This is a genomic window from Psychrobacter sp. JB193, assembly GCF_002285555.1.
GTDB lineage: Bacteria > Pseudomonadota > Gammaproteobacteria > Pseudomonadales > Moraxellaceae > Psychrobacter > Psychrobacter alimentarius.
Genome location: NZ_NRGY01000001.1, coordinates 173,014 through 230,684, shown reverse-complemented (window position 1 = coordinate 230,684; position 57,671 = coordinate 173,014). Strand labels below are relative to the sequence as shown.

General features: G+C 45.1%; 38 protein-coding genes (1 of these 38 running past the window's edge). 27 read left to right on the top strand and 11 right to left on the bottom strand.

Annotated elements, in window-relative coordinates:
- Positions 1-72: 72 nt before the first annotated feature.
- Both CIK80_RS15460 and CIK80_RS15455 read left to right on the top strand, forming a co-directional pair.
- A complete protein-coding gene (locus CIK80_RS15460) occupies positions 73-621 on the top strand; it encodes a hypothetical protein (RefSeq protein ID WP_257011650.1) in 549 nt (182 codons plus the stop codon).
- 32 nt (positions 622-653) lie between these two features.
- Complete coding sequence (locus tag CIK80_RS15455) at positions 654-1,202, top strand: restriction endonuclease (protein WP_257011649.1); 549 nt, start codon at positions 654-656, stop codon at positions 1,200-1,202.
- 98 nt (positions 1,203-1,300) lie between these two features.
- On the opposite strand, the gene ggt is transcribed toward CIK80_RS15455, so the two are convergent.
- Positions 1,301-3,253 (bottom strand): gamma-glutamyltransferase, encoded by a 1,953-nt coding sequence (gene ggt, locus CIK80_RS00915; RefSeq protein ID WP_095568502.1) that lies wholly within the window; start codon positions 3,251-3,253, stop codon positions 1,301-1,303.
- A 330-nt stretch (positions 3,254-3,583) separates the two neighbouring features.
- On the opposite strand from ggt, the gene CIK80_RS00910 reads away from it, so the two are divergent.
- Positions 3,584-5,704 (top strand): hypothetical protein, encoded by a 2,121-nt coding sequence (locus tag CIK80_RS00910; protein WP_095568501.1) that lies wholly within the window; start codon positions 3,584-3,586, stop codon positions 5,702-5,704.
- A gap of 44 nt (positions 5,705-5,748) precedes the next feature.
- Positions 5,749-7,350 (top strand): hypothetical protein, encoded by a 1,602-nt coding sequence (locus CIK80_RS00905; RefSeq protein WP_095568500.1) that lies wholly within the window; start codon positions 5,749-5,751, stop codon positions 7,348-7,350.
- 167 nt (positions 7,351-7,517) lie between these two features.
- On the opposite strand, the gene CIK80_RS00900 is transcribed toward CIK80_RS00905, so the two are convergent.
- Positions 7,518-8,039: a Spy/CpxP family protein refolding chaperone gene (locus tag CIK80_RS00900; RefSeq protein WP_095568499.1), complete on the bottom strand. Its 522-nt coding sequence runs from the start codon at positions 8,037-8,039 to the stop codon at positions 7,518-7,520.
- 228 nt (positions 8,040-8,267) lie between these two features.
- On the opposite strand from CIK80_RS00900, the gene CIK80_RS00895 reads away from it, so the two are divergent.
- The 3 genes from CIK80_RS00895 (at position 8,268) to CIK80_RS00885 (ending at position 16,964) form a co-directional block, all read left to right on the top strand.
- Positions 8,268-8,954, top strand: coding sequence for a response regulator transcription factor (locus tag CIK80_RS00895; RefSeq protein WP_095568498.1), 687 nt, complete (start codon positions 8,268-8,270; stop codon positions 8,952-8,954).
- Between the two features lie 14 nt (positions 8,955-8,968).
- A complete protein-coding gene (locus tag CIK80_RS00890) occupies positions 8,969-10,576 on the top strand; it encodes an ATP-binding protein (RefSeq protein WP_095569489.1) in 1,608 nt (535 codons plus the stop codon).
- Positions 10,577-10,985: 409 nt separating this feature from the next.
- Positions 10,986-16,964, top strand: coding sequence for a YadA-like family protein (locus CIK80_RS00885; RefSeq protein ID WP_095568497.1), 5,979 nt, complete (start codon positions 10,986-10,988; stop codon positions 16,962-16,964).
- Positions 16,965-17,152: 188 nt separating this feature from the next.
- Here the strand turns inward: CIK80_RS00885 and maiA are convergent, their stop codons facing one another.
- Positions 17,153-17,791: a maleylacetoacetate isomerase gene (maiA, locus tag CIK80_RS00880; RefSeq protein ID WP_218830313.1), complete on the bottom strand. Its 639-nt coding sequence runs from the start codon at positions 17,789-17,791 to the stop codon at positions 17,153-17,155.
- Between the two features lie 186 nt (positions 17,792-17,977).
- Here maiA and CIK80_RS00875 point away from each other — a divergent pair, with 186 nt between their 5' ends.
- On the top strand, positions 17,978-18,856 hold the full coding sequence (locus CIK80_RS00875) for an IclR family transcriptional regulator (RefSeq protein WP_095569488.1): 879 nt from the start codon (positions 17,978-17,980) through the stop codon (positions 18,854-18,856).
- A 58-nt stretch (positions 18,857-18,914) separates the two neighbouring features.
- Here CIK80_RS00875 and CIK80_RS00870 read toward each other — a convergent pair whose 3' ends face one another.
- The 5 genes from CIK80_RS00870 to CIK80_RS00850 form a co-directional block, all read right to left on the bottom strand.
- Positions 18,915-19,967 (bottom strand): TRAP transporter substrate-binding protein, encoded by a 1,053-nt coding sequence (locus CIK80_RS00870; protein WP_095568495.1) that lies wholly within the window; start codon positions 19,965-19,967, stop codon positions 18,915-18,917.
- 154 nt (positions 19,968-20,121) lie between these two features.
- Positions 20,122-20,697 carry a VOC family protein gene (locus CIK80_RS00865; protein ID WP_095568494.1) on the bottom strand — a complete coding sequence of 192 codons (576 nt, stop codon included), beginning with the start codon at positions 20,695-20,697 and terminating at the stop codon, positions 20,122-20,124.
- A gap of 110 nt (positions 20,698-20,807) precedes the next feature.
- Positions 20,808-22,097 carry a fumarylacetoacetase gene (gene fahA, locus CIK80_RS00860; RefSeq protein ID WP_095568493.1) on the bottom strand — a complete coding sequence of 430 codons (1,290 nt, stop codon included), beginning with the start codon at positions 22,095-22,097 and terminating at the stop codon, positions 20,808-20,810.
- Positions 22,098-22,467: 370 nt separating this feature from the next.
- Positions 22,468-23,664, bottom strand: coding sequence for an amino acid aminotransferase (locus CIK80_RS00855; protein WP_095568492.1), 1,197 nt, complete (start codon positions 23,662-23,664; stop codon positions 22,468-22,470).
- A gap of 164 nt (positions 23,665-23,828) precedes the next feature.
- The gene (locus tag CIK80_RS00850) at positions 23,829-24,758 is read right to left on the bottom strand and encodes a LysR family transcriptional regulator (RefSeq protein WP_095569487.1); all 930 of its coding nucleotides are present in this window, start codon (positions 24,756-24,758) and stop codon (positions 23,829-23,831) included.
- Positions 24,759-24,902: 144 nt separating this feature from the next.
- Between CIK80_RS00850 and hppD the strand changes: the two genes are divergently transcribed.
- The 4 genes from hppD to nhaC all read left to right on the top strand — a co-directional run bounded on the left by hppD (position 24,903) and on the right by nhaC (position 29,238).
- Positions 24,903-26,003 carry a 4-hydroxyphenylpyruvate dioxygenase gene (gene hppD, locus CIK80_RS00845; protein WP_062844459.1) on the top strand — a complete coding sequence of 367 codons (1,101 nt, stop codon included), beginning with the start codon at positions 24,903-24,905 and terminating at the stop codon, positions 26,001-26,003.
- Positions 26,004-26,324: 321 nt separating this feature from the next.
- Positions 26,325-27,248 carry a phenylalanine 4-monooxygenase gene (phhA, locus tag CIK80_RS00840; RefSeq protein WP_095568491.1) on the top strand — a complete coding sequence of 308 codons (924 nt, stop codon included), beginning with the start codon at positions 26,325-26,327 and terminating at the stop codon, positions 27,246-27,248.
- A gap of 137 nt (positions 27,249-27,385) precedes the next feature.
- Positions 27,386-27,727 (top strand): 4a-hydroxytetrahydrobiopterin dehydratase, encoded by a 342-nt coding sequence (locus CIK80_RS00835; RefSeq protein ID WP_062844461.1) that lies wholly within the window; start codon positions 27,386-27,388, stop codon positions 27,725-27,727.
- 104 nt (positions 27,728-27,831) lie between these two features.
- Positions 27,832-29,238: a Na+/H+ antiporter NhaC gene (nhaC, locus tag CIK80_RS00830; protein ID WP_095568490.1), complete on the top strand. Its 1,407-nt coding sequence runs from the start codon at positions 27,832-27,834 to the stop codon at positions 29,236-29,238.
- A gap of 111 nt (positions 29,239-29,349) precedes the next feature.
- Here the strand turns inward: nhaC and nirD are convergent, their stop codons facing one another.
- Together nirD and nirB are read right to left on the bottom strand one after the other, a co-directional pair.
- Complete coding sequence (nirD, locus tag CIK80_RS00825; protein ID WP_095568489.1) at positions 29,350-29,700, bottom strand: nitrite reductase small subunit NirD; 351 nt, start codon at positions 29,698-29,700, stop codon at positions 29,350-29,352.
- Between the two features lie 106 nt (positions 29,701-29,806).
- Positions 29,807-32,428 carry a nitrite reductase large subunit NirB gene (gene nirB, locus CIK80_RS00820; protein WP_095569486.1) on the bottom strand — a complete coding sequence of 874 codons (2,622 nt, stop codon included), beginning with the start codon at positions 32,426-32,428 and terminating at the stop codon, positions 29,807-29,809.
- A 590-nt stretch (positions 32,429-33,018) separates the two neighbouring features.
- On the opposite strand from nirB, the gene CIK80_RS00815 reads away from it, so the two are divergent.
- The 5 genes from CIK80_RS00815 to cobA all read left to right on the top strand — a co-directional run bounded on the left by CIK80_RS00815 (position 33,019) and on the right by cobA (position 42,733).
- The gene (locus CIK80_RS00815) at positions 33,019-34,533 is read left to right on the top strand and encodes a NarK family nitrate/nitrite MFS transporter (protein ID WP_095568488.1); all 1,515 of its coding nucleotides are present in this window, start codon (positions 33,019-33,021) and stop codon (positions 34,531-34,533) included.
- A 50-nt stretch (positions 34,534-34,583) separates the two neighbouring features.
- A complete protein-coding gene (locus CIK80_RS00810; RefSeq protein ID WP_343286950.1) occupies positions 34,584-36,725 on the top strand; it encodes a protein kinase in 2,142 nt (713 codons plus the stop codon).
- A gap of 69 nt (positions 36,726-36,794) precedes the next feature.
- On the top strand, positions 36,795-38,429 hold the full coding sequence (locus CIK80_RS00805; protein ID WP_257011648.1) for an FAD-dependent oxidoreductase: 1,635 nt from the start codon (positions 36,795-36,797) through the stop codon (positions 38,427-38,429).
- Positions 38,426-41,680 carry a molybdopterin-dependent oxidoreductase gene (locus CIK80_RS00800; protein WP_095568487.1) on the top strand — a complete coding sequence of 1,085 codons (3,255 nt, stop codon included), beginning with the start codon at positions 38,426-38,428 and terminating at the stop codon, positions 41,678-41,680. The genes CIK80_RS00805 and CIK80_RS00800 overlap by 4 nt, the downstream gene beginning before the upstream one ends.
- A 177-nt stretch (positions 41,681-41,857) precedes the next feature.
- Positions 41,858-42,733 (top strand): uroporphyrinogen-III C-methyltransferase, encoded by an 876-nt coding sequence (gene cobA / locus CIK80_RS00795; protein ID WP_095568486.1) that lies wholly within the window; start codon positions 41,858-41,860, stop codon positions 42,731-42,733.
- 59 nt (positions 42,734-42,792) lie between these two features.
- Here the strand turns inward: cobA and CIK80_RS00790 are convergent, their stop codons facing one another.
- Positions 42,793-43,944, bottom strand: coding sequence for an SIP domain-containing protein (locus CIK80_RS00790; RefSeq protein ID WP_095568485.1), 1,152 nt, complete (start codon positions 43,942-43,944; stop codon positions 42,793-42,795).
- Between the two features lie 144 nt (positions 43,945-44,088).
- Between CIK80_RS00790 and CIK80_RS00785 the strand changes: the two genes are divergently transcribed.
- The 10 genes from CIK80_RS00785 to CIK80_RS00740 form a co-directional block, all read left to right on the top strand.
- On the top strand, positions 44,089-44,853 hold the full coding sequence (locus CIK80_RS00785) for an ABC transporter ATP-binding protein (RefSeq protein ID WP_095568484.1): 765 nt from the start codon (positions 44,089-44,091) through the stop codon (positions 44,851-44,853).
- A gap of 55 nt (positions 44,854-44,908) precedes the next feature.
- Complete coding sequence (locus CIK80_RS00780) at positions 44,909-45,922, top strand: ABC transporter substrate-binding protein (RefSeq protein WP_257011647.1); 1,014 nt, start codon at positions 44,909-44,911, stop codon at positions 45,920-45,922.
- The gene (gene fhuB / locus CIK80_RS00775; RefSeq protein ID WP_257011646.1) at positions 45,919-48,144 is read left to right on the top strand and encodes a Fe(3+)-hydroxamate ABC transporter permease FhuB; all 2,226 of its coding nucleotides are present in this window, start codon (positions 45,919-45,921) and stop codon (positions 48,142-48,144) included. Before CIK80_RS00780 ends, fhuB begins: the two co-directional genes overlap by 4 nt.
- A 386-nt stretch (positions 48,145-48,530) precedes the next feature.
- Positions 48,531-49,880: a diaminobutyrate--2-oxoglutarate transaminase family protein gene (locus tag CIK80_RS00770; RefSeq protein WP_095568483.1), complete on the top strand. Its 1,350-nt coding sequence runs from the start codon at positions 48,531-48,533 to the stop codon at positions 49,878-49,880.
- 108 nt (positions 49,881-49,988) lie between these two features.
- Positions 49,989-51,518, top strand: coding sequence for an aspartate aminotransferase family protein (locus CIK80_RS00765; RefSeq protein ID WP_095568482.1), 1,530 nt, complete (start codon positions 49,989-49,991; stop codon positions 51,516-51,518).
- Positions 51,505-53,316 (top strand): IucA/IucC family protein, encoded by a 1,812-nt coding sequence (locus CIK80_RS00760; protein WP_095568481.1) that lies wholly within the window; start codon positions 51,505-51,507, stop codon positions 53,314-53,316. Before CIK80_RS00765 ends, CIK80_RS00760 begins: the two co-directional genes overlap by 14 nt.
- A 204-nt stretch (positions 53,317-53,520) precedes the next feature.
- Positions 53,521-54,948, top strand: a complete 1,428-nt coding sequence (locus tag CIK80_RS00755) for a SidA/IucD/PvdA family monooxygenase (protein WP_095568480.1) — start codon at positions 53,521-53,523, stop codon at positions 54,946-54,948.
- Between the two features lie 250 nt (positions 54,949-55,198).
- Positions 55,199-55,804, top strand: a complete 606-nt coding sequence (locus tag CIK80_RS00750) for a GNAT family N-acetyltransferase (protein ID WP_095568479.1) — start codon at positions 55,199-55,201, stop codon at positions 55,802-55,804.
- A 68-nt stretch (positions 55,805-55,872) separates the two neighbouring features.
- Positions 55,873-57,306, top strand: coding sequence for an MFS transporter (locus CIK80_RS00745; RefSeq protein ID WP_095568478.1), 1,434 nt, complete (start codon positions 55,873-55,875; stop codon positions 57,304-57,306).
- Positions 57,307-57,482: 176 nt separating this feature from the next.
- Positions 57,483-57,671: the 5' end (the start) of an IucA/IucC family protein gene (locus CIK80_RS00740; protein ID WP_095568477.1), read on the top strand. The gene runs 1,743 nt beyond the window's last position; the window shows 189 of its 1,932 coding nt (coding positions 1-189); its start codon is at positions 57,483-57,485; the stop codon falls past the right edge of the window.

Below are 57,671 nucleotides of genomic sequence, written 5' to 3'. Positions count from 1 at the left end.
TTATGATATAAATAAAGTTAACTCCATTTTCCATGTACTATTGTTCATGCAACCCAAAAAGACGATAACACTATGAGTAATATTACAAAGCTGCCAGCATTTGGTGATATGTTAAATGCTGGAATACAAACTGTAAAAAACCTAAGTACACGCAATACGATTGGTCGCACTGTATTTTATAAAGAGTTTGAAAAGTTAGCGCAGATTGTAAATGATCACAAAGAAATTAATTACATGAGTAACTATGATATACGGCATGAATGTCACAATGGTTCACCTTGTTATGATGAAATTGTCGATTTAATCCTATTATGTCTATCCGCAATGGGTTTGGTCCAAGAAGGCAAGTTCAGCTTAGTACCGAATTTAAATCAGAATTTTGCTAATTTCATTACTTTTGATGAAAAGGTGACACCCAAAAATATTATACGTTTAGATCCTTTTGGCAAAGTCTACTTTTGGCTAGCTGGAAACAATTTCAATCAATATATTAGTGACGGTATTCCAAATAGTGATTATATTGCCAATTTAAACCGTTTTGATAATAAAGCGTTTGCTGATTTGCAAAAGTCAATATTGCTGCTTACGGAAAAAATGGTGATACGCTTATCAATCATTTAATCGAAGAAACACAGCGCCGAACGTCTATATTTATGAATAATTATGCAGACGCGTCTGTTGGTAATGACTTCGTCAAAGTCACACCCAGTATGATTATGACTCAAATTGAAAGTTTGTCTCCCTTACAGTTTGAATGGTTTTGTCTAAAACTGATTGAACGTTCGCTAGAAATTGAAAGTCCTGAGAGTAATTTAACGTCCCGTCATACTGGTCGCTCAAACGACAATGGTATTGACGGTCTCATCATTCAAGATTTCCCAGATGGAGAAGTGCATAACTATTACATTCAAGCCAAACAGTATAGTGCAGGTAATAACATATCTAATGGCGATTTGAGAAATTTCATAGGTGCTTATCCACCGCAAAAAACCAATCATCATGGTTTATTTATTACCACGACAAGTTTTACCAAGCCTGCACAAGATTATGCAAATTCAACTGATTCGCACAGTCTTATACTTATTGATCAAATGAATTTGATTGAGTTAATGATGCAACATAAAGTAGGTTTAAAAGAAGTGAATGCCCGACCGAAATTATTACTAGACAATGAATTTTTCGAAAAAATAAAACTCTATTGATTGCTATTTTCGAATGCAAAAGATAAGCAAATTTTCTGAACAATAAAAAGCCTTCTATACCAATTTGATACAGAAGGCTTTTACTCTAAGAACCCTAATCAATAACCAACCACGGCTGCATCGACAATACGCGGATCAGAAGATCCATATACGCCATCTGGCGTAATCATGATTGACTGTGTTGAACCCATGGTAGCCTGTGGACTAACGGTATGTCCCATAGATTCCAATTTGTTGATGGTGTCTACGTTTAGCGCTTTTTCGATACGAATTTCATCTGGTAACCATTGGTCATGGATACGCGGCGCGTGAGTGGCCTCAGCGATATTCATATCATGATCAAGTACATTCGAGATAACTTGAGTAACAGTTGTAATGATACGGCTACCACCTGGACTGCCTGTGACGATATAAGGCTTGCTGTCTTTGAACACCAGTGTCGGACTCATCGAGGACAGGGGACGCTTATTGGCTTCAACGGCATTTGCTTCACCGCCCAATAATCCATAACCGTTCGGCACACCTGGCTTAGCAGAAAAATCATCCATTTCATTGTTGAGTAAAATACCTGTACCCTCAGCGACCAGACCAGTGCCGTAAGAAAAGTTTAGTGTATAAGTATTGGCGATCGCATTACCGTCTTTATCCACGATAGAGAAATGCGTGGTTTGATCACTCTCGTAGGGAAGTGGATTGTTGGCTTTGATCGTGGACGCTGGGGTGGCTTTGTTTGGATCAATCAAACCGCGTAACTTATCGGCATAAGCTTGTGAGGTCAAACCGCTGTCAGGCACATCAATAAAGTCAGAATCGCCTAAGTACTCAGCGCGGTCTGCATATGCTAACTGCATGGCCTCAGCCATTAAGTGAATAGTTTGGGCACTGTTTTGTCCGTAGTCTTTTAGCGGATAGCCTTCTAAAATATTTAAGATTTGAATGATATGAATACCGCCTGAAGAGGGCGGCGGCATAGAAACAATCTCATAGCCACGGTAGTCGCCTTTGACGGGCACGCGAGCGATGGCTTCATAGTTGGCCAAATCCTGTAAGCTCATCCGACCACCTGCATCAGTGACAGCTTTGACCAATTTACTAGCGGTTTCGCCTTTATAAAATCCATCTGCCCCTTGAGCCGCAATCAGTTTTAGTGAGCGGGCAAGCTCGGGTTGTTTTAGGCGCTCACCAGGTTGATAAGCGCTGCCGTCAGGTTTAAAAAATATTTTTTTGGTGCTCGGCCATTTTTGTAAGCGATCGCTTAAGGCTTCTAGTGACTCGGACAGTCCAGCGGTGACTTCGATACCATTCTCTGCCAGTGCAATAGCAGGAGCCATGACCTGTTCACGGCTCATGGTGCCATGATCTTCTAATGCTTTGAGCAATCCTGCGACTGTACCTGGTACACCAACCGCTAGACCATGATAACGTGATAAATCGCTAACGGCGTTGCCAGCGCTATCAAGATACATATCACGTGTGGCACTGCTTGGTGCTTTTTCACGATAATCGAGCGCCACGGTTTTGCCTTGCTTTGCGTCATAAATCATCATAAAACCGCCACCGCCAATGTTGCCTGCGCGCGGTAAAGTAACGGCAAGGGCGAAACCAACTGCGACCCCAGCATCAACGGCATTGCCGCCATCCTTTAGAATTTGAAGACCGATATCAGAAGCAAGCGCTTCTTGAGTAGCAACCATGCCGTTTTTTGCCCAAACTGGATGATGAATGGCATCGGCAGAGTAAATGGCTTGATCGGTTTTGGCAGTTTTAGTCGTCGGTTTAAGGCTATTGGTTTTTGCGCGAGTGATTCGCTGGTTTTCAGTTAAGACAGTTGGTGCGTTGGTCATGATCGGTAGATTGATCGCACTGGTATTGAGTGAAGAATCACTCATCGCGTTATTATTTACTGAGTTGGTGGTTTCTAGTGCATGAGCAGAGACAGACAGTAATAAAGCACTACTGATAAGTAAGGCAGATTTTTTTAATGAGGGTTTATGATGAGTCTTATTTTGTTTATTCGTATGCTGAGTAGGACCAGATGATAGCGCTGCCATTGCAAATTCCTTTTTACGTGATTAAAAGTTGGGGTTGTAAGTTTTATGAAACAATTGGGACACATGAATAGTAACGAAAATATTGAGTAGTAGAAAGTTGTTTATTAAGTTTTACTTTTAGCCATGACTATTCATAGTCATAATATGCCTGATGTTTACATAATTACTATCATCGTTAGCTCGATGTTTTTATTAAGGATAATTCAAAAAAATATAAAAATTTCCTTAAAGGTTAAATACTAATATTACTTAAGTGTAACTTTTTGTGCTATAAATATGCACAATAGTAGGCATTTATTATTGGCTGTTTATCTGACTAAAGGGGCGTCTATGTCATCCACTTACCAAAAAAATCCCAATCGGCAGCATTGCTCTAAAATAGCATTGCATCATTCTTCTACCCATAATGAAAGCAGCCATAGCCATAAACCTTATAAAATGGTCTCTATTGCGCGCTGTGCACTACTGCTCGGTAGTACGTCGCTGATACTGGCAGGTTGTCAATCCAATTCGAGCGACTTATCGTCTACTGCTGTATCAAATAAAATGATAGATTTTAATATCGCTGATACCGCACAAAACCAAGCGCAGGGTCGCGCCCTCAATGCCAGTTTGACCGCTGACTCTGAGCACTATGAACAGTTATTCAATCAAGACAAATACCCCAATACCGAAAATCAAGCCAAAGCGCACTTATTGACAGCTATTCGTCAGCATTTAACCTCAGAACATGTCGCTGTTGCGCAAGCCAATTATCAAGCAGTACCCTTTATCCATCCAGACAGCATTGATGCAGGCTCTAGCAGCTTACTGAAGACGATTATAGAAACGTACATGTATCAACCTGGGTTAGAAAGTGATTATAGTGAAAGTAACGATTATGAGGAAGATCTGTCAGAATCTAAGTACTCTGAGGAAGAAAGAAAAGCGATCGCCGCGATGGTGAAGCTACATGCTGCGGACTTAATAGAGAATATGGAAGAGGATGAAGATTTAGCGTTTGGTGACGATGGATTTAATGGATACGGTTATAATAAGGAGGGGTACCACCGCCAAGACTATGATGACAATACGACAGAAGAAGATGCAGCAGCAGAAAGCGCCGCAATAGCTAGGGTATTAGAAGAGGCGGGCGAAAATGATGAGTCAACGTACAGCGGTGATGACGACAGCTACAATGACAACTATGATAATGAAGAAGACAGTGGTACTGATTATGAGCGAGGTGGTAGGTTTTCAGGCTTAAAGGCAAAGAACCTTCTACAAAACTATGAAGCTATGCAAATGGCAAAGCAACAGCCGAAGACAATGAGTGAAGAGCCCACATCATCCACAGGGCTGATTGGTAATATCTTTACTATGTTCCATCGTACACCAGAGCAGATAGCGGCCTCCAATGCCTATCAATATAAACATTTAACATTCAATAGTGTCAGTCATTATCAACCTCAAAAAAGACAACTACAGAGTGTCTATAGTTATGATTATTTGACACCAACTATTGGCTCATCAATACAAATACCGCTGGCGTTTGATTTTAATAACAGCAAGATAAAGATTGATCCATCGGCCATTATGCCTATTGTGGCGATTGTCAATCCTGAAAACACCCCATTACCCAATCAGATGATTTCACATACGGTGAGCTTTGGTTTGCCTGAAAGTATCACATCGCAATTACCGCCAGCGGTACTCTATGATGCGGCAATTTCTGCTATACAAAATAGTATGGCGGAGCTTGCACCTGAGCACTTTAGTGCGGTAGACATTGGTCAAGATCGGTTTGCTAAAGAAGTCGGCGCCAGCCGTGCGGTAAAAGTCTATTTTGGTAGTCAGCAAAGCGGTGAGATGATTGGTAAAGTGCTCAAATACATGACCCAATCACTTCAGCAGTATGTCGATACTCATCCAGAAAAATACCCTGACGGTGCGCCGCTAAAAGCTGCGCTTGATAAGGCGGCATTGTATAACAAAGGCTATCAGAGTGCCGATGTGGGAGCGCTACTTCAGCTTATTGAAGCCATTGGCCCTATCACATTTAATCAGATAAATTATTATTATTTGGACAGCTCAGATCGTCTGCTTGCCAAACAACAGCGTATGAACATTGGTGGCGATTTATTAGGTTCGACGACCACTGTATTAAACCAAGTACGCTACGATAAAGCCAGTTTTGATAAGCATGCACTAACGCCTTTGTTGGCTGAGTCTTTTGGGTCCAATGCAAAACCTGCCATTGATGGTAACGCATGGATGACCGCCCAACGTCAACAAGAAGATAGGCTACAAGCGGCACGTTACGCTCGCTATGATTATAGTGATAACCGTGCAGATGATGAATATCCGCGTGACTACGAGAATAGTGAAGACAGCTATAACGACGATAGTAATGAGGATTACAGCATTACTCAGACTGACGATGAGACTGACAACAGCATAAAGGCTTGGTAGCACTGTCTTGTCACGTTTAAGCGAATATTTATTAAGGATAAAATATGAAAACAAATCATCAAGCTATTAAACATTGTCTGTCGTCACCTATCAAAAATAAGACCTTATTTGCCAGTGCATTTTTGGCGGGTACACTGTTATTGACGGGCTGCCAATCTACCAGTCTGTCTAATAACTCAAATCCATCGAACGCTATGGCCAAAAAACAAACGTCAGCGGTCGCTAAAACCGTCTTAGCAACTGCATTGCAAAAACAGCGCCGTCAATCCTTTAGCTATCATAGTAATATTGAAATTAATAATGAGCAGCAATTTGCCAATGTAGCCGCAAAAGATCAGGTCGCATCAGATTCTCCAAGCGAATACTGCGAAGACACTCACGACCAATCCTATGCTGCTTTACTTGAGCAAGCCGAGGAGCAAAATAAAGATGTCTTGGATACTGAGTATGATACTCAGCGTACGGCGCTAAAAAACAGTTATCTTGAATGCAATGCTGCGTATGAAGCGTGGGTAGACCATCAATATGATAGTGACATCGCTGTGCCGCCCTCTTACCAGGAGTTATTTGACAATTATGACAGCAAGATAAAACCGCTAGAAATTAAAAAATCAAAACTGTTAGACGCTTATTGGTTCAAGCCACTCTCTCTCAATGCCCAAGGTGTTTATCAGCCGATGGCTGGCAGAGCAACCATGCTCGCCAGCGCCCAGTATCAAACACGCAATAATCACAGCAGCATCAATCAGCCTATCTATATCGATCTTAAAAATGGCGATATTTATCTATGGGCAGACAATGTTGCGATGTTTAACTCCTCGATGCTAGACGACTCACTTGGTACGAAATGGCAAAATAAATGGTTAAAAATAGCCATGGATGATGGCACCTTGCCGAAAGGCTTTGGTCGTGAAGTGATAAAAAGTCACTTTGCGGCAATGGACGAGACATTTGAAGCGGCACCTGTGAGTCAGTTCGATTACGTGGCGCCCAATACGCTAGCGTCGCTTTCTCCTAAATTACCAGCGCATCAGCTAACCCCAATGCTAGCGACTGATACCATCATTAGGCGTGTACAAAGTGCTGAAAGCTATGAGCAATTTTATCAAGACTATATGCGCATTTTTTATGACCGCATCAGCAAACAATATCCTGAATTGATTGAGGCAAATGTATCTGATGAATCAGAAAACACAACGTCTGATAAGTTCACCAGTAAAGTCTTGGTGCAGCAAGTGTTGGCCATGGTAAAAAGTCAGATAGAAGGTGGGGATGAAACAGAAGAGGTAACACTGCCAGAGAATACAGAGGTGCAAGAGCTTTACGGATTTGATAAACGGGGTCAACTTAAATGGCAGCATTTGCGCAATGAGTTACTGAGTAAAACCAAAGCTGTTTCTGGTACGTCAAGCAAGGGTGTGACTGTAGATATGTTACAACAATATTCTGCCATAAGTCATCAAGACATGGCGTTTCCTAACTTGCCAAGTGATGTGCAAGTGCCAAATGCTAGTAATAGTATTGATGCAAGAAAATATGGCAAAGAGCTGATGCAGTACTACCGCGATGGTAATGGTACTTTTATGGGTAAAATGATATTTAGTAGATTTCCCATGTCTATAGAAGCGAGTGGGGCGGTTGATTAAAGGAAGTGGTTAAGAGGGCTATAAATCTTTAAACATGCTAATCGTTTATAAAAAAAGTGCACCGTTGATACGATGCACTTTTTTATATTCTCATATTGCAGGCTTAGTACGATTGTAGACTTAATATGATAAGCAACAGTGCTTTAATGTACGCTGCCTATTAAGAATTACATACCTTGATGTTTTTTGCCCTGCATTTTGTGATGACCTGAACCTTTGTGTCCTTTAGCCATTTTCTCAGCTTCTAATTTGGCCAGTTTTGCACGCTGCTCGGGTGTCAAGACTTGGGCAATGGCATGCTGAGTTTGTACACGTTCAATAAAGCGCTGTTTTGTTTTAGCCGCTTGTTGATCAGCCAAACGATTTACGGCAGCATTGTTGAGCGTACTTGCATTGGTCAAAGCTTGCATCTGCTGATGCATTTGCATACGCTCTGCTTTATTTTTAGCACGATCAGCTTTATAGTCGCCATGTTTTGCTTCCATAATGGCTTTGATTTGTGCTTGTTGCGTCGCTGTCAGATCCAACTGAGACATAGGGCCTCTCATGCCGCCTTTCTTCATACCATCTTTATGCTGCATTTTGCTGGAGGTCGGTGCCGTGTCAGTGGTTGCATTAACGCTGGTACACGCAGTTACGGTAAACACGCTAGACATTGCCAGTACTGAGCCCAATAGTAATTTTTTCATAGTGTAATCCTTTATGTCGTTTGGTTAAATGATAATGAACAGCAACGTTTGATTTTGCCAATATGACCATTGCAAAGTGCAGTACTCGCTGTTGATGAGGCTATTCTACGACAGCTAAAGGTTACGAACATTTATGAAATATTAAGAAAGGTAACGGTTATGGCGTATCGATCAGTAATTGCCTGATAATATGAGTAACAAAGGTATTTACCGCTTAAGGAGACAGATGTGCCGAATATACTGCTGGGCGATGATGATGAAGAGCTGACTCAATTATTACAAGAATATCTTCATAATCATGGCGTGACCTGCGACTGTGTTCATGATGGGGAGGCTGTGATTCAAACATTAAAGGCGGCGAGTAACAATGCGTCTGCTTATGACTTGCTGGTGCTAGATATCATGATGCCAAAAATTGATGGATTGAGTGTGCTGCGCCAACTGCCAAACATCAGTGATGTGCCCGTTATTATGTTGACTGCCAAAGGTGAAGAGATTGATCGTATCATTGGCTTAGAGCTTGGGGCTGATGATTATATCACCAAACCTTGTAATCCTCGGGAGTTGCTGGCGCGTATCAATGCGGTGATTAAACGTACTAATGCGGTTGCATCGGAGCATACGCCGTTGCCTGAGAGCCGCTTGCATTTTGATCAAAATCAGCGGCTGTGTCAGATAGATGGTGTCGAGCTGCAAGTGACTGGTACAGAGTTTGATCTGTTGATCGCGTTGCTTAAACAAAAGGGCGAGGTCGTGAGTAAGACATGGCTGTCAGAGCACATTCTACAGCGCGAATTGCAGCCGTTTGATCGTAGTTTGGACGTTCATATTTCGCGCTTGCGCAAAAAACTTCAACCCTTTCACGATGAACCGATTAAAGCCGTTCGCGGTAAAGGCTATCAATTGGTACTGTAATGGTGGAATCACCAATGAAAAATGCCACCTTTAGAGTGCGAATCACGCTGTTTTGGCGTCTGTTTTTGAGCCTATTATTAACGATTCTGATGACCTCTGTTTTGTCCATCATGGTAGAGCGCTGGCTGGTCGAAAAAGAGCTGACAGCTCGTATGGATGTACAAATTGACAGTTTGTTGATTAAGCGTGAGGAAATAGTGCAAGCGCTAACGGTAGGAGATTTCGCAGCAGTTAGAGAGATGTATCGCCAAGACCGGCGGCTCATGAATCAGATTAGAGTCTATGATGAAGAAGATGCCATTATATTTCCACGTTATCGAGAAAGAGACGATCAGCGTAAGCCAGAACGTAGGCAAAGGAATGAGCAGGCAGTAGAGCAATCATCAATTCGGACAAACTCAACTCAGACAAAGCCAGCGGTGCCGCCCACACCTCGCTTCGATACTGAAAAAATGATCAATGGCGAGAAGAGAGTCCATGAAAAGCCATCCATTTTAGATCATATTTTGCAGCCGATAATGCCGCGTGGGGCTAAGATGGCTGACCCTGACACTCGTCCTGAATTGGCTGATGTGACGGTTGCCTTGCCCGACAAAAAAACAGTCCTTATCCAATTGCGTCCGCATTTGCGTTTTTCAGATGTTGTAGAGCTGCAACGTAGCAATTTTCCAATACGGTTATTATTGATACTTCTCTTTAGTATTTTAGTCTGCGTTTGGCTAAGTCGTACGCTGACTTATCGTATTCGCCGTGTACAAAGTACGGTACACCGTATGATTGATGGGGATTATCAGGCAAATCCAGATTTATCCAAAATGGGCGATGATGAGCTGGGTTTACTGGCTAAAGACGTTGCCAAACTGTCGATAAGACTGGCTGAGAGTGAGTTGGCGCGCAAACAGATGCTCAGTGATATCTCTCATGAGCTACGTTCACCGCTGGCACGTCTAGAGGTGGCGACCGAGCTCACACGTGACTTTGCTCCCAATACCAGTCGCTACCTAGATCGCATTGATAAAGAGTCTGCACGAATGAATGAGTTGATTGAGCAAATCATTCATATTCAATCGTTACAAATGCAGCAATACACTATTGACAATTTAGAGAATGAAGCAGTCAATCTTTCTGAGATTATCAGTGAGATAGGACAAGATGTTTGCTTTGAGTTTCAACATAAGAACGTGCGTTGGCAGTGGCAGCCGTCTCGCCTTTTATCAAAGAGTGATACCGATTTTTCTTGGACAGTCCTTGGCAACCAAGAGCAGCTACATAGTGCCTTTGAAAATGTGATTCGCAATGCTTTTATGCATACAGAGGCAGGCTCAACGGTCAGTGCCGAGATGAAAGAAGTAGAGATGGATAATAAGTCACATGCTATTGAAATCACCATAACAGATGAAGGCGGCGGCGTCGCAGAAAAAGATTTGGATCGAATTTTCCAGCCGTTTGTGCGTCTTGATTCTGCACGGCATCGCGAAACTGGCGGTTATGGGCTGGGTTTGGCAATCGTTCATGCAGTGGTGATAGCGCATAAAGGTTACATTAATGTTTACAATCGACAGGATGATATGAAAGGTTTGATAATGCAGATAACGTTGCCAACTGAATATAAGGGTCGCTAATAGCCGTTGAAAATAATAAAAGCTCAGGTATGCGGATGTTCATGATGTCTGCATGCCTGGGCTTTTTTTTGGCTCAAAAATAGAAATTCTGATAAACGAACATAATTTGGTATAAACGGACGATATACGAATTTATATATTTGTTTAATTAAATACAACTAGTCGGGTACTAAGTACCCGACTAGTTGTATTGTTACTTTGTTTGCATTTGTTAATACTTATGTATAGAGAGTGATAAAAAAACCACAAGATAAAACGTCTTGTTCTGAAAGGTTAATATTAGTAACACTGTAAAAGGATTTCGCATTATCAATTTATAAACCGTTTTATTTTGCGATATCAACTCTCTGCAACATAGATTGTATCTCTGATTTTTCAAATCTGACAATTCTATAGGGGAGTACATATTATGAAACGCATCTATAAGGTGATATGGAACGAAGCCTTAAACTGCTTTACGGCCGTCGGTGAATATGCCAAGGCACGCGGCAAATCTTCCAAATCTAGCGTTAGTTCTAACGCTACTATCAACACCACTTCCAACCTATCTTCTATCAATACATTGCGCCTGAGTGCAATAGGACTTGGGCTTTTGGCCGCTGGCTTTGTTGTACAGACAAATGCTGACGTCAGTTACTCCAATCTCATCAATATTACTGGTTATCAAAGCCAAGGTAATGGCCATGATACTCATGGCAACGGTAATGGGTATGGTCATGAAACTCATGGTAACGGAAATGGGTATGGCCACGATGAGAATGGCAATAATGGCAATAATGGCAATAACGGTATTGGACTAAAGTTTGCTGGTGATACTGGTGGAACGATTATACGGAATCAAGGCGAAACGCTGAATATTAAAGGTGGCGAAACTGATACCACAAAACTCACCAGCGGTAACAATATCGGTGTGGTGTCTAATGGTACCAATACTCTGACTATCAAATTAGCAAAAGATTTGACTGGTTTAAACAGTGCGAGTTTTAATAGTGGCGTTGTGATCTCCGCTACTGGTATCAATGCTGGTAACAAAGTTGTCTCAGGCGTCGCTAATGGTGTGGCTGGTAATGACGCGGTCAACGTCAATCAGTTAACCACTAGCATTGCCGCCAACAAAACCAAATACTATAGTGTCAACTCAACTGCGACTGGCAATAGCAATAACGATGGCGCAACCGGACCAAATGCAATGGCTATGGATGGCAATGCAACGGCTGCTGGTGGACAAGCGATTGCAATTGGTAGTGGTCAAAGTGGCCAAAACACAACAACAAGCGGGCAACAATCCATTGCTATTGGTGCCAATGTGGTATCAAAAGGTCACTCATCTATCGCACTTGGCGGTGATGATTTAGATGACGCTTCAAAAACAAATATCGGAAGTAATTCAGCCAGTGCTACATTGAATGGCGGCACCGTCAATACGACCTTCAATAGCTATGCAGGCAAAAACCTTGTCGAACCCAATCGGTATGATGTCAATACAGAATCGGGTGGCGCTGCGTCAATTGCAATGGGTGTAAAAGCCCTATCTAAAGGTGATTTATCTACCGCAGTTGGCGTACATGCTAACTCTGCGGGTACCGCTTCCTCAGCTTTCGGTATGGCAGCCTCTGCTACCAAACAAGGATCATTAGCGCTTGGCGCAGGTGCTAAGTCTGATGTTCAAGATGGTGTGGCTCTAGGGTCAAGATCTGTTGCTAGTGTGGCAGGTGGGGCGACTGGATTTGTACCAGTGGGGACTTTGACCGTTGATGAAAACGCCATTATCGCAACGAGAAGTGTGGCACTGGGCGCTGTATCAGTGGGTACAGGTGCACAAGGTGGTAATCGTCAGATTGTAAACGTCGCTGCAGGTACTAATGACAGTGACGCTGTCAACGTCGCTCAACTGGTCGGTCTCCAAAATGGTATCAATGGTACGCTAAACCAAGGTATAGATTTTGGCGGTGATAGTGGTACCAATGTCAATCGTAAGCTTGGCGAAAAATTATTGGTGAAAGGTGGCGAAACTGATGCTACAAAACTCACCAGTGGTAACAATATCGGTGTGGTTGCTGACGGTAATGACACCTTAACCATAAAATTGGCAAAAGATTTGACGGGGCTAGATAGCGTCACCGCAGGAAATAGCCTGCTCAACACCAATGGTTTGAGCATTACAGGTGGTCCATCATTCACCGCAACAGGTATTAATGCCAATAACCAACAGATCCAAGGCGTAGCAAGTGGTGGTACCACTGTATCTAACGCTGCCAATATTGGTGATGTAAACACGGCGATTACTGGCGTAACCAATTTAGGCTTTGCCCTAAAGGCGGCCGATGGTAATACCGTGCAAAAACCACTAGGACAAGCGGTTGAAGTGGTTGGCTCTAACAATAACATCGACACGCGAGTGAACAACGGTAAAGTGGAAGTGCAGCTTAACAACAACCTTGACCTTGGCAACAACGGCAGCGTCAGCACAGGCAACCTTGCCAGTGGCACCAGCGTCAACCGCTTAGGCATCGTCACAGGTGGTTTACTCACAGGTGGCGTCACCACCGTCAGTGGCGCAGGTGTCAGCGTGACTGGCCTCAACCCCTTTAACCCAACCAGTGCCGCCTTAACCAGTGATGGTCTCACCATCCTAAATGGACCAAGCGTGACCAAATCGGGTGGTATCAATGCCGGTAATAAAAAAGTGATCAACGTCGCTAATGGCGTACAAGCAAAAGACGCCGTTAACGTCAGTCAACTTAACAGCGCCTCTGCCGCAGCCAGAACCAAAGTAGTCAAAGGCACCAATGTCGCAAGTGTTGACTTCTCAACCGACAGCATCACAGGACAAGACGTCTACACCGTCAATGCCGATGGCACCACTGCCTCAGCTGGCTCATCAGCCGTCACCGTGACTCAAGGTGCCAAAGATGGGGCGACCAACATGACGGACTACGCAGTCGACTTAAGCGACGCCAGTAAAGCAAGCTTAGTCAAAGCGGACAGTGCCATGCAAAGTGTGGTCACTCAGATCGATGGTAATGAGGTTAAAACCCTGAACAGCACCGACAATAGTGCCAACTTCCTCACAGGCGACAACATCGTCTTGACCGCTGAGGGTGGTGGTATCAAAGTGGCCACGGCAGCGGATGTGTCCTTCACTACCGTCACCGCAGGCAACAGCCTACTCAACACCAATGGTTTGAGCATTACAGGTGGTCCAACATTCACTGCAACAGGTATTAATGCCAATAACCAACAGATCCAAGGCGTGGCGAGTGGCGGCACAACCGAATCTAACGCTGCCAATATTGGTGATGTAAACACGGCGATTACTGGCGTAACCAATTTAGGCTTTGCCCTAAAGGCGGCCGATGGTAATACCGTGCAAAAACCACTAGGACAAGCGGTTGAAGTGGTTGGCTCTAACAATAACATCGACACGCGAGTGAACAACGGTAAAGTAGAAGTGCAACTCAACAACAACCTTGATCTTGGCAACAACGGCAGTGTCAAAATGGGTTCAGGCGCTCTTTTCGGTCTTGGTAATACCACAACACTTGATCGTTCGGGTCTCACAACAGGTAATGCACTCCTTAATACCACCGTTGATGGCTTAGGTGTTAGAACGGGTAACGCATTAATCAACACGACAGTAAGCAGTTTGGGTGTTGCTGTATCTAATCCATTCTCTACTACTACTTTGTCTGGTAACGGCCTTAACATTCTCGGTGGTCCAAGCGTGACGACTGCGGGTATCAATGCCGGTAATAAAAAAGTGGTCAACGTCGCTAATGGCGTACAAGCAAAAGACGCCGTTAACGTCAGTCAACTTAACAGCGCCTCTGCCGCAGCCAGAACCAAAGTAGTCAAAGGCACCAATGTCGCAAGTGTTGACTTCTCAACCGACAGCATCACAGGACAAGACGTCTACACCGTCAATGCCGATGGCACCACTGCCTCAGCTGGCTCATCAGCCGTCACCGTGACTCAAGGTGCCAAAGATGGGGCGACCAACATGACGGACTACGCAGTCGACTTAAGCGACGCCAGTAAAGCAAGCTTAGTCAAAGCGGACAGTGCCATGCAAAGTGTGGTCACTCAGATCGATGGTAATGAGGTTAAAACCCTGAACAGCACCGACAATAGTGCCAACTTCCTCACAGGCGACAACATCGTCTTGACCGCTGAGGGTGGTGGTATCAAAGTCGCCACCGCACCAGATGTGTCTTTCACCAGCGTCACCACAGGCGATACCTTGCTCAACACAGAAGGCGTCCGCTTCCTTGGTGGTAGCAGTGTCAGACTGAGCCAAAGCGGTCTTAACAATGGAGGCAATCGTATCACCAATGTGGCCGATGGTGCGGATGATACCGATGGTGTCAACGTCAGACAGTTGAAGGCAACCAACAGTACTGTTGATTTGGGGCTCGACTTTACTGGAGACGATACCGCAGTGATCGTCAACCGTAAGTTAGGTCAAACATTAACGATTCAAGGAGGTGCGACAACCTTAACAGACAACAATATCGGTGTCGTGGCTGATGAAGACGGCAGACTAAACGTGAGATTGGCTGAAGATGTGGTGCTTGGCAGAGCAGGTAGTGTCAGAATGGAAAACACCGTGCTCAACAACGCAGGCTTCACCATCACAGATGGACCCAATCAAACCGTGACGCTAAGCAATGAAGGTCTTGATAATGGCAATAATAGAATTATCAAGGTTGGTGAAGGTATTGCACCAAGTGATGCTGTCAACTTCGCACAGCTCACAGTCACCAATAATGAAGTTGCTAAAGGTATCAGGATTGGTGATGGTAATAGTGACAATGATCAGCAATTTGCATTAGGCGATACTATCAATGTGACAGGAGACAGCAATATCACTACTGTTGCTTCTGCGACTGGTATCCAAGTGAAACTCAACAATCAGTTGGATCTAGGGGAAGAGGGTAGTATTCAAATAGGCAATAGCATCATGAACAATAATGGTTTCACCTTTGTTGATAATGGCTCAGGTAGAACGGTTGCACTAAGCAGCTTTGGTCTTGATAATGGTGGCAATACGATCCGCAATGTTGGCAAAGGTATACTAAATACTGATGCTGTAAACGTCGAGCAATTAAAAGAAGTTGCTACTGTCTTGGATCAAGGTTGGGGTATCAGAGCTCAAGGCGATGTTGCGACTCAGGTCAAACAAGGTACTGCTGTTGATCTTAACAGTAGAGACGGTAACATCAAAGTGTCTAGAAGCTTAGTCAGTAATGGCGTTGGGTCTAGTGCTAGCTCAAGTGTAGCCGCGGCGGCTGGTGCTAATGATATTAGCTTTGATTTAAACCCAGACATCAGTGTGGTTAGTGTCACAGCCGGTGATACGACAATCAATAGCAATGGTCTCACGATTGCAGGTGGTCCAAGTATCACTAAAAGTGGTATTGATGCCGCTGATAACAAAATCACCAATGTCAAAAACGGTGAAGTAACGGCTACCAGCCAAGAAGCTATCAATGGTAGCCAGCTCTATGCTCAAGGCAGTGGTATCAGCAGTATCATCGGTGGCAACACGGTTTACAACGCTGAAAACGGTACTTTTACCAATAGTAATATTGGTGGAACGGGTAAAGGCAGTATTGATGGTGCGATTGCTTCTATTAGACAAGGCACAATTGAAATCAACGAAAATGTGCAAGCCAATACAACCAATATCGCCACTAATACAACCAATATCGCAACGAACACCAGAAACATCACAACCAATACTACCAACATCAAGGCCAATACAGATAGACTTGATGCAGGACTTAACTTTGGTGCAGATAGTGGCGCTAATATTAACAAACCTGTAGGTAATGGCAGTGTTCTGAAGTTCACTGGCGGTAATAACATCACTACCACAGCACAAGGTAGTGCTATCAAGTTCGATCTCAACAGTAACATCACCGTAGATAGTGTCAAAACTGGCAATACCACGGTGAATAACAATGGCGTTACCATTGCTAACGGACCTAGTATGACGGCAAGTGGTATCGATGCTGCTAGCAACAAAATTACCAATGTTGCTGATGGTATGGCACCTAGAGACGCTGTTAACTTCGGTCAATTAGATGCGGTTAGTAGACAACTTGGTGACAACATGAATCAGTTAGGATATAAGATCAATGAGGTCGAAGACGATGCCAACGCTGGTATTTCAGCAGCCATGGCAATGTCTTCACTACCACAAGCCTATCTCCCTGGTAAATCGATGATTGGAGGCGGTATTGGTACTTATAATGGAGAAAGCGCTGTTGCTATTGGTTTCTCCAAACTGTCCAATGATGGTCGTTGGGTCATGAAGATAAATGGTACCGCAGATACACAAGGTAATGCTGGCGCTTCGATTGGTGCAGGCTTCCACTTCGATTAATGGAAAAAGCCAGACCAAGTATTAGGCTAATGAGCAAAACAAAAAAGCAAGACAACCAGTGTCTTGCTTTTTTATGCGTAAAGTTAATTTTTCGTTCGAGTACCATAAAAAAATATAAGGTTTTAGTCAGTAGACACTTATTTACCATTGGCATCAGATAGATACTGCTTTAATAAAGTTATTGCGACTCATGGCGCATCAGGCTGCACCATAGGGTCAGCATCTGCAAACGCTTTTAGCGTACGGCAATGCGTATCAATTTCGACAATATTAGGGTAAGCACTTAGATCTACCTTGAAACGTCGAGCAGAAGAAACCTGCGGAATCAAATAGCAATCTGCAAAGGTAGGGTGGTTACCGTAACAGAATTTTCCGCGAGTTTTATCATCGGCTAGGCGTTTTTCTAATGCGTCAAACCCTTCTTTCATCCAGCGACCGCACCATGCCAGCACCGCCTCTTCATCTACTGATAACTCATTACGTAGATACTGTAAAATACGGCGATTATTCAGAGGATGAATATCACAACCAATCATCGCACTCAGCGCCCGTACCTGCATACGACCAGCCGCATCCTTAGGCAATAACGGGGTGTCAGGATAGACGTCTTCTAACCACTCTAAGATAGCGGGGCTTTGATACAGGAGTAAATCATCAGCTTGTAAGACAGGCACCAACCCTTGAGGATTGATAGATTGAAAGGCGACCTCTAGTTGTTCGTCTTGCGCCAGATTGACTGCGATATAGTCATAATCCAGTCCCTTTAAGTTCATGGCGATACGTGTACGATAAGACGTGCTGCTGCGAAAATAACCATAAAGTGTCATCATCATTCATTCCTTTTATTGTGGTATGTTATCAATGGGATAAGCGGTTATAATTACTGAGACCGCGCTTATTCCGTACAGAAAAAGAGAATATTGTTAAATAAAAAGTTATTGAGTCGTATTTTTATTTGGCTAATACGCAACCTTACCAATCATTCATTAAAAACATCATTTATCGAGCAAAGCATGCCAGCATCTGACAACCTTGTAGATAGCAATCTGACAAATAATCTTGCCACCAATAAAAATCAAAATGGCGTCCAATCCCTTGAAATTGGGCTATCCATCTTGGATGTATTGATCGAGTATAACGAACCTATGATGCTAAAAGACATCGCCCAAGTGATGCAAATGCATCCCGCAAAATGCCATCGCTATCTGGTCAGTCTTATTCGTAAAAACTACGCTCGAAAGCTCAGTGATGGTCGTTATGGGCTTGGTGATAGGGTCAATGCCTTAGCAGCACTCGGCCACACGGGATACAACCAAAGCAATATCTTAGAGCGGCTGACACATATCGCCAATGAGATCAAAGACACTTTAAACTGCGCAGTACAAATCGCCAAGTGGTTCAACGAGGGCCCTATCATCATTCACTCTGTCGAGCCAGATAGCCCCATCAGTATCATTACTCGTATTGGCTCGCGCATGCCGCTGACGACATCAGCGACAGGTCAGTTGTTTGCCAGTTACCAACCTGATGCTATGATCGAACCATTGGTCATGGCGGAATGGCAGACAAAAGACAAAATGGAGCTAGCCGCACAATGGCAACATTTTACGCAACTGCAAACCAAGATTCGTACGCAAGGTTATGCGACGGTCACTGGCGATATGCTAATGGGTATCAACGCCATCACGATCCCCGTTATATTGCCGCAACCGGCAAATGCTTTTGCCACACCATCTATTCACCATGACAATAATGATAAGCGCCCGCCAGAAAACCTATCATTAGAATATGCCATTACGATTATCGGAACCACAGAGCAGCTACCAATGAGTAAGCAGCATAATGTGGTTGAGCAAATCCTAGCCATCGCGCAGCGGTATCAAATCGCGTAGGATGCTTGAGTCGTAACCATATTAGTTATAACAGTACCTGAGTAATCATCTGAGTCCGTTAAACCGCACAGGTCTTACTGGTTACTTTGATCTTTTCGTATACAGCATCAGCGTCTAACCCTGTGGCATTTACTTCATCTAGATATTTTTGTGAGCCTTCTATCAACGGTCCTTTCCAATTGGGATCATTGAGTGGATCAGGAATATCAATCATCACATCGCCTTTTTCTTTGGCAGCGGCCATCGCTTTATCGTTACTCACATCAAAGACTTTGGAGATATTAGCTGCCAGTGCCGCACCTGAATTATCATCAATGACTTTTTTGAGATCCTCTGGTAGACGTTCATATTTGTCTTTATTCATGCTGATAACAAAAGTGGAGTTATAAAAAGGGATGTTGGTATGAGTATTGATGAGCTCATCCAAACGGAACGCTTGAATGGGTTGCCACGTAAAGCTGAGACCATCAATGACGCCGCGCTGAAGGGCGGTATAGGTGTCGCTTGCAGGCATGCCAACAGGCGCAGCCCCAGTCGCTTCAATGATGTGACTGGCTACGGCAGATGGCTGTCGAATCCGTAGGCCTTTCATATCAGCAGGTGTACGTATGGGCTTGTCCACCGTATGCAGTGCGCCTTGACCTGTTCCGATAAGGGCAAGCAGATGCGTGTCTTTGTACTCGTCTGCAATGACGCCTTCATCATAAAGCTTATGAAGGATACAGCTTTGCTGCTGGGCGCTATTGGTGATACCAGGAAGCTCGGCAATTTGGGTTAAAGGAAATCGTCCTGCGGTGTAGCCTTGGGCTTGCATACCAATATCAACGATGCCTTTGGCCGTAGCGTCATATGTAGCCCCTGGCTTGCTCAGCGTGGCAGAAGGGTAAATCTCAACCTTGATACGTCCATTTGAGTCGGCTTCGATTTTTTTTGCCCATGGCTCTAGCGCCTCAGTATTTATATTGTCATTGGCTGTCATAAAGTGGGAAAATCTGAGAGTGGTCACGTCGACTGTATCTGTCGAAGCCTTAACTGCCTCATTATTATTGCTACAGCCAGTCATTGCAATGAAAGTGGTTAGCAGTATTCCTAAGTGCGTTTTTGTTTTCATCATAGAATCCTTTCATGATGAGGCGGTAATTATCAAGGGGCAATAGTCATCGCCAACAGGTTAGATTGTCTGAATAAAGTCTCAATATTAAAAAGCTTACTGTTTTTTTAACAATCTAAGTTAAAGAAAACAGTAAGCGGAACAACGGTTGTGTTTATTCGCCAGCAGGTGCGACCTCTTTTGCTTCGCTAAGCTCGTCACTATGCAAAAATTGAGTATGCGTTGGTGCGCGCTTGGTACGTGACCATTCTTCTAGCATATCGTGTTTGATGGCTTCAGTAATCATAGAAACCTTGTCGTGCGAGGTTGGATCATCATAGGTCAGCTCCAAGCGATGACCGTTTGGATCAAAGAAATAAATAGAATGGAAGATACCGTGATTGGTTACCCCAATCACATCAATGCCCGTCTTTTCTAGATGCGCTTTGGCTCGTAGTAACTCATCACGGTCTTTGACCTTGAGTGCTAAATGCTGCACCCAGTTTGGGGTGTTGGGATCAAAGCCCATTTCTGGTTGATTAGGGACTTCAAAAAACGCCAACACATTGCCATTACCTGCGTCCAAAAAGACATGCATATAGGGATCAAAGGCTTTGGTCGATGGCACATGGTCTTCAGCGAATGCTAGGATAAAGTCCATGTTGAGGTGTTTCTGATACCATTCCACGGTTTCTTTGGCATCTTTGCAGCGATAAGCCACGTGATGAATTTTTTCGATTTTAAAGCTCATATCAAACTCCTTTTGATAAGGCGTTTGGCAAGTCTTTGGTATCTAACAGTGCCATTTACTTGCCTTCACGCCCATTTTACGCTGGTGATGCTAATGCGATTTGTTAAAGATTATTTGTCAAAGTTAAACTGAATGGCGGGCAGTACTTTACCGCGTACCTCACCGAACCCGACACGGATGCCGTCTTTTTCGCTATAGCCTTTCATAATGACGGTATCGCCATCTTCAATGAAGCTACGAGTCGCGCCACCTGTTAGCGTGACAGGCTTTGTCGCATTCCAAGCAATCTCTAGCATCGAGCCATAAGAGTCTGGCGTTGGGCCTGAAATAGTGCCTGAGCCCATCATGTCGCCAACTTCTACTTTGCAGCCAGTGATGGTGTGGTGGGTAAGCTGCTGCGCCATAGACCAGTACATGTATTTAAAATTGGTCTCACAAACCACAGTGGCGCTATCGCTATTTTCGGGCATGAGTTCTACTGATAAATTGATATCAAAGCTATTATCGGTTGCTTTTTCGTCGAGATAGGCAAGTGGCTTTGGTTCTTGAGTCGGGCAAGCCGTTTTAAACGGCGCGAGCGCGTCCATGGTCACAATCCAAGGAGAAACTTCAGAGGCAAAGGTTTTGGCATTAAAGGGGCCTAAAGGCACATATTCCCATTTTTGGATGTCACGGGCAGACCAATCGTTGAGCAAGACCATGCCAAAGATGTGATCAAACGCCTCATCTACTGCGATGGGCTGACCGATGCTATTGCCTTTTCCGACCACAAAAGCGGTCTCAAGCTCAAAATCTAGACGCTTACAGGCAGAAAAAATAGGACGGTCATCGGCATTTGGTTTGAGCTGACCCGATGGACGGACAATATCAGTGCCACTCACGACTACGGTGCTGGCGCGTCCATTATAGCCAACCGGCATCTCAGTCCAGTTAGGCAATAGCGCATTACTTGGGTCACGGAACATCGTGCCGACGTTGGTGGCGTGTTCTTTTGAAGAGTAAAAATCGGTGAAACCTGGTACTTGTACTGGCATGTGCATGGTGACGTCTGCTTGCTGGAACAGCGCCCTTTTTTGCAAATCTTGACTGTCGCGTAAGGCATCATTGTCACTAGATAGCAGCATTTGAATGGTTTTGCGCGCTTGTGTCCAGTTGTTCCGACCGGAGTCAATAAAAGCGTTTAGCGTTGGTTTATCAAAGTAGGGACCGCCATCCAAGCTCAGTAGACCTGCGGCTTCGATGACAGCGAGATCCAAGACTTGCTCACCAATCGCCACACCAGCACGGCGCTTGCCATCAGCAGTGTCGCTAAAAATGCCATAAGGCAGATTATGAATCGAGAAGTCTGAATCGCTTGCGATGTCGATAAATGAGGTGAGTGTTGAGTCAACCGTTGACATAAGATGCTCCTTGCGAAAAATAAATGATAAATTACGTTATAATTAATTGCTTACGAATAATGTAATTTATAGAAGGATAGATTGCAAGGTTTTTTATATAGCGAGCACCTATTGTATGAATACAGCCAATGCTAAATAACCTAGGTAAACATATTATTACGTGCTACTAAGACAAATTTTTCTCGCTTGCTGTGCCTGCGCAGACAGAGTCTTTGACTCAGTAGCACTTTGCTTTTTTATAGCGTACTGACGGTGGTTTACATGAGTTTTGGACGAAAAAAAGGCTGAGCCATTGCTCAACCTTTTTTCATGACAGTGTTACTTATGATATTTGATGTTATATCAAATCATATGCCTTAATTTGATGGGATCAGTCTTTTAAAACGTCAGCCATGGCATTGGCCACATAGTCGATATTGCTGGTGTTCAAGCCAGCCACGCACATACGTGAATTAGAAATCATATAAATACCGAACTCGCTTTGTAAGCGCTCGACTTGCTCAGGCGTCAAACCTGTAAAGCTAAACATACCATTTTGACGCGTAATATAATCAAAGTTACGATTCGGAACTTTACTTTCTAACACAGACTTGAGTTTGAGGCGCATGGCTTTGATACGATCACGCATCGCATAAACTTCGCCAACCCACTGGTCATGTAGCGCTTCGTCATTCATGACGATATCGACGACACGTCCGCCATGTGATGGCGGGCTTGAGTAGATACGGCGTACGAAAGCGTTGAGCTGACCAAATACGCGCTCGGCTTCGTCCACGGTTGGGCACACAACAGATAAGCCGCCAACACGCTCGCCATAGAGCGATAGGTTTTTAGAGAATGAGTTGCTCACAAACAATGGCAGACCCATATCGACCGCTTTGCGAATGGCATAAGCATCGCTGTCCATGTCGTCACCAAAGCCTTGATAGGCGATATCCATGAATGGAATCAAGCCGCGCTCTTGAACCACTTCTAGCACAGTGTCCCATTGCTCACGAGTCAAATCCATACCCGTTGGGTTGTGGCAGCAAGGATGTAATAACACCACATCGTCTTTATTCAAGGTGTTAAAAAAGGCGATCATCTCATCAAACTTGACGCTATTGCTGGCTTTGTCATAGTACGGATATTTACCAACTTCAACATCTGAGCCTTCAAAAATGGCAATATGGTTGGCCCACGTTGGATCGCTGACATAGCACTTGGCATGTGGGAACCATTCATTGATAAACTCTGCGCCGACTTTTAATGCCCCAGAACCACCAATCGTGGCGATGGTCGCAACCAATCCATCTTGTAAGACTTTCGCGTCTTTGCCAAACAGCAGCTCTTGGCAGCCTTTGCGATGTCCTGGCAAACCTGCCATTGGCAGATACGGACGAGGCGAGATGGGATCTGCGATACGCTGCTCGGCAGTTTTTACACAATCGAGTACAGGCAATACGCCATCTTCATCGTAATAAATACCAATCCCCAAGTTGACCTTGTTTGGATTGCTGTCTTCCAAGAATTTTTCCATGAGCCCTAAAATTGGATCACCAGCGTAGTAGTCGACACGTTCAAACATGTTGCTTCCTTATAAAATGTAAATCGAACCGCCAAAAATCATAGAGCAAATCGACGGCTAACTCAATATGAGATTCAGATATCTTGGATAATTCCCAAAATAATTGCCCAAATGGGTTGGGTTTTTGGCTATTTCAGCGCCAGACGCATTTTATCAGTCAGTATTTAAATATGCTGTAGATCATCAAAGTGACTAGAAAAGTAGGTTTGTAAAAATATTTTGAACGCGATAGTGGCGGGCGAGAGGGCGCGTGAAGAACGCTGATAGATAAAAAATTGACGCATTTTGATGGGCTGGGTCAGTGGTCTCATCTGTAAACCGTTGGCGCTAACCCAGTCAATGACCTCAGGCATGTAAGGCAAACACAACGTAATACCGAATCCTTGACGCGTCATCTCAAGCGCGGTGGACATAAAATTGACCTTATAACGTGCTTGCTGGATATGACTGGAGATGCGCTCATCTAACTCCGCCGTTACTTGCTCGATAAAGGGGCCTTGTAGGGTAATGAGCGGAATATCCAACAAATCCTGCCACGTGATTTCGAATTTTTGTGCCAAGGCGTGATTATCAGGCGTGACCACACAAAATGGTAGCTGGTATAACAAATCAGCACTGATATCATCGTCAGCCTTCATAAACTCAAGCTCAGTACCGACGCCCAAGTCTACCTCGATGTCTTGCACATGTCTGAGTAAATTCTCAGCAGAGCAATCCAATAACGACACGCTAATCTCCGGATGTTTTTTGGCAAATTGAGCAATCACCGCAGGCATGGAAGACGCTGCAAACTGTGAGACGGCCAGTCGCACTTGCCCTTGAGCAAGGCTGGTTAAGCTGCTGGCTTCATTCTCAAACAATTGCATCTCATTCAAGACACGCCGAGCTTGCGGCAGTAAATGCCGTCCTACTGCGGACAAAGACAGCTGGCGTGTGGTGCGGTCAAACAACACAATACCGAGACTTGATTCTAGTTCTTTGATCAAACCGCTAACGGCAGATTGGGTCAAATGCATTTGGTCGCTGGCACGCGTAAAACTGCCATAGTCAGCGACTTTGATAAACGCGGTCAATTGGCGAAGGCTGATATTCATAAGTAAACCTGATAAATAAATCATAAAAAACAATTAGTCTTATAAATAAAGCTAATCTAATATAAATACAACGTCAACCAAAAAGATTAATGACAAATCGTTTTATCGTGTTTTTACCACCAATTGAAATTAAGGATGATTACAATGGCAGATTTATTTGACAATCCAATGGGGCTACAAGGGTTTGATTTTGTCGAATTCGCCTCACCTCAACCTGAAGCGGTCGCTACTTTGTTTGAACAGCTTGGGTTCAGCCATGTTGCCAACCACAGATCTAAGGACGTGGCTTTATACCGCCAAGGTGACATCAACCTCATTATCAATCGTGAGCCATTAAGCCCGGCCAGCTATTTTGTCGAAGAACATGGCGCAGGCGCTTGTAGCATGGGCTTTCGCGTTCAGGATTCCAAAAAGGCTTACGAGCGTGCCATTGAAATGGGCGCACAGCCAGTAAACGTCCCAACTGGGGTGATGGAACTACGACTGCCAGCCATTAAAGGCATCGGCGGCTCACTCATCTATCTGATTGATCGTTTTAAAGATGGCGAGTCAATCTATGATGTCGATTTTGAGTTTTTGCCAAATGTAGACAGAAACCCTGTCGGCTATGGCTTTAAAGTCATCGACCACCTGACGCACAACGTCTACCGAGGTCGTATGGCGTATTGGGCAAACTTCTATGAGCGTATTTTTAACTTCCGTGAAATTCGCTATTTTGATATCACGGGTGAATATACAGGGCTGACCAGTAAAGCCATGACGGCACCTGATGGCAAAATTCGTATTCCACTGAATGAAGAATCTAAGCAAGGCGGCGGACAGATCGAAGAGTATTTGATGCATTTCAATGGCGAAGGCATTCAGCACATTGCATTGGCTAGTGATGACTTACTTGCCAGTATCGATATGCTCAAAGCGGCTGGCATCCCACTCATGACTGCGCCAACGGCTGCCTATTATGAAATGCTTAATGAGCGTTTGCCAAACCATGGCGAAGACGTTGACGCATTACAAACTCGTGGCATCTTATTGGACGGTACCACAGAAGATGGTACGCCGCGTCTATTACTACAGATTTTCTCTGAAACCATCTTGGGTAGCCCAGTGTTCTTTGAGTTTATTCAACGTAAAGGCGATTACGCAGAAGGGTTTGGCGAAGGTAACTTTAAAGCCTTGTTTGAGTCAATAGAGCGCGACCAGCTACGTCGCGGTGCTATCGGTCAGCAAGAGACGGAAACACCGTAAAGCTCGCACGCGACCATCGTGAGTACCATAGTAAAAGGTAAGTAAAACAACAAACGTGCAAGGCAAAAGGAGTTTGTCTTGTCCGCATCAGTCCAATCGTCACAAGTACTCTATAGTTGAAATATTTTGAGGTCGCTACCGTATTGCTGGTGTGGATTTTTTGTAGCCTCTGTCTGCGAAGGCACAGTAAGCAAGAAAAATGTGCACCAGCAGTACGTGTTGTAGCGATATTACTTTTCAACGACTATGGTCTGTACGGCAGTGATGATAAGGCCGTTGATGCAAAAGCAATATACCTCTTGCAATAAAAGGAATATCGGCATGGAACGCCTCCAACAGACAACTTCTCACACCAAGACTGCCAATGTCGCTGCTAACGGCTCAACCTCAGCACCCCTGAACACTGGCGGTTTTGGTCAAGAGGATGCCACGAATAAAAAACAACCTTACGTCTCGCATCAACCAGATAGCCACGGTCACATTCAATATGGCGACCATGAAAACGCGATGTGGCAAGCGCTGCTCGAACGTCAAGCCAGTGAGATACCCAACCGCGCCTGTTCAGACTACATAGAAGGTTTGAAAAAACTCAACCTACCTGCCACGCACATTCCGCAGCTCAGTGACATTGATGAGGTATTGCAAGCCAGCACAGGCTGGCAGACGGCGGCTGTGCCTGCGTTAATCAGCTTCGGTAAATTTTTTAAACTGCTCGCCAATAAGTCCTTCCCTGTGGCGACCTTTATCCGTCGATTTGAAGACATGGATTATATCGAAGAGCCTGACATTTTTCATGAAATCGTCGGACATTGCCCATTGCTGACACATCCTGCGTTTGCAACTTTTAATGAAACTTATGGCAAGTTGGGTCTTGAAGCCACTAAAGAAGAAAGATGGTTTTTGGCACGGCTTTATTGGTTCACCATTGAGTTTGGTTTGGTTGGGCGTAGCCGTGAGGATCGCAGAATCTACGGCGGCGGCATTCTCAGCTCACCGTCTGAGACTATCTACGCGCTTAGTGGTCAGTTGCAAAACCCGTCACTGTCCAGTCCAGAGTGTCGAGCCTTTAACTTGTTGGATGTGTTACGTACACCGTATCGTATCGATCAGATTCAGCCGATTTACTATGTTATTGATGATTTGGATACACTCTTTGATATCGTTGACAGTGACATCATGGGCATGGTCAAAAAGGCCATGTCATTGGGACTGTTTGAGCCAAGTTATCAGATAAAAACCCGTTAACGTCTATCTAAAGACCATATCAGTACTGTTTTAGGATTAAATGTTTGAATGGTGGTCGCACCACATCAACATGGATGTACATCAATTAAAAAGACTCTCTAATATAAAAATACTTTCTAACATAAAAGGATATTATGATGACTGCATTATCACAAGCCAGCTGTGAAGCCTGCCGTATCGGCGCACCGACAGTGGACGCGGCTGAAGCAAACGAGCTATTACAACAAATTCCTGATTGGTCATTGATCGAAGTGGATGGTATCAAACAATTACAGCGCCAGTATAAATTCAAAAATTTTGTCAAAGCAATGGCGTTCGCCAATCAACTTGCAGACATCGCCGAGGCAGAAGGGCATCATCCAGGTATCTTGGTAGAGTGGGGTAAAGCAACTGTGACATGGTGGTCGCATAGCATCAAAGGCTTGCATCACAACGATTTTGTTATGGCGGCTAAGACCGATCGTTTATTGGATTCGTAATCCGATTGGCAATCGCCAAGCAAACTCATTAAACTTGCCCCACTTAAATTCCATATTTAAATTCAACCTAACGCCAGATTGCACTGGCGCTTTAAGGATGTGTGATGCCGCCAAAAATATTAACCCAAATTTCACCGCAACTGGCATTTATGATTTCTGCCATTGTCATTGCCATCATGGGCGTGACCATGATTGGTTTCGGCTGGGTGCCACATTTATCGTTGATACTCGCTATTTGTTTTTTGTTGGCTATCGGTTTGTATAAAGGCTTGAGCTTTGATGATATGCAAATGCAAATGGCATCAGGGGTCATGCGGGGTATTGGTGCGATATATTTATTCTTCTTTATTGGTTTGATGGTCGCCGCCTTGATGATGTCAGGTGCCATTCCAACGCTGATGTATTTTGGTTTTCAGCTGATATCACCTGAGTACTATTATATTTCTGCCTTTGTCTTGACCTCTATTATTGGTATTGCCTTGGGTAGTAGTTTGACGACAGCGGCGACGTTGGGTGTGGCTTTTATTGGTATGAGTAATGCCTTTGATGCCAATGTGGCGATTGCGGCCGGCGCAGTGGTATCGGGCGCATTCTTTGGTGATAAGATGTCGCCTTTATCAGACACGTGTACTATCGCTTCATCGGTTGTGGGCATTGATTTGTTTGAACACATTCGTAATATGATGTATACCACTGTACCTGCGTGGATATTGACAGTTCTCCTTTTTTGGTTCTTTTCAGGACAGACGGCAGGCTCTGATCTTAGCGAAGTGACCATATTGCAAGGCCAACTGATAGAGAGTGGTTTGGTACATTGGTATGCAGTGCTGCCTTTTGTAGTACTGGTTGCGCTGGCTATTTTTCGCGTCAATGCGATCTATACCATCATTTGTACCATCGCAGTCGCTTTAATCATCACTTATTTGCATAGCTCACCAAGCTTTGGTCAGTTGGGTGGGTATTTATTTGCAGGTTATGCGCCTGCTGAGTCATTAGAGCTGGGTGAAGTAGGTGGTATGCTGTCACGCGGCGGTGTACAAAGCATGTTCTTTACGCAAGCGATTGTGATATTGGCATTGAGCCTTGGTGGACTGCTGACGGCATTGGGTATTTTGCCTGCCTTGCTATCTGGTATTAAAGACACTTTGACCACGTCTGGACGCGCCATATTTGCGGCTGCCATGTCGGCTTTGAGTATTAACGTGCTGATCGGCGAGCAATATCTGAGTATCTTGCTGTCTGGTACAGCCTTTCGTCCCACGTTCGAGCGCTTAAATTTGCATCCCAAAAACTTGTCTCGTACGATTGAGGATGCAGGCACGGTTATCAATCCTTTGGTGCCTTGGAGTGTCTGCGGTGTCTTTATCAGTCAAGCCTTAGAAGTGCCTGTGCTTGATTACTTGCCTTATGCGTTTTTCTGTTATCTGTCGCTACTGTTGACGATACTATTTGGCTTTACCGGTATTACTATTAGCCGCGTAAAAAGCCATGAGCCAGTAAAAGCAGTATGAGAGGTTTTTAAACCAATAATGTCTTGATAATAAAAGTGATAAAAATTAGGGCGCACCTTTATTTGAGATGCGCCCTAATTTTTTTTGAATGCCTTTTTTAAGCGCTTTTCTTTAAACACCTTCTAGCATGACAGTGTCTTTGTTTAACGTTACTTGATAGGCAGCTAATGTCACGTCCACATCATCTAAGCACTGTCCCGTGGCAAGATTAAAACGCTGCTTATAAATCGGCGAGGCGACATAAAGCACTTCTTCATCCATACCAGCCTCATTGACAATCGTCGTGCCGCCAATCAAACCGCGAGACAGTACATTGGCTTGGCTAAAGGGATCATAATTATCAATGGCGAAAAGGTCGTTTTTTTTGGTACGAAAGATCGCAATTTGCTTGCCGTCTATCAATGCGCACACGCCTGTTTCAGGGAGAATGTCGTTAAGAGGGCAAATATTGTACTGTTTCATAGCGTGTTATCCTTAAAGGGTGAACCCTTCATATCATGAGTGACACTGATGTGCTCTTAAACGTGCTGCACATGACCATTATAAAAGTGCAGCGGTTAAAGTATGATTATGCCAACTCAACCACTCTAATGGCGGACTTCTCAGAATCAGTGGCAGGCCGGATTTGCTCGCGTTCGGTCACAAAAACGACATTGTCATCACCTTGTTCACTGTTCACAAAATGACGGAAGCGTTTGAGCTTTTCGGTGTCATTGATCGTCTCAGCCCATTCGCAGACATAATTTTGGATAAGAAGTTCCATTTGTGCTTCAAGCTCCTTGGCGATGCCTAAGCTGTCTTCAATGATAACTGCTTGTAAGTACTCAAGCCCACCTTCTAGACTTTCGCGCCATTTTGAGGTGCGCTGGAGCTTGTCGGCTGTTTTGATATAAAACATAATGATACGGTCGATATATCTGACCAAGGTTTCGGTATCGATACCAGTTGCAAACAGCTCTGCATGGCGCGGTGTGATACCGCCATTACCACCGATAAATAAGTTCCAGCCGTTTTCGGTCGCAATCATGCCAAAGTCTTTACTTTGCGCTTCGGCACATTCTCTCATGCAGCCTGAGACGCCCATTTTTATTTTGTGCGGTGATCGCACGCCCTTGTAGCGATCCTCCAGTCTCAAAGCCAGACCCATACTGTCGTCGACCCCATATCGGCACCAGTCATTACCCACACAAGACTTAACCGTACGTAGCGATTTGCCATACGCATGACCAGTCTCAAATCCTGCCTCCACCAATTGTGTCCAGATATCGGGCAGCTGCTCCATACGCGCACCAAATAAATCCACACGCTGTCCGCCCGTGATTTTGGTGTAGAGATTGAACTCTTTTGCGACTTGCCCCAGCACGATGAGTTTGTCGGCTGTAATCTCGCCACCCGGTACGCGCGGCACGACTGAGTAGGTGCCGTCTTTTTGGATGTTGCCCAAATAGTAATCGTTGCTGTCCTGTAGCGGTGTCAGCTCAGGTTTGAGCACATAGTCATTCCAGCACGATGCCAAGATAGAGGCGACAGTCGGTTTACAAATCTCACAACCATGACCGTGACCATGCTCGGTTAGCAGCTCATCGAATGTCTTGATGCCGTGTACGCGAATTAAGCTGTATAATTCCTGACGAGAATATGTAAAGTGCTCGCATAAGTCGTTTTTGACTTCAAAGCCAAGCGTTTTTAGCTGATAGCTCACGGTGTCTTTTACCATGGGTGCACAACCACCGCAGCCCGTACCTGCTTTCGTCACCGCTTTTACATCTGCTATTGAGTACGCACCGTTTTCGACCGCTGAGCAAATTGAGCCCTTTGTCACGTTGTAACAAGAGCAAATCATGGCAGTATCGGGCAAATTGTCGATGCCCATCATGGGTTTTTCGACGTTGGGTAGGATCAAGCTTTCAGGATGGGCTGGCAGGTCAATGTCATTGAGATACAATTGCAATAAATTATTATAATCTTCGGTATCACCAACTAACACCGCACCAAGCAAGCGTTTATTATCAGCAGTAGTAACCAGTTTTTTATAAATGCCTTCAGCGGGGTTTTGATACAGATAGCTCAGGCCGCCTTCAGTCGTGCCATGAGCATCACCAATACTGCCGACATCGACACCCATCAGTTTTAACTTGGTGCTCATGTCAGCGCCTGTAAAGGTTTGCTCATTATGACCTGCAATTTGCGCGGCACAAATACTGGCCATGCTATAACCGGGTGCCACAAGGCCAAATATCTGATTGTCCCATACCGCGCATTCGCCAATGGCATAGACATGATCGGCATTGGTGCGACAGTGCTCATCGATCCGAATCCCACCACGCGCACCCATGACAATGCCGCACTCAGGATTATTTTTGATGATGGCATCCTGTGGTCGAATGCCTGCACTAAACACAATCATATCGGTGTCCAGCGTGGTGCCATCGGCAAACTGCATGGTGAGATAACGGGCGTCATTGTCTGTATCATCAGCGTCGGAGGCCCTATCTGTATGAGAAATAATCTCTTGGGTGTTCTTACCTGTTAGGACTGTGACGCCCAGCGCCTCGATTTTGCGCTTTAGAATCTCACCACCCGAGGCATCAAGCTGCACGCCCATTAGTTGCGGGGCAAACTCGACCACATAAGTCTCCAGCCCTAGCGTAACCAATGCTTTTGCTGCTTCTAGCCCCAGCAGACCGCCACCGACCACCACGCCTTTTTTGACGTTAGGCAGTTCAGCAATCGCTAAAATATCATCCAAATCTGCAATCGTACGATACACATGACAGTGTGGATGCTCGCGCCCTGCAATGGGAGGCACAAAAGGATAAGAACCCGTTGCCAGTACCAGCTCACTGTACTCAATCTGCTCGCCACTTGCTGTGGTAATAGATTGATTGGCGGAATCAATAGTCACAATCTGCTGGTTTAGATGCAGCTGTATCTGCGATGACTCATAAGTACTCAGGTCTACTAAGTTCAGCTTGCTAGCGTCTTTATGTTCAAAATAACTGGATAAATACACGCGGTCATAAGCAGGGCGGTCTTCTTCTGCAAAGACATGAATCTCAAATTGTTCATGCAAGCCTTGCTCGATGGCTCTTTCAATAAAATGGTGACCGACCATGCCATTACCAATGACAACCAAATTGCCCTTATTTTTTACGACTGAGTTTTTTTCAATCGTGTCTGCTGTGCCCATTGTAGTGCTGCTCATGCGTCTGTCCTCTATATCGCTGATAAATGACATTTAGATACCTACTGATACAGAGCATTCAATAATTGTGCCAAGCAGTTTTATATTGGTGTGTTTTTGAAGAGTGTGCTTACAAGCGCTGGCTGACATATAAGCGTGAACCTTAAGCGTCTTAATGGTTTTTAAAGAATTGATTGAAACCAAAGTAAAGCAGCTGCCATGGCCCATGCTTATGATAAAACGGTTAATGCCCTCTGCTTTTTTAGCGCTTACATAGAGTACGTTTGCACCAAAATAGACATATTAATGCACCAATTTAGACTTAGCAGTTGCTTATTCAATAGATAACGATGTTTGCTTTTATAAGCAGTTAGTCATCAATATCTAAACATTCATCCAACATTATTGTCACTGCTTAGACCTTGATAAAAAGGCGTTGTAGCACTGAGCGAGTACCCAAACTCATTTTTTGGCGGCAGCTTCACAACCCAACTGGCACAGCCATTGCACCGTCTCAGCTGTCTCATAAAGTATTTTGTGAGTATTCGACGCTTTGTAATAACCGAGAACCTCACCATTTAAGGAAGCTGCCGCCTATGTCATCGCCATCATCGAACCCCGTTGCTACTACTAAAGATAAGCTCAACGTGTTGTCTTTCGCAGGTAAAAATAAAATCCTTCACTTAGGTTGGATGGCGTTTTTTCTGACTTTTTTTGTATGGTTTAACCATGCACCATTTTTGTCCGCGATTGGTGAGACGTTAAATCTCACAACCGACCAAGTCAAAACGCTATTGATACTAAACGTGGCATTGACCATTCCAGCCCGTGTCATTATTGGCATGTTGACAGATCGTTTCGGCCCACGCGTTGTCTATACAGCGATTTTGGCTATTGGTGCCATACCCTGTTTCACCTTTGCGTTCGCGCAAGATTACAACACCTTGGCACTGTCTCGTTTCTTATTGGGATTTGTTGGTGCAGGTTTTGTGGTGGGTATTCGTTTGATGAGTGACTGGTTCCCGCCCAATGAGCTTGGCACGGCTGAAGGGATTTATGGCGGTTGGGGCAACTTTGGCTCAGCCGCAGCAGCACTATTATTGCCAACGGTCGCAATCGTGGCGGCGGCGATTGTAGGCGGCGATGAAGGCTGGCGTTATGCCACGGCGATGTCAGGGGTGGTGATGGCACTTTATAGTGTGATTTTTTATAAAATGGCACGCAACACCCCTAAAGGAGCGACCTATTTTAAGCCCAAAAAATCAGGTGCGATGATGGTGACTTCAGCCGGTGATTTTTGGCTCATGATGGCGTTTAAGTTGCCGATGTATTTGGCCTTGGCACTATTGGCCTGGAAGCTATCTCCTGCTGGTGTAAGTCTGCTGAGCCAGTTTAGCGTCACGCTCATCTATATTGGTCTTGCGGTACTGTATGTCTATGAGTTCATCAGCAGTTATCGCTTTAATAAAGAGGTTTTTACCATGCCTGTACCAGAGGCGCATCGTTATGATTTTAAGCAGGTTGGTATTCTAAATATTCTGTACTTTGCGACTTTTGGCTCAGAGCTGGCGGTTGTCTCCATGTTGCCCTTATTTTATCAAGAAACCTTCAATCTATCGGTCGTGATGGCAGGTGTGCTGGCATCAAGTTATGCCTTTATGAACCTGATGTCGCGCCCAGGTGGTGGTTGGCTCAGTGATAAATTCGGTCGAAAAATCACCCTATTAATTCTGACAGCAGGATTGGCGGTTGGGTATCTGTTGATGGGCATTTTAGACTCAACGTGGCCACTGGCGCTTGCACTATTGATTACCATGTTTTGCTCGTTTTTTGTGCAGGCAGGCGAAGGCGCTGTGTTTGCGGTGATTCCATTGATTAAGCGCAGTATGACGGGGCAGTTCGCTGGCATGACGGGCGCGTACGGCAACGTCGGCTCTGTAATATATCTCACGATTCTCAGTTTGGTGTCTTATCAGGTGTTTTTCTTTGTGATTGCTGCAACGGCTGTGGTTGGGTTTTTTGCGCTGTTTTTACTCAAAGAACCGGAAGGGGTCATCATTGAAGAGATGCCCGATGGGACGTTTGCCGAGATCCAAGTCAGTCACAGCTAAGTCAGTTATAGCTAAGACAAGAAAAATAAATAGGAATGACATTGAATACGATGCTAAAAGCCAAGCCAAACGCCAATCACCAAAGTCATCAACACCGTGCTCACATAAGCGCAAAGCAGGCAACTACGGAGGCAAGTGCTGCTATGAGTACGGGTGGTGAGCTCAGTCCTCCTAGAGAAGATATGGCCTTGTGGTGGCTGGATTTTTTTACCACAAAAGGTCGTAAAGCCGAAAACCAAGACAGTTTGCTGATCACCACTTGTCTGTTGCCTCGTTTGTCGCAGCTGGCATTGAGTGAGCAAAGTCTATCCACACAACCGACCATGTTGCCATCTTCATTGTCGAAAGCGCCACTCTTGGTACTCATGGCAGATGGGGTCAGTGCTTGCCAGTTTCCAAAGCAGGCAAGCCAGCTGGTCGTCAATACGGTGGCAGAAAAAATCACATTAGCGTTATCAAAGCTGGCGTCTGTATCGCCTGAGAGACAGCACCCAGCGCAAACGATGTCAGTAGATTTTGATGATGATCAAGTGGCTGGCATCATCAAAATGGCGGTGAACAAAGCCAATGATATGCTGTATTTTCCGCAAACCTACCAGCGAGTACCGCCGTTATTATCGACGTTATCAGGATTGTTGTGTATTGGCGATCGTATTCATTTGTTCCATACAGGCGACTCACGTATTTATCGAATTGGACCAGACAGTCTGACGGTTTTGAGTGACGACCACCGGATTCATCGTGGTCAAGACAAAGGCGCGCTGTCGGCTGCTATTGGCGCAGATGGACAGCTGGACTTGCAACAATCGGTATTTACACTGCATCAAAACGAGTGCTTGGCCATCATGACTGATGGTGTTTATGAGCATATCGACGAGGTCGAGTTGGCGTTTGAGCTGTGTACAGCGGCGACACAGATGGGTCAGACGTTATCTAAGACATCTAGTTCACCAGCGGATTTTTGTGTCAGTCAGACGGTTTGCGAGCAGGCTTTTGCAGAGGGCAGTCATGACAATTTGAGTATGATGATGCTGAGTATGAACGCGATGCCGACCTTGTCTAAATGCATAAAAAACCGTGCTGACATAGATAACCATATAGAAAAACTGGATACACCTATAAATCCTGATGCCGTGATTCATGACAGTCATCGCTATCAGCTGCCGCCAGTGTTAGATATAGGAGACAGCATTGATGGTTTTACCGTCATGAGTATCATTGCACGTACGGCTCGCAGTCAGGTCTATTGGGTAAAAGATGAGAGTGATCATGACTTTGTACTAAAGTCGCCTAGTCTCGACACGATCGAAGACGGGCATTATTTACGTGATTTTTTACAAGAGCGCAAAATTGGTCTGAGTCTGTCAAAACACCGCCGAGCTGGCGAGTCTGCTTACAATCAATCCGACCCAAATCACTTGCCAATAACGGAGTCAAACAAGGCCAATGCTCACGGAATTGGCTCTGGGCTAAATGTATCAGGGCTGCTGCGTTATTATCCCGTGCCTGCCAGTACCACTTATTTGTATCACTTAACTGAGTATATAGAAGGTGAGAGTTTACGAGATTTTATCGATCGTCATGCGCCATGCGATGTCTGGCAGACCTATGACTTGCTTACCAAAATCGGTATGGCTGCTCGAGTGATGCACCGCAACTATCTGTTGCATCAAGACATCAAGCCTGAAAACGTGTTGTTGACCAAATCAGGTGCCATAAAATTGATCGACTTTGGTTCTGCAAGCTCGTCAATCTTAAAAGACAGTACGCGACCACCCAATGGCGATCTGCACTATGCTGCACCAGAGTATTACACCAATGCACCAAAAGGGGTTCATTCTGATTTATTCTCAATCGCGGTGATAGGTTATGAGCTGTTGACAGGGCAGCTGCCATTTGGTTCACAAGAATTAATGAACCCGCAGCAAGCTTTGGTCATGCCAACAAAGCCGCTCCGACAACACAATGTCCCAGCCACGAGCCAACAAGCGCTGATAAGAGCGCTGCATCCCAATACTAAGGTGCGTTATCAAGCGATTGGTGAGTTTTTGCAGGACTTCAACCCAGACAATAGCACGCGCAGCCGTGATTCTGAACCGCTCATCAAGAGCAATCCTTTGTTGGTATGGCATGGCATTTGCTTCGTACAGACTGTCATCATTGTTTTGTTGTTGTGGGCGTATTTGTCGTAGCGTGCCTATTTTCAATGACATACCACCTCCTGTTTACTGCTGCGTTATGCTGCTAAGGAACTTCGCTTTATGTTGCTCCATACATCAAAAACTGCCGCCAATCTTGTTGCTGATACAGAATCGACTAAAAGGTCAGTCTCTCTGGCTGCAACCAATCCTGCTGATATACGTGGTATGAGTCAATCTGATACTCATCAATCCAGCGCTTATAAAACCAGTACTCGTAAGGCTGATACGGATATCGCCAATAGTACGCAAGGTCATAAAACCAAACAGGGTCATGATAAAAATAACAGCGTAGGCGTCATCATCATTGGTGCGGGTATGGCGGGTAGTCGATTTGCCATTGAGCTTGCGAGGGCGCAGCAGCAAAGTATACAACAAAAAATTGCTCACATAAGCGGCATGCAGGTGACAGATGCTTATGTACCACTGCCCATTACGCTGATTAGCAAAGAGCCGCAGGTGGGTTACAACCGAATTATGTTGTCGCCTGTCTTATCAGGAGAGACGGCGTTTGAGGACACCTATTTATATGACAAAGCGGATTATGAGGCATTAGGTATTACGGTGCTGGCTGGTTTGAGCGTGGATACCATCAATACAGAGCAGCAGTATATTAAGCTTGATAATGGGCAAGTCCGCCATTATGCCAAATTGGTCATTGCGACTGGATCCATTGCTCGAATCCTCCCATTTCCCAATCATACGGCAAAAGGCGTCCATGTGTTTCGAGAGGTGGCCGACGTCACCGCATTGACCAACTATGCGCATCAAAACAAAACAGGGCTTGTGATCGGTGGCGGCGTACTAGGCTTGGAAGCTGCTTGTGCAATGGCTGCACAAGGTGCGAGCATGACCGTCGTGCATACAGGTGATTATGTGCTCAATCGACAGCTGGATTTGCCTGCTGCTCAGCTTTTACAAGACGAGCTGGGTCGTCGCGGTGTGAGCCTAGAGCTGTCTACCCATACAGAAGCCATTGCCATCAATGATAAGGATGAGGTGTGCGGTTTGGTTTTAAAGGATGGCCGTACCTTGCCAGCGGATTTTATCGTTATGGCAGTCGGTGTCATGCCCAATACGTCTTTAGCTAAAGCCAGCGGACTGAATGTGGGTCACGGTATTGTGGTGGACGATTGTATGCACACTAGCTGTCCTCATGTGTATGCGATTGGCGAATGTGTCGAGCTGGATGGGGAGTTGTTTGGGATGGTTGCGCCTGTCAATCAGCAAGTCGATACGCTCGTTACGGTATTAAAAGAAGCTGTCATATCAAATGCTACTACAGCAGGCGATACCAAATCCTTACAAGCGCACTGGCAACCTTTTATCAGCAAACCCTTATCATTAAAATTAAAAGTATCTGGCGTGGCAGCATTTTCGGCTGGTCAAATCGCCTTTAGCGATACAGAGGCTGAGAGCATTGAAACGCTTGTTTACCGTCAGCCTGCCTTAAACCATTATCACTGCCTTTATGTAAAGGACAATAAAGTCATCGGCGCCGTACTCTATGGTGATGTCCATGATGGCAGCTTTTATAGCCAACTCATCACGGACAGTGTCGATATATCGCTTATCAAAGACGACTTAATATTTGGCAGTGCTTATTGTGATTTAGACGCACAGGCCATGAGTGATACCACCACTGATCGCTTAAGCGATGAGGTAGAGGTGACTGAATTAATGGAGCAGGCGTCATGACTCAAACGATTGCCACTCATACCATAAGCGCTGACAAAGATGTGAACCAATTACCATTACTAGACACGGCGAATGGCGCAACCAAAACCATTCGCACCACTTGCCCTTATTGCGGAGTCGGCTGCGGCGTGCTTGCTCAGATTGATGAGGTAGGAGCAATCAGCGTCAAAGGAGATCCTAAGCATCCTGCTAACTTTGGTAAATTGTGCTCAAAAGGTAGCGCCCTTTCGCAAACGCTAGGCACTGAGCGCCGATTGACGCAGCCTTATTATCAAAACAAGTCAGCATCCATGTGGCAGCATCATAGGATGCCGCCAGAGATATCCGCAGACGCTACTGTGACAAAATCGCCTGATACGCAGCCGCTGATTGAGCATACCGATTGGAACACGATATTGGGTGATATTGCTGAGCGTTTGAGTGAAACCATCGCAAAATACGGGCGAGACAGTATTATGTTTTATGTCTCAGGCCAGCTATTGACGGAGGATTATTACGTTGCCAATAAATTTATCAAAGGTTTTATTGGTAATAATAATATTGATTCCAATTCTCGGCTATGTATGTCATCAGCGGTAGCAGGGCATAAGCGTGCGTTTGGTGCCGATCTAGTACCGGGTAATTATGAGGATTTGGAAGCCTGTGAGCTATTGGTATTGGTTGGCTCAAACATGGCATGGTGTCATCCCATTCTATTTGGGCGTTTTTTGGCTGCCAAAAAATTGAATCCAAACAAAAAACTGGTGGTGATTGACCCGCGCCGTACCGACTCTTGTGAGTTTGCCAATTTGCATTTGCCCATTGCGGCTGGCACTGATACGCATTTATATAATGGCTTGTTGCATTACCTAGAACAACAAGGCTGCCAAGATAAGACATATACCAGTCAAAGCACGGGCGCTGAGGAGGCTTTGACTGCGGCCAGAGAGTGGACAATCGACAAGGTGGCAAGTGCTTGCCAAGTATCAAGCGCTCGCATTCGTCAGTTTTATGAGTTGGTCGCTGCCAATAACAAAACAGTGACAGCGTTTAGCATGGGGGTGAATCAATCCAAAAGTGGTACGGACAAGGTCAATGCCATTATCAATACCCACTTATTGACAGGGCGTGTGGGTAAAATCGGGGCAAGTCCGTTGTCACTGACTGGTCAGCCCAATGCGATGGGCGGGCGAGAAGTGGGTGCGCTGGCCAATTTGTTGGCAGCGCACTTGGACTTAGACAACATCGATCATCGTCAGCTGGTGGTGGATTTTTGGGCATCACCTCAGTCGATTGCCGCAAATGTCGGCATCAAGGCTTGCGAGGCTGCAGACGCAATATTGGATGGACGCATTAAAGCCATCTGGATTATGGCCACCAATCCTGTCGTGAGCTTGCCAGAAGCGGATAGGTTTCGCCAAGCACTGGCAAAATGCGATTTGGTGATTGTGTCTGACTGCTCCGTGGACAGTGATACGGTAAAATGTGCTGATATGGTGCTCCCTGCACAAGGTTGGGGCGAGAAATCAGGAACAGTGACCAATTCTGAGCGACGTATCTCGCGCCAGCGCGCTTTGGTGCCTGCAACCGGAGTGGCAAAGCCTGATTGGTGGATATTGTCGCAGGTCGCCAAACGTATGGGATTTTCAGGGTTTGATTATCGGCATCCTAGCGAGATATTCAATGAGCATGTGGCTTTGACAGCTTATGGTAATGATAAGAATCAAACCCTGTCCACCAAAAACCAGCCTCGTTATCTTAATCTCGCTAAAGACTTGTCTGTTTTTATGGCAGAGGTTGAGAGTGGCGGGCAGGCAATTCACTGTAGGCACATGCCAGCTGCACTTAGCAATGAAGATTATGACGCAATGCCCCCATTTCAGTGGGGCGGCACGCGTATACCCATGATTGATACCAAGCGTGCATGGTCAGCTAGGCCAATGAATGATGCTGCCAGCGCTACCGTGTCTTGTACGAAGGCACAGCTCATCGCCATTGTGCCTGCTGCTGATGCCAGTGTGCCCAATCGGCACCGACAAAAGCAAAGGAACAAACGTCAAGATAGAGATACATCGTTCAGGCAGAGTGCGCCAAGCCTTGATTTGCGTCTTATTACTGGTAGGTTGCGCGATCAATGGCACACGATGACTCGTACGGGGCTAGCATCGCAGCTGAATCAGCATCAATCGGTGCCCATGCTGACCATACACCCTGATGATGCTAGCCAACTTGGTTTGATGAGCGATGATTTTGTACAACTCCAGCGTCAAGATGAAGCAGGCATGTCAGCTGATGAAGGGGCCAGTCCTGTGCTGGTACAAGTGGCGATCAGCGATGCGATGCGAGTGGGTGATGCCTTTATGCCCATGCATTGGAGCAACGCGTTTGCTACCTTTGCTCGTGTGGGCACGCTTATTCCAACGATTGTCGATCCACACTCAGGGCAGCCTGAGCTTAAAAACTCCGCAATTAGTATCAGCGCAGTGCCAATGCAGACATTTGGCAAGATTTTGGTGCATCCGGATTGGCAAGACGCTGTTATAGGGCAATTGCGTAAGATTTTGGATGATTTTGAGGCAAAAACGCTGCAAAAGACAGGGCTTAAAAAAAACCAAGACATGGTAAATAAGTCTGATTCAGAAAGCCGCTGTACCGCGATTACTTGGAATCTCAGTCGTCAAGCAAACAGCGTATTGATCAATTTTGCTTGCCCAAGCATTGATGTGAGTCAGATACTGAGTGCCCCTAACTTTTGGCAGCAAATGGCAGAATCATTGCAGTCTTCCAAACCCCTGCTATCACAGCCGCATACCATCAATACAGCGCATATCATCAATAAAAAGCAAGATCAATTGCGCCTAATCATGACCCAATCGCTTCATGATCTGACAGCGGTAGACCAAATCGAGACAAGCTATCAGGAATCTCATGAGCCGCTCATCATGGCGGTTTATCTTGCACCAATGCTCAAATACTTACCCAGCATACATTGGCTTGATAGCTGCTTTGCCGATGCCAGCCAAATCCCTGTCAATCAACGTTATAAATGGCTATTGGCTGGACGTCCTGCCAGTGGCTATGTCGATCCTGGAACGCTGGTTTGTTCGTGCATGTCAGTTGGCAAAAATACCATTATTGAAACGATTACGCAGCAAGGCTGTATCAGTGCGGCCGCTGTTGGGAAGCAGTGCCGAGCAGGTACCAATTGTGGCTCTTGTGTGGGTCAGATTAACGAGTTGATTGCAGAGTATGCGCAATTGGCACAGGCTTAATAAAGCAGATGGCATGTCGCTTGCAGTGTCTTATGTGCGATTCAAACTGACTGAGTGGAAATCGCTGTTTACCGAGCTGCTTTATTGTTATCACGTTATCTGAATCAAGCTACTTTTATCACATGATTTTTATCACTTTGTTTTAGCGTATCCATACTGTCCTCAGGAGCGACCATCATGACCCATTTACCTGACTTTACTCACATCAGTGCAGCTTATGACTCGACTGGTCAAAATAATGTAGAGAACAGATTAGAAAATACTCAGTTGACTCATGACAAGGGTGTGGTATATCTGGTGGGTGCAGGTTCTGGTGACCCTGAGTTATTGACCCTCAAAGCATTGAGAGTGATGCAGCGCGCCGATGTAGTACTGTATGACAGTCTGGTCTCTGAAGATATTTTGGATATGTGTGCGGTGACAGCCGAAAAAATATTCGTCGGTAAGCGCCGTGCCAATCATGCGCTACCACAAGAGGGTATCAACGAGCTTTTGGTCAAACATGCGCTTGCCAATAAAACCGTGGTCAGATTAAAAGGCGGCGATCCTTTTATTTTTGGACGGGGCGGTGAAGAGATTCAAGAAGTGGTTCGTCATGGTATCTGTTTTGAATCCATTCCGGGTATCACGGCTGCCAGTGCGGCGGCCAATCGCGCGGGTATTCCGCTGACCCATCGCGATCATGCTCAGTCGGTGCAGTTTGTCACGGCCTGCAAAAAACTGGGCGCACCCAACGACGACTATAGCGAATTACTCGATAGCACTCAGACGGTGGTGTTTTATATGGGGCTGCATCGTTTGGCTGAGATGACCAGAGGACTAATGGCGGCAGGTCGAGACAGGGAGACCCCATTTGCGATCATCAGTCACGCAAGCCTACCCACGCAGCAAGTGCTCATTGGCACATTAGAGGATATTGCTGAGCAGCAAGCATCTGCCAATCTGCCCACACCAGCATTGCTGATCATGGGAGAGGTGGTCAATTTGCATCAAGAGTTTGCCCAATATAACCTTGCCGCACTTAATCAAACTTTGGAGGTCAGCTGTGTATAAGAAGGTGGCAAGATATTTTCACACGCATATTTTTACCACCAGACTTTGATAATCAGTCATCAATCATGACGCCAATAGACCTTAATGACTGAATCGGTGCGCTCTAACCCTAACCTTTGCTGGATAAGTCCTCGAAGTGCTTTGGCTGTGCCAGTCTCCATTGCCCCCCAAACCTTTTCAATCTGCAATGGATGCGTGGTCAAATATTTGCCCAGTATATCGTCAATCAAAATAGCCAACGCTTTACCTGAATTGACTTTCCCTGTTATGACAGGCAGCAGCGTAAATTGGATGTCTGTCTGGCTCGTCATCATTTTTATCTCATCAAAGTACGCTTGATCAGCGGCATCTTGAGTGACACAAATAACCAAAGGCGGTGTGGGGTTTTCCCAAATCTCTAACAATCGGGCAACGGTAGGCATTGAGGTTTCATCAGCGATTAGTAATACCTGACCGTCTTGTAAGTGAGCCGTTTTTTCAGGAAACTCGCGCTTACTCAAGACCGTATCGCCCGCTTGTAACGAGCGTGCCCAGTCACCGCCTGGCGTATTACCATGCAAAAATACATCGATCCATGCGCGTACGCCATCCGAAGCTTGCCACGCTTTTCGCAAAGTGTAATAGCAATGAGCGCGTGTCAAAGTGGTGTTATCCCTTTTTGCGCTGGTGAAGTTATGAGCCAAATCAAACAAATAAGCATAGCCTGCTTCATCAATGGGAATAGCGTTGTTGGGAGAAGTATTGATATTAGGCCCTGTTAACTCAAGGCGAAGCATGTTTTGACTGACCTTATAGCTGTCTTGTACGACAAAAGTCTGATTGGTTAGCTTGATGGTTTTTTTGCCAAGCTTTTTATCCGCTTTTTGTTTGAGCAAAATATATTGCGTATTTAAGTCGCTGAACTGAGTGATGGGTGCTGTAAAGGGAATAAAAAACGTCTGGTCAGAGCTCTGAGTGGACGTTTTTTTTGCTTCTGTCGGTTGTATTTGTAAAACGATGACCTCGGCATAGATATCAACCAGTTGTACAGTTGCCTCGCCTATATCTTCTAAAGACAAAGTAGTAAAAGCCGTCAAAAATCCAATTAACTCATCATAATGCTCTTCATTGATATGATCGATGGCATTAGCAAGCTCAGGAAATTTCAAGGGTGTATATAGGTTTGTTTGGTCGTAGCCAGCATGATTAAGAGAAGGTAAGGAATGGGTCATAGGGATACTCACGAACAATAGTAAATGGAAAAAGAAAGTATATTAGTTAATGATAATTGTTTTTATTATCATTTACGAGTAAAATCACTTTTTATTGACTTTCTAATATGACCATAACGACTTTAATCGATAATGAGTATCTATATGCTACGTGTAAACCAACTAACCATCAGCCGACAAGGCAATACTTTGCTAGACAACATAAGTTGTGAATTCAATAGCAATGAATTGATTGCCTTAGTTGGACACAATGGTTCAGGCAAATCCACATTGATTAAAGCGTTGGCAGGCGAGATGAGCGTCAATGGAGGTAGTATCAGCCTAGACGAGCGCCATATCGCTGATTACAGTAATAAGGAGCTCGCTCAGAAAATGGCTTATCTGCCTCAGCAACTACCAGATGCAGCTGGATTTACGGTACGTGAGCTGGTTATGCTCGGGCGCTATCCGCATCAAAAATGGTTACAAAAACCCAGTCAGGTTGACAAAAACAAGGTCGAACAAGCGATGCGTACTACCCAAGTAGAGGCATTTGCTGAGCGGACGACAACCACACTGTCAGGTGGCGAGCGCGCGCGAGTTTGGCTTGCCATGTGTTTGGCACAAGACACGCGATATCTGTTGCTCGATGAGCCATTAGCGGCTCTTGATATGCATTATCAGCTCGAAGTGATCCAGCTCATTCGTCGTTTGGTCGATGAGCAAGGCTTGAGTGTGATCATTATCGTGCATGACATCAATTTGGCAGCGCAATATGCCGATCGTGTTATTGCCCTAAAAAATGGCCGTATTTGTCACAATGGCACCATCAAAAGCACCATGCAGCCGGACATACTGCGCAGTATCTTCAATGTGGATATGCAACTGCTGAGCCACCCTATCACAGGACATCCTGTTGCCGTCGCGTAATATCTGAGTCCGCTTTATTTACCCCATTCATATTTGCCTAAAAAGATAGACTGTTATGTTTTCTGTCCTGCCCAACGTTAAATCCCCCAGACCCACCGTAAAGCCCTCAATCACAAAATGGTTCAGTTTAGCTGGTACTGAAGCAATCTCACTCCCTATATCTATTGCCTTACTATTGACATTAGCGATTGCGCTTACTGCCTGTCAGCAAACAACGGCGGGACAAAGAAACGCGCAAACAGACAAGCCTGAGAACGTTAAAATCAATATTGCTTCTCCCGATTGGGGCAATGCAGCAACATTGACCGCCATGGGATATCCACCAATTGCGACAGGCGATGTCAGAGTGTGGGATAGATGGGTTGGCACACCAGAACTACCAACCTCAACAGTCGATGTCGGTATCCGCTATCAGCCAAATGCTGAACTGATTGCTCAGTTACCCGTTGATATGGTAGTGGATAACTTTTTTTATGAGCATGCTCGCAATCTTTATGGTGACGTTCCTGCTGAGTCGGTGATGTTTGCGGCAAAAGGGAAGAGTGCGACTTGGGCAGATTATGCTGAGCCAACTCGGCAGCTGGGTAAACTGATTGAGGATCCTAAGCTTGCGGAAGATTATATTGCCAAAAGCAAAGACGATATAAGCATCGCTGGCGCACGTCTTCAACAGCGTTATCCAAAAGTCAAAAAGTTTGCGGTGGTACAGTTATCTGATGCCAACAACATGCGCATGTATGTCGCCAATAGCCTATTTCAACCAGCACTCACGCAGATGAAAAAAGAACTTGTAGTGCTGGGTGAAGGCAATTCATGGGGGTTTGTTCCCATACGGATGGGAGATTTGGCACAGTTAGACGAAGACGTTTGTTTGTTGATAATAGATCCTTTAAGTCCCATCACAAAAGCCGAGATTAAGGACAGTTTGATTTGGCAGCGTTTAGGTTATGGCAATAATCGCTGTGTGGGTGAGTTACCGCCTGTATGGATTTATGGGGGGATGTCATCGTTAGTAAGTTTGGCAAATAACTTATCGGAAGTTGAATTAAAAGGCGGAGACGCATCATGACCGTCAATACTACCAATCATCCGCACCGTACTACTGATCATTGTAGTGCTGATTACACTAATACTGATAATACTATAAGTAATACCAATTCTATGACATCACTTCCTACTTCTCAGCCAGTACAGTCATCAGCGGCTTTATCTACCACACTGTCTAAAACACACTCTAACAAACGGTCAAATCAGCGTGGGCAATCTGATAGCCCACCACCGAATCTACCACGACAAAAAAACGTTCTGGCGTCTAATGCTTCGTGGCGATTTTGGCTTATGCTCATTATGCTGATAAGTTTGTGTGTATGGAGTGGTTGGGCATTGATTGCTCAGGAGTGGACGCGTCCTATAAGCGAGTTGTTTCTTCCAAGCTCGCAGTTGGATATCGCCAGTATGGCAACGCAGCTACATATAGTGGCGACCAGTATTGTGGCGCTATTGGCAGGCGGGTTACTTGGTGTGGTTAGTATCTTGCTCCAGCAATTGGTCAAAAACCCACTTGCTTCAGACACCACCTTGGGTGTGGGCGTTGGCGCACAATTGGCGATGTTGATCGTCACACTTTTTTTACCAAGCTTGGCGATTTATGGCGGGATTTATGTGGCCTTTGTTGGCGCCATCATCAGTATGGGGCTGGTCTTTGCCTTGTCAGCGCCCAGTCGCTTTAATCCTTTGATATTAATATTGGCAGGCTTAGTGGTGAATATTTTACTCGCGGCCGTTGCCAATGTATTGGTGCTCTTTTTTGCTGAACGTAGCAATGGCATGCTGTCATGGGCGGCAGGATTTTTGGCGCAAAACAGCTGGCATACCAGTGTGATGCTTGCGATTACTGCGATTGTGATGACAGTTCTGTGCTTACCTTTATTAAAACCGTTAACCCTAATGAGTTTAGACGATATGCAAGCCAAGCGTTTGGGTGTACCTATTAACGGTATACGTGCCATCGTGGTGCTTATCGTGGCTATTGTGACCGCGTTAGTGGTCAGTGAGGTGGGTCTGATTGGGTTCATTGGTCTTGGTGCTGCCAGTCTGGTCAATGCGCTGGGCGGGTCATCAATTAGCAAACGTTTGGTCGCGGCTTTTTGCTTAGGTGCGCTGCTATTGTGGCTCACCAGCAATCTGGCTTTATTGCTTGAACCAATCCTAAGTATGCAAATCCCAGCTGGCGCAATGACAGGAATACTGGGAGCACCGCTCATTATTTGGTTGATTTTACGCCAGCGCCATGAGCGAATAGAGACGGTGACCCCCATGCTGACAGGCACTCATACGCCTGTTGTGCTTTGGCGATGGGGCGTTGGTGTGATGGTAATGATTGTACTGGCATGTTTGTTTGTACAAGATTTAAGTGGTTGGGGGCTGAGTACAGATTGGGCAATTACTCAGCAGTACAGGCTGCCTCGCAGCTTGAGTGCGGCAGCAACAGGTCTGATGCTGGCTGTTGCAGGCGTATTATTACAAACACTCACGCGCAATCCGATGGCAAGTCCAGAAGTATTGGGGGTCAGCTCCGGAGCCGCGCTTGGCGTTATTTTAGGATTTTTAGTCTTACCCAGTTTGGGATTATCTGCTGGCTCAGGTACCTTGCTGATTTCAGGATTATCTGGTGCGATAGCCGTACTGCTACTGATTATTTGGCTGGCACGTCGAGTAAGCTCAGGGTATCTGCTCTTGGTCGGTATCGGCATTGCCGCCATGATGGATGGGGTGATGCACATGGTCAAACTCTCTGGTGACCCGCGTCTGCAGGCGATGCTCAGCTGGTTATCAGGAACGACTTATAGCGCTCAACCGAGTACTGTCTGGTATCTCATTGGTATTGCGCTTGTCTTATTTGTCTTAAGCCTATTACTCATCAAGCCGTTACGTGTGCTGGGTTTAGGTTCAGGCGTTGCTCGCACGCTAGGAGTGGCGGTGACGCCAGTGACGATAGCATTACTGGCATTGGTGGCAGCACTAAGTACGGTCAGTACACTTGCAGTAGGGCCGCTCAGTTTTATCGGGTTAATGGTGCCACATTTGGCGACCTCTCTTGGCGCGGTGAAACTTGATCGTCAATTGCCTTTGGCGGCATTATTGGGTGCAGGGGTGATGGTATTGGCAGATTGGATAGGGCGTTATGTCATCTTTCCATATGAGCTGCCTGCTGGCACAGTTGCTGCCATCATTGGCGGTGCTTATTTCTTATGGCTGATTCGGAAAGTACCAATTGCTGTCAGTCGATAGCTTCTGATATTAAAGAGACAGGCGAATAATTCATATTCATGGGTTTTTGCTCATGAATATTTTTGTTCGCGTTCTAGTAAGCATGAATACAGCTTCATTTTGTATAAATCCTCAAGCCAATCATTTAAAAATGAATAAAGTGGGTTGACAGAAGAGTCAAGGTCATCAATAATACGTTTCACAAATGATAATGATTATCACTTTTATTATCATTTACTATTTTTATTGAGTTTGTAGTGGATTTACACTACGTTTTTTAAATGATGCCGACTGTCTTTGCAACGACCACACCAATAACTGTGTGTTCAATGATGTCCATAAGCAGTCTGCAAACAGTAAAACTTGTAGTCGAGTTTTAGTGCATAAAACGAATAAGGTTCGATGCTATGTCTACGTCTTTTCTAAAAGAAAAAAATAATAACAAACGCTATTTACATCGCCAAGCTCAGTTTGAATCTAAGGTGCGCAGTTATCCTCGCAAATTGCCTTTTGCGATCCAATCAGCCACAGGCGCTTGGATTACTGATGTGGAAGGCAATAAATACATAGATTGTCTATCAGGAGCAGGGACGCTGGCACTTGGACACAATCATCCTGTGGTCACTGAGAGTATCAAACAGCTTTTGGACAGCAATCTACCAATGCACACCTTAGACATTACCACGCCATTAAAAGACAAATTTAGTGAATTCATGTACACGCTCTTAGCGACCGAGAAAGACGAGTATTGCTTACAGTTTTGTGGACCAACGGGCGCTGATGCTGTAGAAGCAGCGCTTAAATTGGCAAAACAAGTCACTGGTCGCTCAGGCATTGTCAGCTTTAGCGGTGGCTATCATGGTATGACGCATGGCGCGCTCGCTGTCACTGGTAATTTGGCACCCAAGCAAGGCATCGAAGGCCTGATGAGCCCGGTACAATTTTTACCATACCCCAACGCGTATCGCTGCGCTTTTGGTTTGTCTTCTGAGCAAAGCGTTAGCGCTCATATATCTTATTTTGAAAACTTTTTAAAAGATGTAGAGAGCGGCGTTGTCAAACCCGCGGCCGTTATTTTAGAAGTGATTCAGGGTGAAGGCGGGGTCAATCCAGCACCGATTGAGTGGCTCAAGCAGGTGCGACGGGTGACCAAAGAACTGGATATCTTATTGATTATTGATGAAGTGCAAACAGGGTTTTGCCGTACAGGGCGCTGGTTTGCGTATCAATATGCAGGCATTGATCCCGATATGATTGTCATGTCAAAAGCCATTGGCGGTGGTTTACCACTGGCAGTACTTGGTATCAAAAAACAATACGATGCTTGGCAAGCGGGCAACCATTCTGGCACTTTCCGTGGCAACCAGCTAGCGATGGCAACAGGACTTGCGACCCTTGAGTATCTAAAAGACCATGATATGGCGTCTTATGCGGCTGAGATGGGCGCTTGGTTTATGGCAGAGCTAAACGGCTTACAAAAACGCTATCCTAGAATTGGTCATGTCAGAGGTCGAGGTCTGATGATCGGCATTGAGATTATAGATCCAGATCTTCCCAGACAAAGCGATGGTAGTTATCCTGCCGATAGTGCAGCGGCGGCGAGCATTCAACAGGCATGTTTTAGACACGGTTTGGTCATCGAAAAAGGAGGACGCGGCGGTACTGTGCTGCGTCTCTTACCACCGCTTAACGTGACCAAAGACGAGCTACACCAAGTATTAGATAAGCTTGAGCGGGCGCTACAAGAAAACCAATAGCGCTCAGTGGCACATCGTCATACCTGTATGACTGTTTCGAGAAAAACGTATAACAACCATCGCCTCTCTCATTTTAATAGAGACGCAAGATAAACTGGTGAGGATACTTTGCATTTATTAAACGAGCAAACCAGTGAGCAATACCTCACGCAGATGCACAAAACGGGCGCCATTATTAAAGAATGGCTCAATGACAATAATGTGTATTCAGGCGGCACACCGCAGCAAGTACAAGCGGCGACCTCAATCGATATCCAGTCACAAGGACGAGATATCGAGGCCATACTGGCGGACATACAAGACAAATTTTTGCCCAACTGTGTGTCTACAGCACACCGTCATTGCCTAGCGCATTTGCACCCGCCGACCTTGGTGGTTGGCCAAATTGCTGAGATGATTATTGCCGCAACCAATCAAAGCATGGATTCTTGGAATCAAAGCCCTGCCGCCACTTATATCGAAAAAGATTTGGTTGAGTGGTTGTGTCAGCTGTGCCAGTTTGAAACCAATGATGATGTTCAAATACACACCCAAACAGACGCTCCGGTTGATAACCAAGCGAGACACAAGGCAGGTGGCGTGTTTACCAGTGGTGGTACCCAAAGCAATCTAATGGGACTGCTGTTGGCACGCAATAAATTCTATACCGCTAAAGGTATTGATGTACATCAAGACGGCATGCTGGGTCAGCCGCGCGGCATCATTCTTTGCTCAGATCAAGCGCACTTTTCTATCGAAAAAAATGCAGCCTTGTTGGGGCTTGGCGTTCGATGCGTTGAAAAGGTAAAGAGTGATGCGAGTGGCGCGATGCTTATGTCTCATCTACAGCAAAAAATAGAGGAGACAGGCGCGGATAATGTGATGGCAGTGGTCGCTACGGCTGGCACCACAGATTTGGGCGCCATTGATCCTTTAATAGACATTGCTAATATATGTCGTGAGCACAAAATATGGCTACATATAGATGCAGCATGGGGCGGGGCGTTACTTCTATCTCAGCGTTATCGACACCTTATTGAGGGTATCCAAGCAGCGGATTCCATTACATTGGATTTTCACAAGCATTTCTTTTTACCGATCAGCTGCGGTGCCTTTTTATTAAAAAATCAACAAGACTTTGAGAGCATCCGTCATCATAGCGAGTATCTCAATTCTCCCGATGATGAAAAAGACAATATCCCAAATCTGGTTACTTATTCTCTCCAAACCACGCGTCGATTTGACGCTTTAAAGCTTTGGATGGCGCTTGATTTTTTGGGGACAAAGGATTATGGCGTTTTGATTGACAACTGTCTTAGGACAGCGAGACAAGCGGCAAAGCGGATTGAAAACCATGCAGATTTTGTGTTGGTGCATCAGCCGATTATTAGCAGTGTCTTATTTTATTTTAAGCCAAAAAATACCGCATTGTCAGACAAGCAGCTGTCGCAATTAAATCGCCAAATTGCGCAGGACTTGTTAATCAATAATATTGCCAACGTGGCCACCACGCAGTTTGAGCAGTATCTTTGCCTAAAATTCACTATTTTAAATCCTAATACGCAAGCCTGTGACATCGACAATATTATAGAACAGATGACTATCGCTGGTTTTGATCGACTCCAAAATTATGAAGGACAACGCTATGATGCACCATAAAACACTTGATCGTTTGACAATACAAAACTTAGTGAACGCCTACAGTTATGAGACAGGGCGCGGCAAGATCGTACCCGTAGAGCAGCAGGATGTAAGATATAAGCAAATCTCGCAAGACAAGCCTGTTTTGGTATTTACTCTTGCCCCGCATAACACCATCATGGCGGTGCCCATGGATAGAGTCAGCCAACTGGGTCAACACCGTTTTGCGGATACACCTTCTATATTAAATGCAGCTTCATTAAAAACACCTTCGACAAATGATACGCAATCAGAACCACAATGGTTAAAGCCTTCTGCTATGAGCCTTGCGTCTTTTATTATCGAAGACATCGTGCATCAGCACAAAGATGACGTAAAACTGGACGGTAATGGCGTGCTCAAACGCTGGCTTGAGAGTTACGAAGGATTGCAAATTATTTTAGAGCATCGCAGTGATGAGATGGATGACATTGTCGATGATAGACAGAACTTTATTCAAACTGAGCAAAGTCTGATTTATGGACATGCCATGCATCCAACGCCAAAAGGACGCGCAGGTTTTTATGGTGCTGAATGGGCAAAGTATGCCCCCGAAACCAATAGTAAAACGCAGCTGAACTATTGGCTGGTGCATCCTAATTTTATTGTCGAAGAGTTCGTCGATGGCGATAGTATTACCGCTGAGCTAAAGACCAAGCTACTCGCGGATATGAGCGATTATCAACGACAGCTTATTGCCAAGCATCCCACCCACAAGCTATTGCCGTTGCATCCTTGGCAAGCGACGTTTTTGCAACAACAAGCATGGTATCAGGCGTTAATAGAAAAAGGTCAGCTCTTTGATTTGGGCGTGCTTGGGTGGCATTTGTATCCAACGACCTCGGTGCGTACACTTGCGGCATTTGAGGCACCTTGGATGTTTAAATTGTCGCTATCGGTAGCGATTACCAATTCGGTGCGTATCAATTTGCCAAAAGAGTGTAAGCGCGGTATGCATGCCTGTCGAATATGGCGTAGCGACTACGGTGAGCAGTTGGGCGCTGAATATCCCACGATTGCGGTATTAAATGATCCTGCTTGGATTGCGTTGTCTATAGACGGCAAAATTATCGATGAGACCATTTGTATCTTGCGTGATAATCCTTTTACCCAGTCCATGCAAGTCACCAATCTTGCAAGCTTGAGTCAAGACCATCCCACTCGTCTCACCAATCGCTTTGCCACTTTATTTCAGTCTATTCATGAGCGTACCGGTAAGCAGTTGGACGAGATTGCGACCGAATGGTTTGATACTTATCTAAAAGTTGGTTTTATACCGCTCATCCATATGTACTACAAGCATGGGCTTGCGTTTGAGGTGCATCAACAAAACAGTCTGATAGAGCTAAAAGATGACTATCCTGCAAAGTTTTGGGCAAGAGACAATCAAAGCTTTGGCTATATTGCTGAATATGCCAAGCCGCTTATCGATGCGTATCCTGAGCTCATCAGTGAAGCAGAGTGTGTTATTCCAGAAGATTTTGCTGACTCGCGTATTGCTTATTATTTAGTGGGTAATACGATATTTGGTATCATCACCGCGATAGCTCGCACCCAGCTTGTCAGTGAAACTGCGTTACTAGCGACGTTTCGAGACTGTCTGGTAACTTTAGAAAGCCAGTATCCGCACTGCTCTTTAATCGATTTATTGCTGCGTAGTCCGACATTGCCATTCAAAGGCAATTTGCTGACTAGACTTTATGCGTTGGATGAGCTGACGGCGCCTGTTGAAACTCAGTCTATCTATGTTGATATTCCCAATCCTATGAGCGCTTAGGGTAAGTATGGTCAATATTCAATGAAACAGGCACAAGTCATTATCCTGCAGAACTGATAACCATTTCCTTACTTGCTGCATCGACGATGACAAAGGTTTTGGAGCCTTTATGCCAGTTCTGCTGACAGGCTTTTATAGTGACCTGACGATAGCTCGATACAAATCAATATGTGAATAAGTGCTATAAAGCAATAAGGAATCAACGTGTTAGATATTCTTGGTATCGGTTTGGGGCCATTTAATCTTAGTCTAGCGGCATTGCTCGACAAAACAGACGTCAATGCCAAATTCTTTGAGCAAAAGGCCGGATTTAATTGGCATAAAGGTATGATTTTACCGCACACCACGCTACAAGTCCCATTTATGGCGGATTTGGTGACATTGATAGACCCGACCAGTCCCCATTCATTTTTGAACTACTTACATACGCAGCATCGATTGCTCAAGTTTTATTTTTTAGAGGACTTTAAGATTTATCGCAAAGAATACAATCACTACTGCCAATGGGTGGCCGGACAGTTAGATAGTTTGGTGTTTGATGCGCAAGTGATAGACGTGGCGTTCAATGACAACAGTGCTTGCTTCAACGATGACGATAGCGCCACCAATGCTAATACTGACACGCACAATGGATTTGTCGTGACAGTTCAAGAGCGAGGCAAGCAAAAAACGTATTATGCCAAAAACCTAGTCATAGGAACGGGTACGCAGCCGACCCTACCATCTGCGTTGCAAAAGCTTGCTCAGCAAGTCCCTGAGCGCTGTATGCACACTGCGCACTTTGCCAATAATTTCGATTTTGAAGCGATTAAAGTACAAGGTGGTCAGGACAATAGCCAAAGCAATAGTCATAAGACAGACGATAGATTAACCAAAATCGTGATCTTAGGATCCGGTCAGTCATCGGCTGAGGTATATCGTGAATTGTTTGATCAACAACTTGATAGCAACGATGAACCAAAGTTCCAATTGGACTGGGTAACCCGCTCATCTGGCTTTTTTCCGATGGAATACTCGCCATTGGGGTTAGAGCATTTTAGTCCCGCTTATACCGATTATTTTTATCAGTTGGATGACGCGACCAAAGCAGAAGTCGCGCCCAAGCAGGACTTGCTCTACAAAGGCATGGGGTTTGACACCATACGCGATATTTATCATAAGCTTTATGAGCGCAGCATTGGCAATCAATCACCACACACGACACTGTTGTCCAATTGTGCAGTGGTTGAGGCAACCCTTGATGATACTTTATCGGATGACACCTTAAAGATAACATTTGAACAGTGTGAGCAGAAGCAGACATTTACGGCGGATTACGACTGTCTCATCGCTGGCACGGGTTATCGTCATGCGCTGCCTGCTTGCCTAAATTCATTGCTGTATGCCATTGAGTATGATGAGTTTGGACAACCAAAGATTGATCGGCATTACGCATTGGTGTATCAAAATCATGATGATAATAGCGGTAAAATATTCGTACAAAATCAAGAAATTCATACTCATGGCGTGGGCACACCTGACTTGGGATTGGGCGCCTATAGAGCTGGGCAAATCATCAATCAATTGATAGGTAAGACCGTATATGACACTGATGCGTTAGAAGTATTCCAACAATTTGGCGCGTCGGTCTAATGTCAGTGTCATTATATAGTTAGTTCAATATAAAAACGAATCAGCGTGACTGGAATGATTTTTTTGCAGCCTCTGTCTGCGAAGGCACAGCAAGCAAGAAAAATTCATTCCAGCTCAGCGTTGGTATATAACGTATCTGTTTTATTTAGAATCGACTATATCAATAAGCAGTATCGTCGATTTTTAAAAAAGCGTACGTCTCTACTGAGAGAAATTTTAATTCTAAATCACACAAAACAAGGAGCTATTTATGCCGACCATCACACAGAATCTGCCCGATACCTATGCCGCAGAGGCTTATGAGAAAACGTTTGGATTGCGAGCAGTCAAATATCCTGAAGACATGCCAATGCTCTATCAGTGGATGCACGCTGAGCATGTGGTCGAGCAGTGGCAGCTACATCTGCCTATGCCGCAGCTGCAAGTACATTTTGAAAAAATGCTAGCCGATGACCATCAGCGTCTCTACATCGTACTTTGTGAGGGTATGCCGATCGGCTATGTAGAGATCTATGAAGCGGCTCGCGATCGCTTGTCTCACTATTATAAAGCCGAAGAAAATGACATGGGCTGGCATCTGTTATTGGGTGATACTGCCGTCGTTGGTAAAGGGTATCTCAAACCAATAGTGATGATGCTCAGTAAGTTTATTTTCGAGCATACCGACGCCAAAAAAATAGTGGGCGAACCTGATAGTAAGGTGGAGGCCTATAAATGGGTTGCTGATGGTTTTGCCTATCAGTTACAACGATTGATCGATATGCCTGAAAAAAAGGCAGCGCTTTACTTTTGTAATCGTGAGGAATTTTTTGAATCGAGTGGCTATCTTAAGTTTTATGGTGCGGCGGCTTTATGATTCGATTTTTTGTGGTTGCTGGAGTAAACGCGTTGTACTCGTCATGTCATCACAGGTCAATGATATAAATGGTGGCATCTCTTGATAGCAGTGAAAAATTAAGCAGTGAGAAGTTGACAGGCAAGCCGCGTCGACAGGTGCTTTTGACCTTGTTGCTTGGCGGCACGGTCATCAGCTTTAGCAATAGCGCCCTCAATCCTGCTATTCCCATCTTTATGTCGGTGTTCGACGTCGATATTGTGATGGGCGGCTGGGTGCTAAATGCTTACGTACTGTCTATGAGCGTGGGGCTCATGCTCAGTGGGTATTTGCATAAAAAGTTTGCGTTTAGACCGGTTTATTTGACCGCAATTATCGGGTTTATGCTGGGTTCAGTGATTGGGATGTGCGCGCCCTCCATGACGATGGTCATCGTAGCGCGTGCTATACAAGGACTGAGTGGTGGTCTGACGATTCCGCTATCTATCGGTATGCTCTACCAGATATATCCGCAGCATAGACACGGTAGAGTGATGGCGCTGTGGGGCATTGTTATTATGATGTCACTGGCATTTGGTCCGTTAGTTGGCGCTTACTTGGTTGAGCAATTTACATGGTGGACATTGTTTGCCGTGACGCTGCCGCTAAGTGCAGCGGTCACTCTGATGGTGTGGCGATTTTTACCAAATATCGGCTCGCCCAAGGTTGATAAGACTTTTGATGTGAAAGGGTTTGTCAGCTTGTTGGTTTGGCTGCTGGCTTTGATGACATGGCTGAGCACGCTCAAAACAGGTTTTTATAGCAGTCTTGCGAGTGTGATTGAGACCAGTCTGATTGCTGCCATATTCTTGCTATCTTTTATGGTTTGGTGGGTGTATGAGCGCCGTCAGAGTCAGCCGTTATTAAACGTACGCCTGTTTAGTAATACCGTGTATTTGCACAGTACGATTATCAGCGTGACGCAAACCTTGGGCCTGATGGTGGGTTTGTTGTTATTGCCTATTTTAGTTCAGGAGGTTATGGGTAAGAGTGCATTGTGGACTGGCGTTATTTTGATGACCGCGACGCTGATGTCTAGTATCACCACGCATTTTGCTGGCAAGCGCGTGGATAAGTATGGCGCTAGAGATATAGGAATTTTGGGTATTATTCTGAGTGCGTCGTCCATGCTACTGCTGGCATGGTGCTTGTATCAGCCAACGCTTTGGTTATTGATAGTGATTATGAGTTTACAAGGTGTGGGTGTGGGAATGGCCTATCTGCCCACCACCACGGTCGGTTTTAGTAGCTTAGCCAAAGAGATGGTGACAGAAGGTGCCGCGCTCAATAACATCAGTCGCCGAATTGTCTCTACTATATTTATAACGTTGGTGACGGTTTACGTCGCAGGACGCGGGGCACAGTTGTTAGCGGCGGGTAATAGGCAAAGTGTTGGTACGGCTATTCAAGAGATTTTTGTTGTTTTGGCTGTAATTCTATTTTTGACCATTTTTTCGGCGCGGCGATTACCAAAAGCGGTCTGAATTAGTAAGTGATCAAACGCTTTATAGAACCTATGTGGTGAATGTGTCAAACCAACCGAATTGAGGCATTTTTTTAAATAAAAAACGTAAATAATTCTCATTCGCTTTAATATTTATTGATTATATCGACTTTATTCAACCGCTTATTTTTTAGTTTTGAGAGAGGATATTTAATTATGAAAAATCATCAAATAGACCAAAAAAACCATAACCAAAAAACTGACGTGACTGCGCCGTGGCAAGCGCCAATCGATCACAAAGCCATGCAGTGCGTAGAGCAGCGGGTTATTAAGCAACTACTACAAGCTCTGCTGTATGAAAATATTATTGAGTTTGATTATGAGAATGCAGCATCGAGCGATGCC

Excerpts from the sequence above, each read along its gene's own strand:
- CIK80_RS15460 (WP_257011650.1), top strand. The coding sequence starts at position 73 with ATGAGTAATATTACAAAGCTGCCAGCATTTGGTGATATGTTAAATGCT.
- CIK80_RS15455 (WP_257011649.1), top strand. The coding sequence starts at position 654 with ATGAATAATTATGCAGACGCGTCTGTTGGTAATGACTTCGTCAAAGTC.
- ggt (WP_095568502.1), bottom strand. The coding sequence starts at position 3,253 with ATGGCAGCGCTATCATCTGGTCCTACTCAGCATACGAATAAACAAAAT.
- CIK80_RS00910 (WP_095568501.1), top strand. The coding sequence starts at position 3,584 with ATGTCATCCACTTACCAAAAAAATCCCAATCGGCAGCATTGCTCTAAA.
- CIK80_RS00905 (WP_095568500.1), top strand. The coding sequence starts at position 5,749 with ATGAAAACAAATCATCAAGCTATTAAACATTGTCTGTCGTCACCTATC.
- CIK80_RS00900 (WP_095568499.1), bottom strand. The coding sequence starts at position 8,039 with ATGAAAAAATTACTATTGGGCTCAGTACTGGCAATGTCTAGCGTGTTT.
- CIK80_RS00890 (WP_095569489.1), top strand. The coding sequence starts at position 8,969 with ATGAAAAATGCCACCTTTAGAGTGCGAATCACGCTGTTTTGGCGTCTG.
- CIK80_RS00885 (WP_095568497.1), top strand. The coding sequence starts at position 10,986 with ATGAAACGCATCTATAAGGTGATATGGAACGAAGCCTTAAACTGCTTT.
- maiA (WP_218830313.1), bottom strand. The coding sequence starts at position 17,791 with ATGACACTTTATGGTTATTTTCGCAGCAGCACGTCTTATCGTACACGT.
- CIK80_RS00875 (WP_095569488.1), top strand. The coding sequence starts at position 17,978 with ATGCCAGCATCTGACAACCTTGTAGATAGCAATCTGACAAATAATCTT.
- CIK80_RS00870 (WP_095568495.1), bottom strand. The coding sequence starts at position 19,967 with ATGAAAACAAAAACGCACTTAGGAATACTGCTAACCACTTTCATTGCA.
- CIK80_RS00865 (WP_095568494.1), bottom strand. The coding sequence starts at position 20,697 with ATGAGCTTTAAAATCGAAAAAATTCATCACGTGGCTTATCGCTGCAAA.
- fahA (WP_095568493.1), bottom strand. The coding sequence starts at position 22,097 with ATGTCAACGGTTGACTCAACACTCACCTCATTTATCGACATCGCAAGC.
- CIK80_RS00855 (WP_095568492.1), bottom strand. The coding sequence starts at position 23,664 with ATGTTTGAACGTGTCGACTACTACGCTGGTGATCCAATTTTAGGGCTC.
- CIK80_RS00850 (WP_095569487.1), bottom strand. The coding sequence starts at position 24,758 with ATGAATATCAGCCTTCGCCAATTGACCGCGTTTATCAAAGTCGCTGAC.
- hppD (WP_062844459.1), top strand. The coding sequence starts at position 24,903 with ATGGCAGATTTATTTGACAATCCAATGGGGCTACAAGGGTTTGATTTT.
- phhA (WP_095568491.1), top strand. The coding sequence starts at position 26,325 with ATGGAACGCCTCCAACAGACAACTTCTCACACCAAGACTGCCAATGTC.
- CIK80_RS00835 (WP_062844461.1), top strand. The coding sequence starts at position 27,386 with ATGACTGCATTATCACAAGCCAGCTGTGAAGCCTGCCGTATCGGCGCA.
- nhaC (WP_095568490.1), top strand. The coding sequence starts at position 27,832 with ATGCCGCCAAAAATATTAACCCAAATTTCACCGCAACTGGCATTTATG.
- nirD (WP_095568489.1), bottom strand. The coding sequence starts at position 29,700 with ATGAAACAGTACAATATTTGCCCTCTTAACGACATTCTCCCTGAAACA.
- nirB (WP_095569486.1), bottom strand. The coding sequence starts at position 32,428 with ATGGGCACAGCAGACACGATTGAAAAAAACTCAGTCGTAAAAAATAAG.
- CIK80_RS00815 (WP_095568488.1), top strand. The coding sequence starts at position 33,019 with ATGTCATCGCCATCATCGAACCCCGTTGCTACTACTAAAGATAAGCTC.
- CIK80_RS00810 (WP_343286950.1), top strand. The coding sequence starts at position 34,584 with ATGCTAAAAGCCAAGCCAAACGCCAATCACCAAAGTCATCAACACCGT.
- CIK80_RS00805 (WP_257011648.1), top strand. The coding sequence starts at position 36,795 with ATGTTGCTCCATACATCAAAAACTGCCGCCAATCTTGTTGCTGATACA.
- CIK80_RS00800 (WP_095568487.1), top strand. The coding sequence starts at position 38,426 with ATGACTCAAACGATTGCCACTCATACCATAAGCGCTGACAAAGATGTG.
- cobA (WP_095568486.1), top strand. The coding sequence starts at position 41,858 with ATGACCCATTTACCTGACTTTACTCACATCAGTGCAGCTTATGACTCG.
- CIK80_RS00790 (WP_095568485.1), bottom strand. The coding sequence starts at position 43,944 with ATGACCCATTCCTTACCTTCTCTTAATCATGCTGGCTACGACCAAACA.
- CIK80_RS00785 (WP_095568484.1), top strand. The coding sequence starts at position 44,089 with ATGCTACGTGTAAACCAACTAACCATCAGCCGACAAGGCAATACTTTG.
- CIK80_RS00780 (WP_257011647.1), top strand. The coding sequence starts at position 44,909 with ATGTTTTCTGTCCTGCCCAACGTTAAATCCCCCAGACCCACCGTAAAG.
- fhuB (WP_257011646.1), top strand. The coding sequence starts at position 45,919 with ATGACCGTCAATACTACCAATCATCCGCACCGTACTACTGATCATTGT.
- CIK80_RS00770 (WP_095568483.1), top strand. The coding sequence starts at position 48,531 with ATGTCTACGTCTTTTCTAAAAGAAAAAAATAATAACAAACGCTATTTA.
- CIK80_RS00760 (WP_095568481.1), top strand. The coding sequence starts at position 51,505 with ATGATGCACCATAAAACACTTGATCGTTTGACAATACAAAACTTAGTG.
- CIK80_RS00750 (WP_095568479.1), top strand. The coding sequence starts at position 55,199 with ATGCCGACCATCACACAGAATCTGCCCGATACCTATGCCGCAGAGGCT.
- CIK80_RS00745 (WP_095568478.1), top strand. The coding sequence starts at position 55,873 with ATGGTGGCATCTCTTGATAGCAGTGAAAAATTAAGCAGTGAGAAGTTG.